Origin of the sequence: Shimia sediminis (assembly GCF_003990645.1) — a bacterium.
In the GTDB taxonomy this organism is placed as follows: domain Bacteria; phylum Pseudomonadota; class Alphaproteobacteria; order Rhodobacterales; family Rhodobacteraceae; genus Shimia; species Shimia sediminis.
Genome location: NZ_RYZK01000007.1, coordinates 111712 through 168656, shown reverse-complemented (window position 1 = coordinate 168656; position 56945 = coordinate 111712). Strand labels below are relative to the sequence as shown.

The window sequence follows — 56945 nt, the reverse complement described above, 5'->3', positions numbered from 1 at the left end:
TTCCAGGGCAAAGAGGGTTCACCCCAGTTCGCGCAAAGCAATGGTGAGTCCGTTCTGCCGCGGGTATGCGGACAAGCTTTTGAGTATCACCGATGCGCTGGTGGTCCCGGCCTTGATGGACGTTGCCAGCCTGAGGATTTCGGACCAATTGTCGATAATGTGACCTGCTTTGATGGTGCCGCCGATGAAGGGTGTCATGATTACCGGGGGCTTCATGCCGGGCAGGAGATACAATTTGCGATCCTTGAAGTTTCGCAACCGTGGCGCAAAGCGGAACCCCAAGAGATAGCACAGGGCAAAGACATGGTCTGTCGCGCCGCCAGTATCCGCATGATGCTCTTCGATTGCGACACCCGATTGGTGGCGAAGCAGACCATCCAAAACGAAGGGTGCTTCGCTTACGGTGGCGGTGATGACCGTCGAGTGGAATGGGCTGAACTGATCGGAGATGTGGGTGTAGAACTTGAGACCCGGGGTGCGCCCGTATTTTGCGTTGATGTCTGCCGAAGCCTCACCGCGACCGCCGGCCTGGAAGAACTGGCCATCTGAGGATGACGTCACACCGTCCCCCCAGAGTTTGGCCAGCGGGAGTTGGCGTTGCACGTAGACCAAACAGGCCAACGCGGCTGAATAGGTCTCCTCGCGCAAATGCCAGTCCTGCGCCCATGCGATTTGCCGGGCGGACAGATTGTGGGTTGCTGCGGCCATACCGCTCGAAAAGGCCAATACGAGGATTGCGATACCGGGGTCGTTAACGAAAACAACTTCGTTGCAAAACTGTTCACGGAAGCTGAATGAACAGCCAACTCTACCGTTAAATGCAGCCGTCAGTCACTAGGGTCAGGATGCATTGATTTCTGCTGCGCCACGTGATTCACGGCTCTGAAACGGAGCAGTGACATGAGCGATCTATACTGGCTGAGCGACAAGCAGATGGCCAAGCTGGAACCCTTTTTCCCGAAGTCTCATGGCAAACCTCGTGTGCACGATTAGCTGGTGCTGAGCGGCTTAATATTCATCAACCGCAATGGCGTACGGTGGTGCGATGCGCCTGCCGCCTATGGCCCGCACAAGACGCTCTACAGCCGGTGGAAGCGGTGGAGCGAGAAAGGTGTTTTCGCGCGGATGCTTCCGGAGCTGGCTGATCAGGGCGGCGGTACTGACACGCTGATGATCGATGCAACCCCCACCTGAAGACGCACCGCACAGCCTCAAGCCTTGGGCTGAAAAAAGGGGGCAGCCGACTGATCGGGCGCACCAAGCGTGAGATGAACTCGAAACTGCACGTGGTAACAGACGCGGCTGGCCACCCGCTGCGGATGTTTCTGACTGCCGGCCAGCGGAGCGATTACATCGGCGCGCGGGCACTGCTGGACGGTCTTCCTGCCGCCGAACACATGCTGGCGGCCCGCGGATACGAGGCGGACTGGTATCACAATGCCCTTGAAGACAAGGGTATCACGCCGTGCATCCCTTCCCGAAAGAACCGCAAGGTTCCGATCACACATGACGAAGGCTGATACCGCTAGCGCCACAAGGTCGAGAACAGCTTTGCCCGGCTAAAGGACTGGCGCCGCGTCGCAACCCGCTACGATGGGTGCCCCAAGGTTTTCCTGTCCGCATGCGCGCTGACGGCCGTCGTCATGTTCTGGTTATGAATCCTGACCCTAGTGCAACGGATCCTCCTGAACAGCAACTGGACTTGTCACATTTTTTACGGGTCAACAATTCGTTTATCTTTTTGGTCGGAATGCCTTGCACAAATCTGGGTTTGTTTCGATCCTTGCCGCCCCAATCAGATCCAAGCAGTACGGCACCGCAGAGAAGACGGCTTGCAGGTAGGTGGCGATTGCAGCGGGTTTCCCAGGCAGGGTGACGATCACGGACTTACCTCGGATGCCGGCATCCTGACGAGACAGGATGGCAGTAGGCACTTACTTGAGGCTGGCCAGGCGCATGGATTCACCGAACCTGGGCAGGCGTTTGTCAATAACACCGTCTAGGGCCTCGGGCGTTTCGTCTCTGGGGTGCCAGCCCGGTGCCGCCACACACGAGGATCAGGTTTGCATTTTCGGCACCCGCAAATTCACGCAGGGCGGCAGCTACAGTATCGCGACCATCTGAGACGATCTTGCGCATGTATGCAGTGGCGGAGGTTACCACATTTCGCAACCAGTCTTCGGCTGCCGGTCCACCCATATCCTCGTATTCCCCTCGTGACGCCCGGTCGGAAACCACAAGGATCCCAATCAACGGATTCTCAATCGACATGATCTCTCTCCGAATTTTCTATTGCTCGGGCATCATTGGTGGCGTCGTATCGACCCGATTTGCCCCCCTCCTTGTGCAGAAGGCGTAATCCGGTCACACACATTCCCCTTTCTGCAGCCTTGAGCATATCATAGATGGTGAGCGCGGCGACCGAGGCTGCCGTCAGAGCCTCGATCTCAACACCTGTCTGCCCGGACGTGGCAACGGTTGTGCGGACATGGACACGCGTCTTGCCCGGCTCAGGATTGAGGTCTACGGCTACGCGGGTCAGCGCCAGAGGATGGCATAGCGGAATGAGATCTGCAGTGCGCTTTGCCGCCATGATTCCGGCTATACGGGCCACACCCAGAACATCCCCCTTGGCGGCGGTTCCGGCCATGACCAGCTCAAGAGTTTCGGGGCGCATATTGACATAGGCCTCGGCTATTGCGACGCGATGACTGTCAGGTTTGGCGGACACATCCACCATATGTGCATGCCCAGACGCATCAAAATGGGTCAGCATTCTCTTTTCTCTCTAAAATGGATGTCACCACAGACAGGACAAGTGCCGTCACGCGCGACATTCAGCACGCTTTGCTCATTCCACAATGTATCAAACAACATCAACTTTCCGCGGAGGGATGCCCCGGCGCCGGCAATGTGCTTGATTGCGTTCAGCGCCATGGTTGCGCCGACTACTCCTGGCAACGCGCCGACGACACCTTTGGTCTGGATCGGCCGCTGTTTCTGTACTTCTGGAAACACACAGGCAAAGCAGGGCCCGCCGTGTACTGGGTCATAAAGGCCGATTTGACCTTCCCAACCCGAGATCGCCCCGGAGAGCAAAGGCACGCGAGCCTTTACACAGGCGCGGTTCAACACATAGCGTCCGTCGAGGTTATCGGTGCAGTCAATGACAAGGTCATAACGGTGTACCAGAGACGCAGCTTGGGCCTCACCGACCCTGAAGGGATATGTCGCAATGTCGATTCCTGGATTGAGGTCGTGCAGCCTTTCCAACGCCGAGTACGTCTTGGGTTGGTCAAGCCAACTCGTGGAATGCAGCACCTGTCTCTGAAGGTTGGACAGTGACACGACATCGTCATCGGCAATACCGATGTGACCAACCCCTGCCGCAGCCAGATAGAGCAAGACAGGAGCGCCAAGACCGCCAGCACCGACAACAAGCACGCGCGCCGCACCAAGTCGGTCCTGCCCCGTCTTACCGATCTCGGGCAGGATATGGTGGCGGGCATAGCGACTTTCGGAAACTGCGCCGTCAAGCATTTCAGCCTCCTGTCATGGGGGGGAAGAAGGCAACCTCGCGTACGCCATCCAGCGTGGCATCAAAATGCGAGAGGTCCTGGTCCAGTGCGACACGAATGGCAGAAGGGTCGGCAAAGGCCGCCGCATAACGCGGCTCTCGTGCAGTAAGTTCCCTGACCAGGTCCGTCACATGCGTTGCCGTGCTTTCAACCTGTTCCCGTGGCAAACCGATGCGTTCCCGCACCCAGGCAAAATAGACAACATCATAAACAGCCATGGTTATCCTCCAGTATGGTTCATTCCGCGTGACACGGCACCGGCGACTTCACCTGCGCCATAGTCAAAGTTATGCCCTTTGGGCTTGCACATCAGGACGGCGCGGATCGCGTCTTGAACGTCCAAAACACTCGCAGACTCGCGCAATGCGGGGCGCAAATCACGAGAACCTTCGCGTCCAAGACAGGTGAACAACTCGCCACGGCAATTCACGCGGACGCGGTTGCAGCCGGCGCAAAAGTTGTTGCTCATCGGAGTGATGAAGCCGATCCGTTGATTGGTTCCCTCCACGTCGCAATATTGCGCGGGGCCACCTGTGCTGAACGACGTATCGCGCAGGATGAGGCGTTGCTCCAGCATTGTGCGCACTTCCCCAAGAGGCCAAAATTGCCCCAGCCGGTCATCTGATCTGACCTCGCCCATCGGCATCACTTCGATGAAAGATACGTCGCAGCCGCGCTCCAGCGCCCAATCCACAAGATCAGGGATTTCGGCATCATTGAAACCACGCAATGCCATTGTGTTGATCTTGACCTGCAACCCTACGGCACGGGCAGCTTCGATGCCTTTCAGAACCTGCCCAAGTCGTCCACGACGGGTGATCTCAGCAAACTTCTCTGGGTCGATTGTATCAAGCGACACATTGATACGGCGCACGCCGTTGTCCGCCAGTACCGAGGCAAATCGTGACAGTTGCGTGCCATTGGTTGTCAAAGTGAGCTCGTCCAGCCGACCGGACGTCACCTCGCGGCCAAGCGCCTCGATCAGTGACATAATCCCATGGCGCACCAGGGGCTCACCTCCTGTCAGCCGCACCTTGCGAACGCCGAGGTCAATGAATGCGTTCACGAGTTTCGCAAGCTCTTCGATGGACAAAAGCTCGCGCTTTGGCAGGAACGTCATGCGCTCGGCCATGCAGTAGGTACACCGCAGATCGCACCGGTCGGTCACCGAAAGGCGCAGGTAGTTTACCTGCCTCCCAAATCCATCCGTGAGCATTTGAGGAGTGCGAAGATCACGCGGCATGTTGCACTCCGTGCGTATGATCAAACCACTGGAGAATGGTGTTCGGGTTCATTGGAAGGTTACAGGTTAGAGCCTGACCGAACGCTACCCATTCCTGCTGATAGGTGGGGCGTACGGCAGTTAGAACGGGCACTCCGTGCACCATGGCTTGGCAGATCAGGTCGCGGAATCCGCTCCCTTTGCTTTCACCACGCCCAAACCGGTTCAGCACCAGAAGATCCACGCCCCGATCAAGTTCCGTTTCCAAATAGGCTGCGCATTCCGCGAGCGCGCCTGGATGCAGTCGACATCCCCGCGAACCGTTTCCAAGAGGTTGAGATATCCGGAATGTTCTGGTCTCTCCAATTGTATGGAGGTCCATGTCTGCGCAGTGGCATTCCCGACCGACCTCGCCACGCGACTGTAACACGCCGCGCACGCGGTATCCGTCATGGGAGAGTGTTGTCGCGACTTCGGCCAGAAGGTCATCGATATCGCCGACGTCAAATTGGATTCCGGCCAGCAAAGGATAGGTCATTGCACTACTCCAGCAAAACTGAATGGTTGCCAATTAAGGTAATCCCCTGGCGCGACACTGTTGGTCTCAGCCGGGACGATGGCCAGGCCATCAGCTTCGGCCAGAGGAAAGAGCGTGGCTGAAACACTGGCCCCGAGGCGCGTGAGTTTCGGCAAGCCGTCTGCATTGTAGCCCCCAAGCTTTACTGGAAAGACCTCGGCCCTTCCTGGTTTGTGCGTCCATTCGAAATCGGCCGTTGCACTGTGGGAGGCAAATGCCTTTGGTGCGCCGCCCGAAAGGCGTTCGATCTGAGATGCAACGAAGAGATGGAAGCCAACGAAGCTGGCAAATGGATTGCCAGGCAATCCTGTCACGACGGCGTTTCCCAATCGTCCGAAAGCTACGGGTTTGCCCGGTTTGATTGCCACACGCCAGCCATCCAGCGTGCCACCCGCTGCGAGAAGCGCGGTACGGACGTGGTCACGGCCACCAATGGATACCGCACCCGAAGTCAGCACGAGATCAAACTGGTCGCGTATGTGCTCAAATGCACGGGTTGTCTTGGACAGGTCATCAGCCAACACGCCCAAATCCGTAACTTCGGCACCCATTTGAGCACAAAGGGACAGCAGCATTGGCCTGTTTGCATCGTAAATCTGTCCCGGAGCACGCGCATGCGTCGTCAACTCGTCACCGGTCGAGAAAACGCCAATCCTGACGCGCCGGCGCACAGAACACTTCTTAAAACCGTTGGCTGCGAGCAGCCCCATATGTCGCGGGGCAATGCGTTGACCAGAGTACAGCAGATTGGCACCTTTGGGTTGATCACTTCCAGCACGGCGAATGTTGTCACCACGATTTGGCGCGATCTGAAAGCGCACAGTTTCACCAATCACATCTGAAAGCTCGGACATGATGACGGCATCTGCACCTGATGGAATTGGAGCCCCGGTGTAGATCCGCGCGGTGGTACCCGGGCGTAGGTCAGAAGGCGCATCGCCCGCAGCGATTGTTGCCGAGATCCGCAAAGGCGTACCGTCTTGGCAACCCTCGGCGCTGACGGCGAACCCATCCATTGCCGAGTTGTCAAAGAAAGGCATGGCCCTCGAAGCCAAAACGCTTGCTGCGGCGGTCCGATTTAAACTTTGGACCAGTGGAACCTCTTCCACTTCGGCGACGGGGTTAATCCCGGACAAAGAATGTGAAACGGCAGAGTCCAGCGGCATCAGGTCTTGCTGGACGCGTTCGCATCCGCATCCCAGATTTTGCGATCTATCCAACATTGCGACCTCCTGGTTTTCTCTGCTTCGTACATGCGGTGAAGGGGACAAAGTCGAGAGGGCGGCAACACCGCCCTCTCGTTGTTTGTATTTAGTGAGCGGCGTCAGCCGCATTCTTCATGAGATAGTCCATGACAAGTTCGCGTTCACCATCGTCCAGACCCGCACGTTCGAACATGGACGGAACGATGCCTTTCCACTGTTGCTGTGTATAATGGGTTACTTCACGTGGCGCATGACAGACGGTACAGCGCTCAAAGAACATCTGTTCACCGGGGGTCATGTCTGCGTAAAGCGCTTCAGTCAGGTCTCCAAGACGATCAAGCCCCAGCTTTTCATCGTCGATGGACGAAATCACCATGTCGCTAATGATGGCTGGTTTTTCGTAGGCCAGGTTCGGACCTTCCGGGTCTTCACATTTACGCATTTCGATCAAAGTGGTGTTGGCCGAAGTTGCCTCGGACAGGCCGGACGCACGTTGTGTCGAGGTGATAAAGTTCACCAGACCAGAGTTACAGCGCCCTTTGCTGTCCAAAGACGGCCAGCATCCCTCATAGATCGAAACCACACCCGGCATGATGTCGTCAGAGACAACGGCACCGGCAATCACTGTTCCGCGATCATTGTACAACTCGACCAAATCACCATCTTCGATACCGCGCTTTGCGGCGTCTTGCGCATTGATCCGAACCGGCTCACGACCCTGCACCTTGTAGAGGTCGCGCAGGGTTTTCGACTGGTCCATCTGGCTGTGCAGGCGGAACCACGGATGAGGCGACACGACGTGCAACTGACCTTCTTTGGCACTGCCGAGGTATTCGTGTTTCTCCAACCACATCGGCATGCCGGGGCAATCTTCGATTTCCATGTTTGCGATGTTCTCGCAGAACATCTCGATTTTACCCGAAGAGGTGTGCAGCGGGCTGCCTTCGGGATCTTCGACAAAGGCCGCATGGCGTACCCAGCCGCGGGCTTCGGTTGGAACTGGCATCCGGGCATAGCCTTTTTCCCAGAACTCCTCGAAGGGCAGGTCTTTGGCGGCACCTGATGCCTCATAGGCAAGCTTGATGTGATACATCTTGTCTTCGCTGTCGGTAAACTGTGCCCACAGGCCAAGCTTGTCAGCAAGACCTTCAAAGATCTCGTAATCCGGCAGGGCTTCGCCCATAGGTTCGATAACCTTTTTCATCGCGTAGACACGGTCGTTCGAGTATGTGCCCCCCGATGTAATGTCGTCTTGCTCCAGAGTGGTCGCAGCAGGCATCACGATGTCGGCCCAGCGGGTTGCCGCTGTCCACCAAACGTCGACGCTAACGATGGTTTCAACTTTCTCCAGCGCCTTGATCAGACGGTTGGTATCCTGCTGGTGTGACATAAAGTTGTTACCAGCGTTGAAGATCATCTTGATGTCCGGATAGACATTGGTCTGCCCGTTGTAGAAGAACTCAATGCCGGGGTTTTCCAGCGCTTCGGTGATCCGCGAGGCTGGCACGATTTTTTTGACAAAGTTGCGACCTTGGCTCATGCCAACCGGTGTTGCGTTGCCACCCTGAGGCATGCCGCCGTTACCATAGTGCCAAGAGAAGCCGACACCTTCGCCGGGTTTTCCGATTTTGCCCAGCAAGGCCGCAAAGTTGACAATCGACCAATAGGCCATTTCACCATGTTGCGCGCGCTGGATGGCCCAGGATGCGCCAAAGCTGGTTTTCTTAGCCGCAATCAATTCGGCCAGATCCATGATTTCCTGTTCGTCTATGCCGGTGATGGCCGACGCCCATGCAGGGGTTTTAGGGGTACCGTCTGTGTCACCCTTGACGTAGGCAAGCCATTTGCCTGCGCCGACAGTGTACTTGTCCATGTAGGCACGGTCTTCTAGGCCATTTTCCAGAACATGGTAAGCCATGGACAGGAACAGTGCGGTATCAGTGTTCGGAATAATCCGTTTCCACTCGGCGTTCAGGTATTCGTCACTGGCTGTACGCTGTGGGTTGATCGACAGGAACTGGACACCATTGTCGCGAATTTCTTCCCAATGCGCGTACATGCCGTGATCGGCGACGCGGTATTCGACACGGTTGTTTTTGATCGGGTCACAGCCGACAAGCACGAACAGTTCGGTGTTGTCGCGGATAGTTTCCCATGCAGATTGTGCAGAATAGACTTCCATGTCGCCAATGATGTGCGGCATGACGACCTGACCGGCACCGGCAGACCAGTCTCCAGCCGTGTTCGTGCAGCCCCCCATGAGGTTGATCAGGCGGCCCTGAAGCACGTTGGGGCGGAATACGCCAGCGTTTGACCAGCCGCCGTAAGACGAGCTGAAGATGGCTTCGTTGCCGTGGTTGGTTGCAGTATCCAGCAGCGCCTTGGCGGTCAGACTCCAAGCGGTGTCCCAATCAACGCGGACGTATTCTTCTTTGCCGCGCAGTTCGGATTTGATGTCGCCGCTTTCCCAGCCCTCAAGATAGGATTTACGCACCATCGGATAGTCGATCCGGGTCTTGTCATAGGTGCGATCAAGGATGCCGTGGCTCAACATTTCGGTTGGGCGGGCATCCAGTTCCATCATGCTGTTGATGGCAACAATCTTGCCATCTTTGACAACCGCCTCGAAGGTGCCAAAGTGGCTGGCGTGGAAAGTGCGGGCCGAGAAGGAATTCGGGTCAATCGACGCAAGAGCGGTCGAGCCCATCAGACTGCTGGCCCCGAACAGGGCGGCGCCCCCTTGCAGGAACGAACGGCGGGTTGGGTTGGCAAAAGTCATGATATCCTCCACGGATTTGGAATTTTCTGACTTCAATTTTAGGTGCCGGTGATAAACAGGTCTTCCGCAGGCAATGAACGCACTGTTCGAGTTTGTAAAAGAATGTAACAATGGCTTCATTCAAAGGCACACGGGCGCTACGAGAGATGCCATGACCCAGCACATCATCATCATCGAAGACGACAGCGTTACGCGTCGTCGCCTGGCAGGCGCCTTGCGCAAACAGATTTACCGGGTCAGCGAAGCCGAAGACGCAGACCAAATGGAAGAGATCCTTGCGCGTGATCCGGCAGACCTGTTGTTGGTGGATATCAACCTTGAAGGCAAAGATGGGCTGACAATCACACGCGAACAACGGGCCAAATCCAAGGCCGGTATCATCTTGCTCACCAGCCGCGACGATCAGATCGACCGTATTATCGGGTTGGAAATGGGGGCGGATGATTATGTCACCAAACCCTTTGACAAACGAGAGCTGTTTGCCCGTGTCAAAAACCTGTTGGCCCGGATCAACGAGATCGGCACGGCAACTCCTAAACCAGACCCTGTCTGGCAATTCGGTCGTTGGCAGTTGAACCGCATGCGGCGGCGTCTTGAAGACGAAAACGGCGCAGTGGAGCCATTAACCCGCGCGGAATTCGAGCTTCTGCATGCTTTTACCCGCCATCCAGGTGTGATCCTCTCCCGCGAGCGGCTATTGGATTTGATACAACATCGCCAATGGGCGCCTGACAATCGCACAATTGATGTCTTGGTTGGGCGATTGCGCAAGAAAATAGAAACCGACCCAACCCAGCCGGATTGGATTATTACGGTTCATGGCGAGGGGTACGTTTTCGCGTCACCCGAGAGCTGAAGCAGAAACGCGAAGGTCCAAGTCTTTTGCGGTTTCCACGAGCGTCTTTTGAGCATTCGCAGCGACCGCCACCAACATCGGCTCGACGTTCGCCAAGTTTCCTTGATCGCGCGCCACCTGTTCAACTTGGGTCAAGCGGTCGCACAGGTCATCCAACCGAAAGTTTGCCGACGCCCCTTTTAGGCGGTGCGCCAGTTTTCGAACTGTCTCAAAATCGTCAACCTTTGCTGCCGCGCTTAACTTGGGAAGCGTATCTGACAATTGCCGCAAAAACTCGTCTATGATTTCTGTGGTTTCTTCGATGCCCAGATCCTCAATGTCTGCGGTCAAACTGGCACGGACAGACGACGCGGGTTCAGGTGTGCTGGGGAAATTTTGCGACGGCCGCAATACGTCGCTCAGCTTTCTGGGAGAAATCGGTTTTGTCAAAACCTTTTCAACACTCAATCGCTGCCTTTCGTCTGGTGTATCCAGGATGTTATGAGCCGTCAGCGCAACAAGACGAGGCGGATTGATGAGTGACCCGGTGATCTCGCGAGCCACTTCGGCACCAGACATGTCGGGTAGATCGATATCCAGGAGGATCAGATCAAAAGGCGTCGACAATACTGCATCGATGGCTTGTGCGCCGGTGTGCGCCTCGGTGACAATGCATCCCAGTCGTTCAAGATAGCCCTGAGCCACCATACGATTTACCGGGTTGTCTTCAACAAGCAGCACCCGCTGCCCCAGATCAGCGCGCGGCGCCGTCTCGATATGTCTTTCCACAAGCGCCAAATCACCTTGGGGTAAAGGAACGCTTAGCTTGAAACGCGACCCAATACCGGGCTCACTTTCTACACTCAACGCGCCACCGATAACTTCACTTAATCGACGCGAGATCGAAAGGCCGAGGCCCATGCCTTGAATGTCCGCCCGGTTACCGCGGTCTGCACGACCATAGGCATCGAAAATGTAGTCCATGTCCTTGGCAGCAATGCCGATACCGGTATCCAAGACGGAGAAGGTCATCACATGACGTCCGGTTTCCAGATCAAAATCGTGATCAACTATCAGATCGACGCGCCCATCGTCGGTGTATTTAGTGGCGTTGGACAAAAGATTCACAACGATCTGTCGGATTTTGGCGACGTCGCCAAACAAAGCGAATGGCAAAGTATCCGGCGCAACAACATGGAAACCGAGGCCGTTGGCTTCTGCACTGACACTCAAATAGGTTCCCAATTGCCCAATCAGATCACGAACGTCGAAATGCGCTGGATCATCCTGTAACCGCCCCCGCTCTGTGCTGGCGTAGTCCAGCAAATCATTCGTCAAACCCAACAGGTGTTCAGATGAAGCTCGGGCGGTGACGACGCGGTTCAAGTCGTCTTTCTCGGCCAACTCTTCTTCGAGCAATCGAAGCATTCCGATAATTCCATTCAGGGGTGTTCGAATTTCATGGCTCATCATCGCCAGAAACTCAGATTTTGCCCGATTGGCCGCTTCGGCTTCGGCGCGGGCCAGATCATGCGCTTTCATCTCAGTAACGATATCGCCAGTGCGTTGGCGCACGGTTTCCTCAAGCTCGTCACGGAACTGCCTGGCCTTAGCGGCGCGACCGCGCAGAATATGGAGTGCTTTCTCCATCTCTCCGATCTCGTCGCTGCCACTGACAGGTATCGAACGCTTGTAGTCTTCATTCGCCAAAGCTTCGATGTGTTGCGCCACACCGCGTAGCCGCATGACAACTTGGCGACGCGCAAACTGCCAACTCACCAGCGCTGCCCCTGTCACCAGAGTCAGAAGTAATACCAATCCTGCCGTGATCCAGCGCGACAACACTTCGGTTCTTTGTTGTGACTGCAAGGCACTGGCTTGCATCCTGGTAAACAAAGTGTCGGAAAAAGTTGTCAGGCTGATAACATCCGTGCGAATACCAGTCAGTAGATCCAGTATTGCAGCATCAGCAACCAACACGCTGGACTGAAGTGCATACGCTCCGTCAGGAGACATCTCAGAGGATAATTTGGTAATCAATTCATCTACGCGCACCTGCGCGGCACCTGATTCAAGATAGACCAATCGCCGATTGGCAAAATCAAGTTCATCAACGACGGTTTCTCGCTGTTTTGCCAGACCCTCAGCACTCGACTGATCTGCAATCTTCAAAAGCAGTTGCCCAGCTGTGTCAACGGCCCGGCCCAACTCGACCTGCCGGTCGTAGGCAAAGAAGTCCCGATCTGCAAGGCTGTTCAATGAGTGCCGGGCAGTGTCACCATGCAGCACATAAAGGTCAGCGATAGTTGCGGTGACACGAACGCGGGCGATGTCCAGTTGGCTTGCCAATATGTCTTGGGCTTCATCAAGCCTTTCTGAAACCATGGACAACCGTTCATCCAGTTTTTGCTGTTGAATCAACCGCTTTTCCGAAACGCTCGCCAATCGCGTCACAGAGGATTGCAACCTGTCCAAAATCTCGAGGCCCGCCGACGGTCTCGAAAGATCATCAAATTCGCTCAACTTCGCAAAGTCGTCCTGCAAATCTTGCATTTCGATTTGCAGGGAGCGCACCAGCATTTGAAGATCCGACGGGTTTCCTACTTCTGAAAACGACGGAGCAAGGGCCGCGATAAAAACACTTTCATCGGATATTTTCCTGGCCAAAGACGCAGCAGGCAAATTGTCCTGAATCAATGCATGTTGCTGCCTGGACAGATACCAATTCGCCGCAAGTGCCGCTAAGCTGACAAAGACGGATAGGCCCACAATGAATGTGAACACCCGTAGCAATTGTTTGTCAAAGCCAATGCGTCGCATTGGGCGACGGTATGGCGTTTTATGTGCAATCGCAATTGCGTCGCTTAGCCTGAGTGACGTGGGGTTGATTTGGGCACCCTTGCCTGCCCGTGCCCAAACATCAACGCCGAAACACACAGTGTCGGTCTGCGTCGTCGTCCCCCACTTCAAGGATGAATACTGGCTAAGTGTAGGTTTTGGACTGCAGGAGGAAGCCGACGCAATGGGCATTCAGTTGCTGGTATACGAGTCCGGTGGCTATCATGCATTGGCAAGGCAAATTGCGCTTTTGCAAACCTGTATATCCAAGGGCGCTGATGCGATTCTTTTAGGTGCGGTCTCGGCAGATGATCCGGAATTGCTGGCAGCCATTCAAGTGGCCTCGCAAACAGCTCCGGTCATCGCACTCGTTAACGAATTGCACTCGCCCAATGTCGCCGCTGCCATTGGCGTGGACTGGCGGAAAATGGGGTATGTCGTCGGAGAGTTTTTGGCCAAGCGCCACCCGGTAGGCAGCCTAGAAATGCAGGCTGGCTTTGTCACAGGCCCCAAGGATTCCGGCTGGTCTCCTTTGCTTGAAAGCGGTTTGCGAAGCGCCCTGTCTGGATCCTCGGTGGAAATTGTCGCCACGCGGCACGCAGATACCGGCATGCGCGAACAACTGCGGGAAGTCGAAGATATTCTGAACGCAGAGACCAATCTGGATTACCTCATAGGCAGCGCACCTGCGATAGAAGGAGCGATGGGCCTGTCCGCGCGCTCCGCTGAGATATTTCCCAAAATGATCGCAACATACATAAGCCACTCAGTGCGGCGCGGGCTTCAAAGCGGCGCGGTTTTGGCAGTTCCCTTTGACGATCCGGTTGAACAGGGGCGGCTGGGCGTGCGCATGGCCCAAAAGTCAATCCTCGGCAAAACGTACCTACAAATGATCGGGCCACCTATCAATCTGATAGAGAGTGGATCTGTAGACCAAGTTCCACTTTCTCCCGCCGGGTTTTTGCTTAGTATTGAATAGGCAACCTTGAAAAGAAAGAAATGCAGGCCGGTAGACGTCGGGCTTTCAGCCCGTCAAACCATGCTATTCAACCGGCTGATAACCGCGTCTTGTTTTGACCGTTGACGTCAAAATAGCGGCCATATTTGCCTGGCGTTTTGTCTCATTCATTTCCACCAAACATTGCCCCTGCCCCGCCCTGTCCCAATGCGCCCCCCAACGTCGTGTGAGTAACCAGACCCCAAACATGACTCACACGATTTCTATCGCACAAAACCGGTGCAAATTGATCTCATCGTCATGGCGTTCCAGATAGATCGCCCTGCCCTTCATAACGCCACCGTCCAGAACCTGTACCGATCCTGCCCGGTAACTTCCCGCACCAAGCCACGCTCTGTGAATGTCTTGAGATTGCGACGCACGGACACAGCCGTGCAGCCGACTTCCTCTGCCAGCCAGTCAGCAGACACAACCGACGCCTTCATCAAAGCCGCAACCATCCTTGGCGGTGTGCGGCCGGACAGATCACGGATTGCCTCTGTCGCGCGTTGCCGCCAGCGCTCCAGCCGGTCCAGCTCCAAAACTGCGCCAAGCGCGCCAGCCTCGATCGCGCCATAGAACACACTCAATCGTTCTTCTGCCCCAGTTGAGCCTGCACGCAAAGAATGACGATCCAACCGGTGTCCCGGGGCCATCGGCAGGAACGGCGCCAGCCCGCTTGCTCCGATCAGCAGCGCGGCCGTTGTTGGCTCGAGCAGCTCTTCATACGGCGTGATGCCTTCCGCGCGCCAGCTGGCAAACCCATAGGCCGCTTGTGTCAGGGGATGACAGTCTGACACCGCGTCCAACCCGAACACCCAGTGGTCACTCAAGGCGATGAGTTCATCCCCGACCGCGCGCTCGGCACCAGATACCCGTTGTGGCGACTGAACGGACGTGCGCCCCAGAAAGTCATGCAATCCACTCAGCGGCCCCCCTGCCCCGGACCCCATATAGTCGCCGGCACACAAACGCCGCACCGCCCAACTTGCGCGGCTGAGATCCTGCGCGGAGTCATCACTGGCGATACGCAGGGTGCGATAGAGCGCAATCTGTTCCGAACTCAGCCAGGTACCCTCTGTGCGCAGCACGGCTGACACAGACTCGATGGCAAAACGTTCGGCCACGTCAGGGGGAAATAACCTCATACGTTCGCCAAACCTGATGACCGCCTGCACCGCCCGCAGCAGATTGCGATAGCACTCTTTCTCGGCCGCCTGCCAGACCCTGGCATCAAGGCTGGTTTCGCGCGCCGCAACGGGCCACGGCATATCGGTTGGGGCCATGTCCTCCGGCGTGGCGGGCAGAAACCGCAGATCCTCTTCGGGCGCCGGCTCCGGGTCGTAAAGCGACCTTTGAGTCTCTTCTGGTTCACCCTTGTATTTATATGCACCAACCATGTTGCGATCAATTTATGAGGTTTTTGTTCACAACCCAAGTGGGTTCTCTGGCACTCATATCAAGCACGATAAGTAACAATTATCTCATATAATCAGATGGTTGAGAGATGTTTCTCTAAAAATTTATCTGCTAATAGACCCAAATAGGCACCCTCGTTTTCCTCAAAGAAATCGAGTCCATAACGGCGCTTAATCTCAAAAACGGGCGCAAAACCGCCTCGGCTTTCCGATCACAATTACGTCCAATAAGTTTGCATTATCGGCCTCTGTGAGCTGTTTTTTTCCACACATCATACTCGGAGCACAAAAGCCAAATCCGGCATGCGCTTTCTTTCACCCCCGCCCCCATTTCTCCCCTCACCGTCTCTTCATCGGCCGTCGCATTCTGGCGCGTCGCACGAAGAGGCTAATGGTATCGACCTGATCGTCGAAGCGGCCTTCGGGGAATGCCAGGAGTTCCCGTCGCAGGTCTTCGAAGTAGTCCGTCTTTCGCAAGAGAGCGATCTTGCCGTTTTCCAGCTAATCCGCCGCCACGGCGAAACGTTCTTCCTTGGAGCCTGATACGCCAAACGGCGTGATAAGAATTCCCTCCCCCCGAAGCTCAACATAAAGCGCTGTCCCGTTTGCGCTGTCTTCGACGATCGCCAGATCGGGCCGCCATTTCCCGTACATCGTTCTGGCACAGGCCTTCAAATCCGCGAAGTTCATGCGACGGCGCTGCACCTCCAACAGCACCCAACGCTCATCATCCCAGCCAAATGTCATCCCCACCGAATAGTCGCAGTTCGGACCATCCTTCACGGCTGTATCCCAAGCCTGTACCGTCTTGAGGATCCGAATGTCCGAAGGGCTCTGCTCCAGGACCAGCACTTTGGAGAAGTCCAGCATGGAACTTCCGGCCGAAGCCGGGTCTTGCAGGTATTGTGTTCGAAACGCCGCTTCGCCGACATCGCCCCGAATGAAGTCCAAAGCTTCCCTGTCCTCGCGTTCGGGCGCTAGAGGATCACCGGCTTCGCGGGACCAGGTGTATCCGTTGTAGAGGTCATGTTGTGCTGGCCGCTCGGCAATCGCCGGCAAGTTCAGGTGCCTGTAGGTTCCCTTTTCCTGAAGGTGCGCAATCAGATCATCCTGGTGCAGACGTTGCTGAACCACGATAATGCTGCCCTCAGCTTTGTTGTTCAGACGGGAATAGAGGGTTTCATCATGGAAGCGGCGCGCTTCTTCTCGCGCCGCTTCCGAAGACGCGTCGTTGGCCTTCATGATGTCATCGATAATGATGAGATCCGCACCGATCCCTGTGATCGCGCCACCGACCGTCGCAGTCCGGCGCCCGCCTCCGGCTGCCGTGGTAAACTCAGTTACTGAGTTGACCTTTGGCTTTGCGCTCATGTGCGGAAACACCCGTAGGTATCTTTTACTGGTAACAACGGTTTGAAACATCCGCGAGAGATTTTGCGTCAGCTTTTCACCGTAGCTGGCCACAATGACCTTGAGCTTTGGATCGCGCCCAATCAACCAAGCTGGTTGCAGAACAGAGGCGGCAATGGATTTCAGGTAGCGGGGCGGCATGGTCACCATTAGCCGCCCCCCGGAGGTTTCTGCTGCCTGTTGCAGCTCAAAGCAAAGTGTTTCCAGATAGTCGTCACCTGACAGTCTCTGACCTGGTGCCACAACAGGAAACATGTGGCGCAGGAAAAGGTAAAAGTTTTCCCGGCGCATCGCATTTGCCGCAGCTTCCAGATCATTTGGACCGAAGGGCCTAGTCATCCCCTTGCTCCTTTCGCAAGCCGTCCGTTGGCAAATCATGAAGCTCAAGGAAACGGGAGATCGTTTCAAGATCATCCGCAGGGTCGGAAGGGTCATCAATTGCCCCACCCTCTGATTGTCCGCTTGTTGACTGCATCAGCGTGATCAGTTTGAGCACCTGATCAGTCGCACGAGGGTCGCCCTTAGCGCTGTCGTTGAGAACTCTGAGACACATGGCTTCCAGCCGCGTCACCTTTCTGGGCTTGCCACCTTCGCGGATCGTGATCTTCTTAAGGAAAAGATCCTCCAATATGGTCACCGCGGACTTGCGGCCTTTCGGTCGCCCCTTGGGGTTGCCAGATTGACCGGGCTTGAACCGTTTGTCCTTTGGCGCCTTGCCATACCCCACTTCATAGTCAGATTTCTCAGACATCGGCCCGCTCCTCATCTCTGGGACCATTTGCGGCAAGTTTTTCGGCTCGCGCATTCCAGGTCTCCCCGGAGGTGGCCTCGATAGCTTCCTCGCCGGTCAGTTCCTGCCACCGGCGGATGGTAACATCCACATAGATCGGATCCAGCTCAATCAGTCGGGCTGTGCGACGACAGCGCTCCGCGGCAATGAGCGTGGTGCCTGAACCGCCAAAGGGATCCAGAACAATGTCGCCATGACGCGTGACATCGCGAATGGCATCGTCGATCATTGCGACCGGCTTGACTGTCGGGTGGGCAGCGAGATCGGCATTCCGGTTGCGCCCGAAGGAATTGACCCCGGCATAACTCCAAACGTTGGTGCGATTGCGCCCGAGCGCGCCAAGCTGAACGTTGTTTTGGTGTTTCCCTCCCGGAATTCTGTAGACGGCACAAAGCTCGTGCTGCGAACGATAGAGGCTTCCCATGCCACCGTTGGTCTTGACCCAGACGCAGAGATTGATCTTCTCGAGCCCAAGCTGACGTGCCGCACTTTCCAACTCGAAGTCATGCCGCCAGTCGATGAACGACATGATCAGACCACCCGGCCTGCCAGCAGCTTTCACCTGGCCGAGGAAGGTCTTCAGGAAGTCCGTGAAGGCCTCCGGTGACATTTCTCCGCTGGCCATTGCGAACTCTCGGTGAACGGAATTGCCCTTCCCGCGGACATGACCATCCACAGGGACATTGTAAGGCGGATCGGTCAACGTCAACGATACGGTCTCGCCCGACAGAAGTTGCTCATGGACCGTGGCCTCAAGAGCGGAACCGCAGACGATACGATGACGGCCCAGAAGCCATGTCTCTCCTGGCCTGACCACCGGAACAATCGCGGGTTCCACGATGGAATCTGCCGCCCCAGTGGACTCTTCCGTCTCGAGCAGGATGTCGATCTCTGCCGTGTCAAAACCCAGCGAGTGCATGTCGAAGGAGAGTTCCCCCTCGGCCTCGAGGTCAAGCAGGTCGGCAATCTCAATGCGCAACAGCGCCTCGTCCCAGCCTCCATTCTCAGTGAGTTTATTGTCTGCCAGGCGCAGCGCCCGCTCCTGCTCTTCGCTCAGGTGCTCTACCCGCACAATCGGCACTCTCAGCAAGCCCAACTCAAGCGCCGCCATAAGGCGGCCATGTCCAGAGATTACGCTGCCGTGTTTGTTGACCACGATCGCATAGACAAACCCAAAAGCGATAATTGAGTTTTTGATCTGCCCGATCTGCTTCGGTGAATGCTCCCGCGCATTGCCCGCGTAGGCACGAAGTATCGAAGGGTCCACCATCTCGATCATGAGATCCTTGGAGATCTTGGTGGAAGCACGCCTTTTGCGGCGGCGAACAGGTCGTTTGGTTTTTGAATTATGTTTCATCGCCAGCTCCTCTTTTTTGGCTGGCCTCCAATGATGCGCACAAAAGCCCCTGTGGCAACAAGAGATGACGCTTGTTCGGCGGATACTGCACGGGCCGTTTCAAAACCCTGCCCCTTCGCACCAGGGTGCGAAGATGAGCAAGAGATATCCGTTACAACTCAACAGCTTATACCAAACCCGATTGGGTCATGGCCCAAACCCAAAATCCGACCAAAGATAGTAATCGTGTAGCGGTGAGGAAGCGTACGGGCTCTGATTTGGCTCATGTCCAAGCAGCCTACCTAACAAAGAGTACAAATCTGACTGGACTTCCCCTGCCCTTCGAGCGGTACTGGCGCCATGACCGACGCCGATAAAGAAGAGATCAGCACCGTTTTTGCCCACCTGACAATGGCGTTTGAGAATGCCGCTACATCTGCTTCTGAAGGTCAAAACCCGAACCTGGCAGGGGCAGAATACGCCGGTCTTGCCCGCGCCGTGATTGCGCAACTCGGGGAAGTTGATGACCAGCTTGGAAGACTGCGGCTGTTGCTGCACATACCTTGATGTGAGCATGAATGAACCGTTGAGGAACGCGCCTACCCGGCTTCCGTTTCTTTCAGCAAGTCACCTGCAGAAACGCCGAAGGCTTTGGCCACTTTATAAAGATTGTCGATCGACATGTTCTGCTCGGATCGTTCCACGGCACTGAGGTAAGTACGATTGAGCCCCGCTTCTGCGGCGAGGAACTCCTGCGACCATCCACGCTCGGCACGCAGCAAACGCATGTTGCGGGCCAGGACATCTCGAAGGGGGCTTTTTACAGTGCGTTTCACACCCAAGTATCTGCGGCAATACCTGTTTTAGGACTACCTGTTTTAAAAGACATTCGTTATCACTGTCGGAGAAACGCGCAGATACTGAAGGACTTGTCTATGGACCGCATTGCCACCATCACCGCATTCACTTTTTTGACTGCTTCGTTCACTTCGGCAGCACCTATTGAAGACGAAGCCTACTTGACCCGTGATTGGACCCGCTCTCACGCTCAGACACTCGCGAATGAGGCAAGCGCCCTGATCCGCGCCAAAGGCTATAGATGCGACAGTATCTCGAGCCTGCAGCGCTGGGTTTATGGCGGAGGTTTTGACGTTGTCTGCAACAAGTTCCGCTACAAGTACGAGCTTGAGGACAAAGGCGGGCGCTGGACCGTTACCCTGAAATGACCCGAGGCTGGTTCACTCTGGCGGCTGGTTTCCTGGTGTGGGCCACTGTGGTTTTGTTCACACTGGTCCTCCCCCCTGCCCCGGCATTTGCGGAGCAGATCGATTGCCGGGTGTTCGCCCGGGAAGCTATCCATTCCTCAACACACAAACGGGCGCGCCTCTTCGTGGCGACCGACAGCACCATGCCAGACGACATTCTCGCCCTCGGCTATGCCACCGCCTTGAATGAAGTCGCCAACTATGGCCTCGACTTCGCCACCGTCTATGTCACCCGCCTCCTTGACGGCACAAACCGAGACGATCACACCAGCGCAACCGCGCTTGCGATCGTTAGTTTTAATCCTGGCAACACACCGGTCATCAAATCCCGGCTCGAGGGCCGTGTCGTGCGCACGGTCGTTACCGACCCCGGCGAGCTTGCCGTGATGGTCGCGCCCAAAGAAAATGTCGATGAGTTGCGCATCATGAGGGCCTATCTTGACGCAAAAGAGCGCGGGGAGGGTTTTGAGTGTTTGGGAAGATGAGGTGGAAATCGGCCCTAAGCGGTCGCTCGGCACATAGTCCAAATGCTGCGGCGCGGCCAGCTATAGCGGACATTGAAGCTATCTGATATCATCAGTGGACGGGCCTGTCGCGACACCTATTCAAACACAAGACACGCCGTAGTCGTGTTGCAGGCTACATTCGATCAGTTTCATGAGGCTGTGTCGCCGACAACTAGTTTGATCTATAGTGTCCGTTGAACTAAGATTTTGGCACAGTGCCGAGCCAAGCTGCGCTCATTTATGCATTGGCAACGCGCAATTGTTGACGCATTTAAAAGCAAAGGGTCCGAGGAGGCTGCAGGCAAATCAACATCTCCCGGCAACAGAAAAATACGAGCGATGGTTCATACTCCAACACCCATTTCGAGCCTGGACAAGCCGAACAAATGGCCATCGGCGAATGCTCGACTGTTGGGCCTAGGGGCAGGTCTCCCCGTGCAACCGCTTGACCGCTTAGCCAACTTTAGTGCCGATGAATTCGAGCGTTTTGCCCTTGAATGGGCCGATGGCTATCTGCGCACGAAGCTCGCGGGTGTCACCGACATTCAGCAACGCGGCGGGTCAGGTGACAAGGGACGCGACATCATTGTCTGGTTCGGCAAACCCGGATCGCCGTCCAAGTATTGGCACCTATACCAATGCAAGCGTTATGCGAACGCGCTCGGCGCAGGCAAGGGCATCGCGGAGATCGCCAAGGTTCTCTTCTATTCGCATCGTGGCGACTATCAGCTTCCGAGGGAATACTGGTTCGTGACCCGTAAAGGCGTCACCGGAGACTTCCAGGATCTGATCGACGCTCCAGAGAAGCTGCGCGCCTATCTGATTGCGAACTGGGATGCACATTGCGCAAACGCGATCACCTCTAAAGAAGTCATCGCCTTGGAGGGCGACTTCGCAGAATACGTTGCCAAGACCGACTTCAGCTTCATTCGTGTTAAACAGCCGCTCGATCTCATTAACGAACATGCACAGACGCCTTATCATCTCGTTGTATTCGGCGCGCCGCTCATTGAGCGTGCCCCGCCAGCAATTCCACCCTCAAAGGTTGCTGAAGCTGAACGCGGATATGTCGGCGAGCTCTTCAAGGTCATTGGCGAGATGACGGGGAAGACGATCTCCGGTGAAGGTGATTTCGAAGCGCATGCGAAAGCCAAAGGTCTTTTCGAGCGCTCGCGGATGACCTTCTACAGTGCGGAAGGCTTGAAAGAACTCGCGCGCGACCAAATGGCCGACGCTGGCTACTTCGATGAACTTCTCGGAGAGTTTCGCCACGGCCTTTACTACACCTATAGCGCCCCGGCAGACTCTGGTTATACGCGGCTCGGCGAAACGGTGAAGGCAGCGCAGGTGCAGCAAGTCTCAAGTTACGCTTTGAAAGACCATATCACATCACCGGATCGTGAGGGGATTTGCCATCATTTGGCAAACAATGGTGACGTCACATGGTGCGACGATGTCTGACGTTGCTACAGCGACATCAACGCCGATTGACGGCCATCGGTTGTTCAATACTCCGCTGGAGTGTGGCTTCCGCCTGCTTTTCGCGCTTGATGCGTGTCGACCATACGCCGCTGATCTACAACGCCTCATCAGCTACGACTACTTGCTTGTACATTCCGGGGATATCGCAGGCGGCCCGCCGAGCCTTCATCCGCCGGTTCCTTTCCGCGGGTCGGAATGGGTCGTGAAGCGCGACCTTGTGCGCGCAGGACTGAACCTGCTCTTCGCGCGTGACCTCATATCGAAGAACCTAACGACGAACGGCGTCAGTTTCGCCGGATCCGAACTGACTTCGGCCTTCGTCGCGCTACTCAAGACCGACTACGCATCATCGTTACGTATTCGGGCAAGTTGGCTGGCCGACGAGTTTGGAGAAGCCAGCGACCAGGAGCTTCAGTCATTCATGACCGAAAAGGTAGGCCAATGGGGTGCCGAATTTGATCGGATTTCAGCTCTGCAGGAGCTTGAGCTCTAATGGCGCGCATCTCCGAAATCCGCCTGACAGGCAAGGGCAAGGCTGACGCTTCCATCAAGTTCGAACCCGGCGCGAACGTGGTCTCTGGCGACTCTGATACCGGCAAAAGCTATCTTCTCCGCTGTATTGACTTCGTTCTCGGCGCCCAAGAAATGACGAAGGTCATCGAAGAGGCGACCGGCTATGAACTGGTCTGGCTCGAGTTGACGAACCCCAACAAGGAGATACTCACCTTAGAGAGGCATCTGACCGGCGGTGACGTGCGTGCCCATAAGGTCTCGATTGACGAAGTTTTGGCACAACGAAGCCGTGCTAAGGACGAAACTGGTGAACTGCCTGCTACCCAAGCAGAGGAAGCGGAGAACCAGAGTACGGATGGTCAGGTGCTCGCCTGGAGGCGGCAGGGGCTGTCCCAAGCGCCTGATGTCACTTCACGTATTTTTCCGTTCTTCGGGATGCCGGAAGATGTGCGTTTGCGTAGCGATAACAAAGGCAAAACCCAGCGTCTGTCCATCCGCACTCTAATGCCGATCTTTGTCTTTGACGAAGCTACGATCATTAGCGAACGCTCGCCAATCATCGGTGACGGGTTTGGTCAGACCGCAAACAAACGCATGTTTTCGTATGTCCTGACTGGCACGGACGATAGCGGCATCATCGCCCAGGAACGCCGCGAGATCGTTCAGGCGGAGATATCAGCCAAGCTCAGCCTCATTGATGACCTTCTGACTCCGATTGAAGTTCGTCTGGAAAAGCAAGGCAGCGAAGACGAGGAGAAGGACAGCGCCGAGCGTGTCGATGACGCTATCGAGAGCCTCTCCAGCCTTCTCTCGGAGAATGAAGATACACGCACGGGCCTGAGGGTGGAGCGCCGGGAGCAACTCGCGAAGCAACGCCGAGCCGAATCCCAGTTGATTGGTATCGAAGAATTGCTCGAACGATATCGGTTGCTGGATGAACGCTACACATCAGACCTGAAGCGATTGGACTTCATTGCCGAAGGATCGCATTTCTTTGATGGGCTTCAGGACAGTTTGTGTCCTCTTTGCGGTCAAGAGATGGATGGTTTCGACCATAGTCACGATGGTGCGGATACTGTTGCTGACGCGGCGGCCATCTACCAATCAGCCACGGCGGAAGCGGCGAAAATACAAGGACTCCAGGGAGATCTCCAAGCAGCCATCAAAGATCTGAATCGACGTAAAGAGTGGCGCCAAAATGAGAGCAGCGCGGCTGCTGCCGAGGTGTCTCGGATCGACCGTGAACTCGACGGTGCCCTTGCGCCGACACGTGCGCGTGCTCAATCTAGTTTGGATGAATTGGTGCAACGTCGGTTAAATTTGCAGGCTTGGCAGTCCGATCGGGAAGAGGCCGCGCGTCTTCGCGCACTCAAAGACGAGCTCGATCAGGAAATGCCTTCTGCCGGAAAGAAACAGACCTGGTCACCGATTGATCCGGTCGCGGTCACTGCGCTTTGCCGAGTGATCGAGAAGGTTTTGATCGAATGGTCATGGCCTGTCGACGTTCGGGTTGAGTTCGATGACAAAGCCTATGACATCAAGGTCAATGGCAAGGCAAGAAAATCCCACGGCAAGGGCTTTCGCGCCGTACTTAACTCTGCGCTAGCCGTCGGTGTTATTCGCTACTGCCACGCAAATGAAAAACCGCACCCAAAATTCATCGTGTTGGACTCACCCTTGACGACCGTCAAACAGCGAGACGTGGAGCAGCCGTCGGAGGGCGATCACGCCGAGGCACAAAAGCTCAACCAAACCATCGAGCCCTTATTCTGGGAAAGTATCGCTAAGACCTCGCCCGACCTCCAGATCATTGTCTTGGACAACAAAGAGCCTGGCGAAGAGCTCGCTCAAAACCTCAACCTTCAGCTTTTTGCCGGACCGACGGCTGGTCCAGACGAGAGAGTCGGCTTTATTCCCAGAAGCGACCCTTTGGCTTCCGATTAAGGTGGCGCCTGACGGCCACCTTGAAACGACGCGTTGTCAACCAGCCGCCGAGTCAAACATTTGTAGAGAAAATTGGGCAAGATCATCTAGGTCCGGTTCTCGTCGAAGCATTGGGCCTTCGATGCGACGCAGCGAATGTCAGCTTCCCGCCCGATTTTACCAAATCTCGACATGAGGCTTCTCAGTAATTCAGCCCTTGATTTAGTCCCTGTTTCCTCAGTTGTTCTCCCTGTTCCAGCACCTGTTTTTCCCTGTTTTGGAGTTTAGGGAAATCAACGCATTAGGTATTGAATTTACTGGGCTTTTCCTTTTGGAAATCTGAGAATTCGCGAGTATTCGCAGATTTTCCCTGTTTTTTCCCTGATAAGCAGGGAAATTCGGCAGAGATCAGTTCGACATAGACTGGGCCCACCACCACTTTCCCTCCCCTTCAAATAAGACGACCCCCGGCGACGTCATTTTTGACTCATGTCATGGACGACCCGGACATGTGCTAAGACTGTGTGATAGCCGAACCGGAGGGTTTCGGAACCTTCGCGCTTCGGCCTGCATCACAAGCTTGTCGGCTGAACGGAGGATATCATGACTGAGACCAATCCCGGCGCCAGGGTCGCCGCCCTTGTTGGGCCTTACTCGAGCGGGAAGACCACCCTGTTCGAGGATATCCTGTTTGCCGCAGAGGCCATCCCGCGTCGGGGATCAATCAAGGATGGAACCACGATTGGCGATGCCTCACCCGAAGCCCGGGCGCGCAGCATGTCAACCGAGATGAACATCGCCTCGTTTGACTATCTCGGGGATCCCTGGACCCTGATCGATTGCCCCGGCTCGGTCGAGCTGACCTATGATGCGCAATGCGCGATGATGGTGGCGGATGTGACCGTGGTGGTCTGTGATCCCAAGCCGGAACGCGCCGTGACCCTGTCGCCGCTGCTGCGATTCCTCGACGATCGCGACATCCCGCACTTTGTCTACATCAACAAGATGGACCACGAGGACGCCTCGGTGCGAGCGACGTTCGAGGCGATCCAGGGGATTTCCTCGCGCCCGTTGTTGTTACGGGAAATTCCGATCCGGGATGACACCGGGCAAATCTCGGGCATGGTGGACCTTGTCAGCGAGAGGGCCTGGCGCTGGGAGCCGCATAAGAAATCCGAAATGATCACCCTGCCCAAGGATCTGGAGACTGCCGAAGGCGAAGCCCGCACCACCCTGTTGGAATCCCTGGCAGATTTTGACGACGACCTGATGATGGAGCTGTTGGAGGATGTGGTGCCTTCGACCAGTGAGGTCTATGAAAACCTCGTGCGGGACCTGCGCAAAGATTTGATTGTTCCGGTTTTCTTTGGGTCGGCCGAGAATGAAAATGGCATCAATCGGTTGATGAAGGCACTGCGCCATGATGCGCCGGGGGTGGCTGATACGGCAAAGCGGCTTGGCCTGCCCGCCTCGGGCAAGGTGGCGCAGGTGTTCAGCACTGCCCATGCGGGCAAGGCGGGCAAGTTGTCCTTTGTACGTGTCTGGAATGGCGAGGTGGCCGATGGGGATGTGCTGAACGGGGACCGGGTCGCCAATGTGCGTCGCCATCTTGGGGCCAAATCCGATCTGGTTGGCAAGGCCGCCGCCGGTGACGTTGTCTCGTTGGGCCGAATGGCGGAGGTCAGGACCGGGGATCTTTTGACCGAAAGCGGCAAGGAGACCTCTGACTGGCCTGCCCCCCCTGCCCCGATGTTCGCACTGGCGCTGCACACCGAACACCACGCCGACGAAGTGCGCCTCTCGGCGGCGCTGGCACGTCTGACCGAGGCGGATCCCTCGATCAAAGCCGAGCACAATCAGGAAACCGGAGAGTTGATCCTAGCGGGTCAGGGCGCGATCCAGTTGCAGTTGGGCCTGAGCACGCTGGAGACAGATTCGGGGCTCAAGTTGACGCAAACCACGCCCAAGGTCCCCTATCGCGAGACCCTTACAGCCGGGACCACGCAAAAAGCCCGCCACAAGAAACAATCCGGTGGCCACGGCGAGTTTGCCGATGTCGAGATCGAGATCAAACCGCTGCCGCGCGGCACGGGGTTTACCTTTGACGATCGGATCGTCGGCGGGGCAGTTCCGAAACAGTACATTCCTGCGGTTGAAAAAGGTGTCCGTGCCTTCCTGGAAAAAGGTCCAAACGAGCACCCGATTGTGGATGTGGCAGTGACCTTGACCGACGGCGGGCACCATAACGTCGACAGTTCTGACATGGCTTTTCAGAAGGCCGCGATCAAGGCAATGTCCGAGGCCCTGCCCAGATGCAAACCGATCAAACTGGAGCCGGTGCACAAGGTCTGCCTGTCGGTTCCGTCAGAATTCACGCCCAAGGTGCAGCGCATCGTGACGGGACGGCGTGGGCAGCTGCTGGGCTTTGACGCCAAGCCGGGTTGGTCAGGATGGGACGAGGTGCAGGCGCTGATACCGCAGGTCGAGATGACGGATATCGTGACCGAGTTGCGGTCCGTGTCGCTTGGTGTTGGGACCCACGTGAGCGAATTCGATCACCTGCAAAAGGTCTGAAGCCTGATCCAGCCCGTTCACATCTGTGCGAGGGGACGGGCTGATTGACTCTGGTCAAGGTGCATACCGGCCTCTTTCGGGTTAGACTGAGCCCAAATTGACAATAGGAGTTGCCATGTCTGTCACCCGCCGTAGCTTTGTCGCCGCTCTGGGCGCCGCTGTGATCACGCGCCCGGCGTTGGCCGCAGCGCCAGAGATGACTGTCTATAAAGACCCCGATTGTGGCTGCTGTGGCGCCTGGATCGACATCATCCAGACCGATGGCATCGACGCCGTTGCCAAGAACGTGACCCGCGAGTCTCTGGTGCGCTTCAAACTGGCCAATGGTCTGACGGAAGAGATGATGTCCTGCCACACTGGCGTGATCCAGGGCTACCTGATCGAGGGGCACGTGCCCACCGCCGACATCCGCCGCCTGCTGCGCGAACGTCCGGACGCCGTGGGTCTATCGGTGCCGGGGATGCCCTATGGGTCTCCGGGAATGGGTCCGGAAAACGAGCGAGAGGCTTACGACGTGTATCTGGTGCGCAAGGATGGCAAGGCCGAGGTTTTTGCCAGCTACGCCGCAGCCTGAGTGTCTAACCTGACAAAAGGCGCGCCCCAGTTTGGGCGCGCCTTTTTTGTGTCAGCCTGGACCTTACAGCATCGGGTTGATGTAGTTCAGAATGGCCTCAATCCGTATCATGACCTTGCGGATGATATGCGTGGCCCCGACGCTGTCGGTGTAGATGGCCACTGTCCCGACCGAGCCCGGGCCAAAATCGTCCAGCACCGACGGGTCATCCACCTCGAGCCGCACGGCAAAGGGTTCGGCCATGACCTGAGAGCTGGCGGACACCAATCCCCCCACCTGTGCCTGACCGCCGGACATCGCCGGGATAACCTCGAACACCGTACCCTTGACGATCTCACCAGGGCGTTTTTTCATCGCAATTTCAACCGCTTGACCCGGCTCAATGTGGCGCAGGTAGATCTGGTGGATCTGCGCGACCAACGCCGTCTCAGAGGTGTCGACAAAGGCCGCTGACGGCGACAACGGCAGGTTCACCGCACGCTGTCCAACGGCCAATGCCAGGTTGGTCAGATAGCCGTCCTGCGGCGCGCGCACGGTTGTCTGATCTAGGTTCCACAGCGCCTGATCCAGCGCCGCCTGGGCCTCGGCCACTTTGGCGGTGGTGCCGTCATCCATCACCGCCCCCACCTCGGATTCAGCGCGCGAAACGGCGGTGCGGGCCGAGTCGACAGAGGCTTGCGCCTGATCAAGATCGGACAGACGGCGTTCAAGGCGGTTTTCCGAGTAGACTTCGGCCTCGACCAGCTTCTTGTCGTCGTCATAGCGCGACTGGGCAAGGTCCGCCGCCGAGGTCGCGCGGCGCAGATTGGCGCGGGCATCTTCAAGAGCCTCAAGGTCCTGCTTGGCCTGGGTTTGCACCCGCACCAGCGACGCACGCGACATGTCCACCGCCTGTTGATAGGGCTCGGGGTCGATGCGGAACATGACGTTACCCTTTTTCAGGGGTTGGTTTGGTTCTGCTGGGATTTCAATAACTTGACCGGCAACATTGGGCACCACCTGGACCACGCGGGTCAGCGTTATTACCGGACCCGAAGGCGCGCCCCATTGCAACGGAATGAACAGGAAGATCAACAACAGGACGGCCCAGCCGCCAACGGTGCTCCACATGGCAGGCGTGTTGGGAACGATCTTGGCGCGCATCAGAATATAGAGCAGGGCCACATATGGCAGCGTCAGAACAATGATCATGCCGCGCCCTCCGTAGTTTTTGCATCAGGCAGCGTCTGGCCCGGTGAGACATAAAACGCCCAGACCAGCGCCAGGGGCCAGAAAACGCCAAACGCCAGAGCGCCCAGCCAGCCCGCGACCTTCACCGCCTCGGCCTGCGGGTGATTGCGGCTGGCGGCAATTCTTCCCGGCAGCATGGCCAGAACCACAAAAACACCTAGAATCAATGCGATAAGCATCAGCAGTATGATCCAGGCAAAGATCATCAATCCATCCATCAGAGGGTCTCTCCCGTTTGACGTCGCGCAGGTACATGGTAGTGCACTGGCCGCGTTCCGCAACTCTTGAGTGTAATTTGATCAAATTAGTGTTGCGTCAAAATTCATCCCTGCCTAAACCTGACGGAATCCACATGCCGGGTTGACCCCGGACACCGCAAAAGCAGGAGCCAGCATGAAACCGCTACAAGGTCTGAAAGTCGTTGAGATGGCACGCATTTTGGCGGGGCCGTGGATTGGTCAGGCGCTGGCGGATCTGGGGGCGGAAGTGATCAAACTGGAGAGCCCGGATGGCGACGACACGCGCAAATGGGGACCGCCCTTTATCGAGCGGGACGGCGACAAAACCGCAGCCTATTTCTACGCGGCAAATCGCGGTAAGTCCTCGGAAATAGTGGATTTTCGCGGGCCGGAGGGTCAGGCGCGGGTGCGCGAGCTGGTGGCGGATGCGGACATTCTGATCGAGAATTTCAAGGTTGGTGGACTGGCGAAATACGGGTTGGATTATGACAGTCTGAAAGCCGTCAATGACCGGCTGATCTATTGCTCGATCACCGGCTTTGGGCAGGATGGCCCCTATGCCAGCCGCGCCGGGTACGATTTCCTGATCCAGGGCATGTCCGGGCTGATGTCGATCACCGGCGAGCCCGAACGCCAGCCGCAAAAGGTGGGGGTTGCGGTCACGGATGTTGTGACCGGTCTTTATGGCACCATCGGCATTCTCGCAGCGGTCGAACAGCGCCACCACACCGGCAAGGGCCAGCACATCGACATGTCCCTGCTGGACTGTGCCACGGCGCTCTTGGCGAACCAGGCGATGAACTATCTGGCGACCGATACCAGCCCCAACCGCAAGGGCAATGCACACCCAAATATCACGCCTTATCAAGTGGTTGAGACCAAAGATGGACATATCATCCTGGCCGTGGGCAACGACGGTCAGTACCAGAGACTGTGCGGTGTTCTGGGGCGCGGCGACCTGGCCGAAGACCCGCGCTATGCCAGCAATCAGGCGCGCGTGGAGCATCGCGATGTGCTGACACCGACGCTGGAACAGTCGACGCAGGAGTGGACCTCGGCGGACCTGTTGCAGGCGCTCGAGGCGGCGACGGTGCCGGCGGGGCCGATCAACAGTATCGGTGACATGTTTGCCGATCCGCAGATTGTCGCAAGGGGTATGAAGATCACGCCAGAGGGTGTTCCGGGGGTGCGGGGGCCTTGGAAATTCTCGGACGCCGAGCTGGCGCTGGAGCGCACCGCGCCGGTTCTGGGCGGCGGATCACGGGCGTCCGACAAAGATTAACAGGCGGTTAAATGACCAAGTTGTACAACATTTTTTCGGGGGACTCTCCAAGTTGTACAACTTTTTTGACGGGGTTTAACCAGTTTGTACAAAATGGTTATTAACCGCATGGCAAGGTTTTGACGCCCGAAAAGCCCCCTGCCCGACAATTGCCGTCAGACTTGACCAAAGGCAAAGACGCCCCCGATCCAGGCGGCTAGACAGGGCCTGTCTTTTTAACATGAGGCCCCGTCATGAATGTTTTTCGTCAATCGCTGATCCTGCTTGGCGTCCTGCTCTGCGCCACTTTGCTCGCCGTTTTCACGCCGCTCGAGTCGCCTCCTGCCGACGCTGAAACCGCCCAGGTCAGCCACTGACCCTAGTAGGGCATCGGGTGGCTGTGATGGGCATCGTTGATCTCGGCCATGACCTCGTCACTCAGTCTCAGATCGGTGCCCGCCAGAATGTGCTCGAGCTGTGCCAGACGGGTCGCCCCAAAGATCGTTGACGCGAGGAAGGGGCGCTGCACCGTAAAGGCCAGCGCCATGTGGATCGGGTCAAGCCCGTGCCGCTGGGCAATCGCCAGATAGGCATCCACCGCATCGAACACGCGCGGCGTTCTGCGCCCGCCGAGATTATCCACAATCGACATGCGCGAGGCCTCGGGGATGGCGCCGTGCTGATACTTGCCCGTCAAGAGCCCCGCCGCCAATGGCGAGAACGCCAGGAGGCCGACGTCTTCGTTCACGCTGAGTTCGGCCAGATCGGTGTCATACATCCGGCACAACAGCGAGTATTCGTTCTGGATCGTGGCCGCCCGTGGACCGCCGGTGTCATCAGAGGCCCGCAGCCATTGCGCCGTGCCCCAGGCGCTTTCGTTGGAAAGACCAAAGGCGCGGATGCGGCCCTTGTCGACCTCGCGTTGCAGAGCCCCCAGCGCGTCTTGGATATGGGCCAGTGTCTCGGCACGGTTCTGGGTCGAGGGATCGTAGGTCCAGTTCTTGCGGAACATGTAGGAACCGCGATTGGGCCAGTGGAACTGGTAGAGGTCGATATGGTCGGTCTGGAGCCGCTTCAGCGAGCCTTCGACCGCCTCGGGGATGGTGGCGGAAGAGATCGGCGCGCCGTTGCGCGCCCCCATGAAGCCTTCGCCCGAGTGTTTGGTGGCCAGCACCACGTCACCCCGCCGCCCGGATGTGGCAAACCAGTTGCCGATGATCTCTTCGGTGCGGCCGACGTTTTCGTGTTTCAGCGGGTTCACCGGGTACATTTCGGCGGCATCGACAAAGTTGATGCCCCCGTCCAGCGCCATGTCGATCTGGGCGTGGGCTTCGCTCTCGGGGGTCTGGGTGCCAAAGGTCATGGAGCCGAGGCAATAGGCCGAAACCTCGATTCCGGTGCGGCCAAGGGAGTTCATTTTCATGAGTAAGACATGTCCTGTTCGTGGTCTGTCGGGTCAGCGCCCGGTGCGGGCGTGGAAGATAAAGCCAAGGAGGTTCAGCAAGACCTGTGCGGCAAGGATCGCGGTGCCGCCGGTGGGGTCGTAATCGGGGGCCACTTCGACCAGGTCGATGCCGACAACCTCGTGACGCCGGGCCAGCTGTTGCAGCATTTCCAGCACATCGTAATAGAGGAACCCGCCGTGGCTGGGGGTGCCGGTGCCCGGCGCAATCGAGGGGCAGAAGGCGTCGATGTCGATGGTGACATAGACCCGCGCGCCTGGCGGAATGCGGTCGATCACACCCTTGGGGCCAAGCTTGCGGGCCTGTCGCACCGAGAGGATTTCGCTGCCCATGGTGCGGGCGGCCTCGTAGCCTTCTTTCGCGGTGGACGAGACGTTGCGGATGCCGACCTGGGTCAGCCCGGTGACATAGGGTTTCTCAGCCGCGCGGCGCATCGGGTTGCCGTGGCCAAAGCGCACGCCGTGGCGTTCGTCGACAAAGTCGAGATGCGCGTCGATCTGCAGGATGTGGATGTCGCCCTGATCGTCAAAGGCGTTGATACAAGGGATGTTGATCGAGTGATCTCCGCCAATCACCACGGGCAGCGCCCCGGCGGCGAGCATGGCGCGCACACCGGTTTCGATATTGGCGTGGCTGGTTGTCGTATCCGTGTGCACGATATCGGCGTCGCCAATGTCAACGATGCGCACGTCGGCGGGCAGGTATGTGGCGTCATCTTCGTGGTCGTAAGCTCCGGCATGACCAAAGCTGAACAGGGTCGAGGCCTCGCGCACGCCGCGCGGGCCAAAGCGCGCGCCGGACCGCCATTGCGTGCCAAAGTCAAAGGGCGCGCCCATGACCGCGACGTCGGCGTCGATCTGGCCCCAGTCCGCTACATAGTCCCGCTTGGCAAAGGTGCTGATGCCGACAAATGGCAGGTTCAGCCTGCCGCTTTCATAGCCGTGTCCTGACATGGGGATCCTTTCGTCCTGAGCCGCACGTCAGCCTGAGGGGTTTTGACGCGCTCGGCAAGAGGGAAATCCGGTGAAAATTGCGGCGATCCGATATTGAGAACAAATAGAGAACATACTATAGTGGGGGCCATGGTACATCATCTGATTGACCGCGCCCCCTGGCGGGATCGCCCGCAGTTGCAACTGGCCCATGGCCTGACCCTGCCCCGCGCCCGCCTGCACGAGGCCTGTGGCCGCGCGCGGACCACCTTTGCGCTGTGGCTGGCGGCCCAGACCGAGGGGCCGATTTTCTGGATCGCGCCGTCCTGGGTGCCGCAAAAGCTGAACCCTGACGGGGTGGTGGGGTTCACCAATCCGGGCCGGTTCATCTTTGTCAGCCCGCTGCGCCCCGAGGATGTGCTGTGGAGCATGGAAGAGGTGCTGCGCGCCGGGCTGGTGGAACTGGTGGTGGCGGATATTCCGGGGCCACCGGGGCTGACGGCGGTGCGGCGCATGCATCTGGCGGCGGAAACCGGCGCGGATGAGGGCAAGGTGACGCCGACGGGATTGCTCCTGACGCCGGGCACGGGGGGCGCGCCGGGGATCGAGACCCGCTGGCAGATGGAGCCGGACCACATGGAGGACGATGGAGAAGAGCGCAGCCGCTGGCAGCTGACCCGGCTGCGCGCCCGCACCGCCCCGGTGCAGAGCTGGCAAGTGACCGAGTTGCCCGGCAAGGGCCGCGTGACGTCCCCTGTTCGGGAAAAGGTTCCGGCCTGAGCGGGCAAGCCGCTTGCAAGCGGCTTAAGCGGTTTTGAAACCGCTTGGCCCCGAGAGGATCACTGCAGCGCCAGATACCCGCGCAGCGCCGCGCCCACGCGTCGGGGCAAATCCTCGAGATCGTCCCGCATCAGTGCGCCGTCAATCATCCCCCGGCACAGCGCCAGAACATCCGCCACCATGGGTGGAGACGCCGCAATGCCGTGGCGCGCCAGCACCCCGGCAACAAGCCCGCCAAGTTCACGATTGAGCGCCGCCGTCTCTTCGGCCAGCGGCAGGAACACCTCGGCCCGGTCCAGCGCCTGAGACAGTTCCGGCCAGCCCATCTGGTGGCGAATCGTGGCGGTGATCAGCGCGTCCAGGGCCGCTGTCAGATCCTCGGCCGGGGCCTCTGCGGCCTGGCGCAGCCCGTCGACAAGCCGCGCCCGTTTGCGGCGGATCAGGGCGACCATGATGGCGGTTTTGTTGGGGAAATACTGATAGAGCGAGCCGACGCTGACGCCCGCAAGGTCGGCAATGGCATTGGTGTTCAGCGCGCTCAGCCCCTGTTGCACCAGAATGCGAGCCGCGGCCTGCAAAATGGCCTCGACCGTGGCTTCGGACCGCTGCTGGCGCGGCTTTTTTCGTGGATTTGCAAGGCTTTGCACAGGGTCCCCCAATGCGAGTACAAAATATGAATATTTACTCACATATTGCAGGGAATGGCAAACACAACAACACGAGGCCCACAATGCACAATGATCCCTTTCAGGACCGGACCATCCTAGTTACCGGGGCCTCACGCGGGCTGGGACGGGCCGTGAGCGAGGCGTTGGTGGCACGAGGCGCGCATGTGGTTGCGGTGGCGCGCGATGCGGCGGCGCTGGACCGGTTGCGCGCCGAGACCGCCCCTACGCTGCGCGGGATCGTGGCGGATCTGGGCCAGCCCGAGGCCGTTGACGCGCTGGCCGAGGCGGTGGCCGATCTGCCGCTCTGCGGGGTGATCAACAATGCCGGGGTGCAACACGAGATGCAGCTGGTGCCGGGCCAGGACGCGCAGACGGCGCAGATCGACGCCGAGATCGCGGTGAACCTGAGCGCGCCGATCCGGCTGACCCAGCGGCTTTTGCCCGCACTGGCGGCGGCCCCGCAGGGCTTTGTCTGCAATGTCACCTCGGGTCTGGCGCTGGCGCCCAAGACCGGCGCGCCGGTCTATTGCGCCACCAAGGCCGGGCTGCGAAGTTTCACCCGGGCCCTGCGGTATCAGGCGGCACTGGACGCGCCGGACCTGTTGATCAACGAGGTTCTGCCAGCGCTGGTCGAGACCGATATGACCAGGGGCCGGGAGGCCCCCAAGGACGCGCCGGAAGCGGTCGCCGGGGCCATTCTGGACGGCCTTGCCGCGCGCAGGCCCGAGACCTGGGTCGGCAAGGCGCGGCTGTTGCGGCGGCTTTACGGGATCAGCCCGGCGCTGGTGGCGCGCATCCTGCGTTAGAACAGCAACCGCGCGGGGATTTGCCCATAAAGACCCAAAAACGACGCCGCCCCGTCGAATTCGCACTAGCCACCCCGTCTCAGCACGTCATGGTGAGCCATTATGCGCATGCTGATTTCATTCTCTGCCCTGTTCCTGTCGGTCGCTCTGATGCAGCTAGCCACCGGAGGTGTGGGGCCGCTGGATGTTCTGTCGGGGATCACCCTTGGGTTCAGCACGGCGCAGATCGGTCTGTTGGGCTCGGCGCATTTCCTGGGCTTTTTCATTGGCTGCTGGTGGGCACCCCGGCTGATGGGCAGCGTGGGCCATTCGCGCGCCTTTGCGGCCTTTACCGCCACCGGGGCCATCAGCCTGATTGCCCACTTTCTGTGGATCGACCCCTGGGGCTGGGCCTTGATGCGGATTGCATCGGGCCTGTGCGTGGCGGGCTGTTACACGGTGGTCGAGGCCTGGTTGCAGGCCAAGGTCACCAACGAGACACGGGGCCGTGCCATGGGCACCTACCGGATCGTGGACATGGGCGGGTCGCTTTGTGCGCAGATGGTGATCAGCGTGCTGGAGCCTGCCTCATACGTGTCGTACAACCTGTTGGCCATCATCTGTTGTGCCGCGCTTTTGCCGCTGACCCTGTCGAAATCCGCACAGCCCGAAACCCCTGATGCCCCGCGTCTGCGGCCAATGCTGGCGGTGGCCAGCTCGCCCCTTGCCGCCGCGGGGGTTGTGGTCGCGGCGCTGAGTTCTGCCAGTTTCCGCATGGTCGGCCCGGTTTATGGCGCTGAGGTCGGGCTGGCGGCGGACCAGATCGCCTGGTTCCTTGCGGCCTTTGTGCTGGGCGGCGCGCTGGCGCAATACCCGGTGGGCTGGCTGGCGGACAAGTTTGACCGCCGCTGGGTGCTGATCTGGTTGTCGGCGGCGGCGGTCCTGTCGTGTTTCGTGACCATTTTCCTTGGCCCTTCGAGCACCACGATCATCATGATGAATGCGGGGCTGTTCGGTCTCACGGCCTTTCCGATCTATTCGGTGGCGTCGGCCCACGCCAACGACTTTGCCACCTCGGAGGAGCGGGTCGAGCTGGCCGCGGCGCTGATGTTCTTTTACGCGCTTGGGGCCATTGCGGCGCCGCTTGTCGCGTCGGGCCTGATTGACTGGTTTGGTCCTGCCGCGCTGTTCATTCTGATCGCGGCGGGCCATGCGGTTCTGATCGTCTTTGGTCTGAGCCGGATGCGGGTCCGGGATTCGGGTGGTAACCGCACGCGCTATGTCTATGCGCCGCGCACCTCGTTCACCATTGGTCGCCTGATGGGGCGTCAACGCGAAAAGCGTAACGGACAGGGGCCGGGCGACGTTTAACCTACTGGCACTGCCTTGCGCTTTGGGCTAGACGAAACGCAAGACGAGACCTGAGGATCACACATGGCGCGCCACCTAATCACTTCGGCCATTCCCTATATCAATGGCATCAAGCATCTGGGCAATCTTGTGGGCAGCCAGTTGCCTGCCGATCTGTTTGCCCGTTATCAGCGCGCCCGCGGCAACGAGGTGCTGTTCCTGTGCTCGACAGATGAACATGGCACCCCGGCCGAACTGGCCGCCGCCAAGGCGGGCAAGCCGGTGGCGGAGTATTGCGCCGAGATGTGGGCCGTGCAGGACGAGATCGCCAAGGGCTTTCGGCTGTCGTTTGACCACTTTGGCCGCTCGTCCAGCGCCGAGAACCACAAGCTGACGCAGCATTTTGCGGCCCGTCTGGATGACGCGGGCCTGATCCGCGAAGTCAGTGAAACGCAGATGTATTCCAACGCGGACGGGCGTTTTCTGCCGGATCGCTATATCGAGGGCACCTGCCCCAACTGCGGCTTTGAAGATGCGCGCGGCGACCAGTGCGACAACTGCACCAAGCAGCTGGACCCCACCGATCTGATCAACCCACGCTCGACCATCTCAGGCTCTACCGATCTGGAAGAGCGCGAGACCAAGCACCTGTTCCTGTGCCAGAGCCAGATGCGCGAAAAGCTGCAGGCGTGGATTGACTCGAAAGCCGACTGGCCGATCCTGACCACCTCGATCGCCAACAAGTGGCTGAACGATGGTGATGGGTTGCAGGACCGTGGCATCACCCGTGACCTTGACTGGGGTGTGCCGGTGATGAAGGGCGACGACGTCTGGCCCGGCATGGACGGCAAGGTGTTCTATGTCTGGTTTGACGCGCCGATTGAATACATTGCCTGCTCGCAGGAATGGGTTGGCGCGGGCAAGGGCAGCGACTGGGAACGCTGGTGGCGCACTGACAAGGGCGCCGATGACGTGACCTATACCCAGTTCATGGGCAAGGATAACGTGCCGTTCCACACGCTGTCGTTCCCGGCGACCATTCTGGGGTCGGGCGAGCCGTGGAAGCTGGTGGATTACATCAAGAGCTTCAACTATCTGAACTATGACGGCGGCCAGTTCTCGACCTCGCGCGGGCGTGGTGTGTTCATGGATCAGGCGCTGGAAATCCTGCCTGCGGATTACTGGCGCTGGTGGCTGTTGAGCCATGCGCCGGAAAGCAGCGACAGTGAGTTCACCTGGGAGAATTTCCAGCAGTCGGTGAACAAGGATCTGGCCGATGTGCTGGGCAACTTTGTCAGCCGCGTCACGAAATTCTGCCGCTCGAAGTTTGGCGAAGACGTGCCTGCGGGCGGGGCTTATGGGGAGACTGAAAAGGCGCTGATCCAAGAGCTGACCACCCGTATCCGCGCCTATGAGGGCCATATGGCCGCGATGGAAGTGCGCAAGTCAGCGCAGGAACTGCGGGCGATCTGGGTTGCAGGCAATGAGTACCTGCAAAACGCCGCCCCCTGGTCGACCTTCAAGACCGATCCGGAGACTGCGGCGATGCAGATCCGTCTGGCGCTGAACCTGATCCGGCTTTACGCGGTCCTGTCCTCGCCGTTCATTCCGGATGCCAAGGACGCGCTGATGGCGGCGATGCAGACCACGGACGAGAGCTGGCCTGACGATGTTCCGGCGGCGCTGGAAACCCTTGCCCCCGGCCATGCCTTTACCGTGCCGGAGGTGACATTCCGCAAGATCACCGATGGTGAACGTGAAGAGTGGCAAGAGCGGTTTGCGGGCACGCGGGACTGATCACCGCCACCACCTGAAATCAGAAAAGGGGCTCCTCTCGGAAGCCCCTTTTCCTTTGCCCGAACGAAACAAGCGGTCCTTTGCGTCCCCAGCACGCCGCCACTTGGGTCTCAGCGACCCCAGGCCGACCGCGTGGTCTTCGGGTTTGGGTGACACCATGGATCTGGGCATGGTGCCGTCCAAAGACATGCGCGATCCGGTCAGGGATTTGCGAGTTTGCGCCAGTTGGGTCAGATACCCAGAACGGGCTGCAACAGACGTGGCACCACGGCGTTGAAGCGCAGGCGCGCGTCGGTGGCGGCAAGGCAGATACAGGGCGTTCCGGGGGATGCGACGGGGGTGTGTTCCAGACTGTCATCGGCAACCTCGACATCGCCGACGCCAAACTGTCCGGTTTCATCCGAAAACGCCCCTTGCAGGACCAGTGTCAGTTCCAGCCCGTTGTGGCCGTGATCCGGCACCGCCTGCCCCGCCGGGATGTAGAGAAGGCGCACGGAGTCCTTGTCGGACCGGTGCAACAGGGTCTGGCGCACGCTGCCGCCAATCCGTCGCCAGTGCGGGTCTTCATAGCCCAGCGCCTGGGCCACGGGGCCGGGAAACACCCCCATGCGGCGGGGAGATTGCGGCACCGGCACAGGCTCATCAAGCCGCGCAAACACGCTCTGGCGCATGGCCTGCGAGATCGACGGCGTGTCGCCATCGTCCAGCAGCGCGCCGCCCACGGTTTCGTGGCTGGAGAGCTGCGCGCGGCATTCGACACACATGGACACATGTGCCGCCACAACCATGGAAAAGGCATAAGACAGGTTGCCGCCGGCATAGGCCGCCAGCAGGTCGTCGGGGATATGGTGACGGATTTCACTCATGTCGTCTGCTTGTTTTGCAACTCGCGGCGCAGGCGTTTCAGGCCCAGCCGGATGCGTGATTTGATGGTGCCCAGCGGCAAACCGGTGAGGCCCTGCAGCTCGGAATGGCTGAGATCGCCGAGATAGGCCTGTTCGACCAGCACCCGTTGTTCCGGCGACAGTTGGGCCAAGGCCGCGCGCAGTCGCGATGTCTGTTGTTCGAGGGCGATGATCTGCAGGGCGTCATCCTCTTGCACATCGTCACCTTTCAGTTCTTCGGGCACAGGGCGGCGTTCCTTGCGCAGCACGTCGATCTGGCGATTGCGCGCAATCTGATAGACCCACCCCGAGACCTGCGCCCGGTGGGGATCAAACAGATGTGCCTTGTGCCAGACCGAAAGCATCGTGTCCTGTACCACCTCTTCGGCGAGACCGGCCTGAAGCCCGCCCCGCATCAACATACCTTTCAAACGCGGCGCAAAATGATCGAACAGGCGCGCAAAGGCCTGTTTGTCACGCGCATCGCGCACCAACAGCATCCACTGCGTCTGTTCGCTGACCTGTGACATCCCGGGCGACGCCCCAACCGGGTCTGAGGCCGGTGGGCGCGGTCGGTCCTGTATCGAGGTTGCCGCATTCAACATGGGGTCATTACGGCGCGGGCCGGGGTTTGGATCACTCGGGAAAGATTTTTTTCTTTTTTTGATCCGGTGCCAGACCCGCCCCGTAATCCCTGAAAACAAGCGGAGAAACCATGTCATTCGATCTTCCACAATCCCGCCGTCAGCGTGTCGCCATTATCGGCGGTGGCATTTCCGGTCTGGCCTCGGCCTATTTGCTGTCGCCAGCCCATGAGGTGACGCTGTTCGAGGCCGCGCCGCGATTGGGTGGCCATGCACGCACCATTCTGGCGGGCAGGACCGGGGATCAGCCGGTCGACACCGGGTTTATCGTTTTCAACTATGTGAATTATCCGCACCTGACGGGGATGTTCCGCGATCTGAACGTGCCGATCGAAAAAAGCGACATGAGTTTCGGCGCAACGATTGATGACGGGGCGGTGGAATATGCGCTGTATTCGATCAACGCGCTGTTTGCCCAGCGCCGCAACATCGCGCGGCCTGCTTTCGCGCGGATGGTGCGCGACATCGTGGCCTTTAACACCCACGCCGAGGCTGTGGCCAAAACCGATGACGTGTCGATTGCCGACCTCGTGAGAGAGTTGAAGCTGGGCGACTGGTTCCAGCGCTATTACCTGATGCCGATTTGCGGCGCGATCTGGTCGACGCCCACCGAGGGCATTCGCGATTTCCCGGCGCGCACGCTGGTCAGCTTTTTCCGCAACCATTCGCTGCTGGAGCGCAGGCAGCACCAGTGGTGGACGGTCAAGGGCGGCAGTATCGAATATGTCACCCGCCTCGCCGCGCATCTGACCCGGTTGGGCACCGATCTGCGCACCGCAACGCCCGTAGCCCGTGTGGACCGGGACGAAAGCGGCGTGACCGTGCACTCGGACCGTGGTGCAGAGCGGTTTGACGAGGTGATCCTGGCCTGCCACCCGGACCAGTCGCTGAAGCTCTTGGCGCAGCCCACAACCGCCGAGACCGCGGCCCTGGGCGCTGTGCGGTTTCAGGACAACACCGTGATCCTGCACCGTGATCCGGCGCAGATGCCGCGGCGGCGCAATTGCTGGGCGTCCTGGGTCTATAAGGCGCGGGCGGTGGATGACCGCCCCGAGATCGGCGTAACCTATTGGATGAACCGCCTGCAAAACATTCCCGAGAATGATCCCATGTTCATCTCGCTGAACCCATATTCTGAGGTGCGCGAAGAGTTGATTTACGACCACAACGTCTTTCGCCACCCGGTGTTTGATGGTCCGGCCCTGTCGGCGCAGACACGGCTGGCGGAGATGCAGGGTCAGAACAACACGTGGTTTGCCGGGGCCTGGATGCGCCATGGGTTCCACGAGGACGGGTTTGCCAGCGCCGTGCGCGTGGCGCGGGCGCTGGACCGGCGCAGCGCCGCCATCGGTGTGGCGGCATGAGCCAATGGCCGGATCATATCGCGGGCTCGACCACCCATGCGCGACGCGGATCGGTAAAGAACGCCTTTACCTACAGCATTGATTTTGTGCTGATTGATCCGCGTGCGTCCCTTGGTCCGGCGCTGTTTTCGCGCAACCGCTTCAACCTTGCCTCGGTGCGCGACAGGAATCACGGCGGCAAACGTGGCGAAGGCCGGGGCGTTGCCTGGGCTGAGCAGGTGCTCTCCTGCGCCGGCGTGCCGTTCAAACGCATCCTGTTGCTGACGCAACCGACGTTCCTGGGCAAGGTCTTTAACCCGGTCAGCTTCTGGCTGGCTTATGAGGGCGATGATCTCACGGCGGTGATCGCCGAGGTCAACAACACCTTTGGCGAGCGGCATTCATATCTCTGCCACCTGCCCGGCTTTGCCCCGATCACCGCGGCAGAGACGCTGCGCGCTGAGAAACTGTTCCATGTCTCGCCTTTCCAGCAGGTTTCGGGGCGCTACAGCTTTCGTTTCAACATTCGCGACGACGCGATCAGCATCCGCATCACCCATGAAAACGGTGCTGACGGGGTGATCGCCACGCTGTCTGGCGCGCGTCAGCCACTGACCAATCGTGCCATCCTGACCGGCGTTCTGCGCCGCCCCATCGCGCCCTTGCGCACCCTCGGTCTGATCTACTGGCAGGCCGCAAAACTGAAACTGAAGGGCGCGCCGTTTCGCCGCCGTCCGACCCCACCCCAACAGGAGATCAGCTGATGCGTTTCATCACCAACCGGGTCAAACACGACTTTCTTGAGACCTGCGCGCGGTTGGATCACGGCCGGTTGCGCCTGACCACCCCCGAGGGCGAGACCCACGATTTCGGCACCTCGGGCTTTGAGGCTGACCTGCATATCCGCGACTGGTCCACCGTGACCTCGATTGCGGCGCGCGGCGACATCGGGCTGGGCGAGACCTATGTCGCGGGCCTGTGGGAGAGTTCGTCCATCGAAGACCTGATCGGCTTTGCGCTGAAGAACCGCGACACGCTGGGCACGTTTTCACGCCCCAGTGCCTTGCAAACGCTGAAAATGCGCGCCATCGACCGTATCCTGCGCGCCAATTCCGAGCGCGGGGCCGCGCGCAACATTCGCGCGCATTACGATGTGGGCAACGAGTTCTACCGGCTGTGGCTGGATGACGGCATGACCTATTCCTCGGCCCTGTTCGAGCATGGCGACAATGATCTGGAGCGCGCCCAGAACCGCAAGTACGACCGCGTGCTGAGCCGTTTGTCCAAGGGGGAGCAGGTGCTGGAAATCGGCTGTGGCTGGGGTGGTTTTGCCGACCGGGCAGCGGAACAGGGCCGCACTGTCACCGGCATCACCATTTCCCCCAGCCAGCGCGGCTATGCCGATGCGCGGCTGGATGGGCGCGCCGAAATCCTGTTGCAGGACTATCGCAAGACCCACGGGCAGTTCGACAATATCGTCTCGATCGAGATGGTCGAGGCTGTGGGCGAGCGCTATTGGCCAAGTTATTTCGCAACGCTGAAGCGCAACCTGTCCGGCAACGGGCGCGCGGTCATTCAGGCAATCACCGTGGATGACGGCTATTTCGAGACCTATCGCACCAATTCCGACTATATCCGCCAGTACACCTTTCCCGGCGGCATGCTCTTGTCGGAGCAGACCATTCGCGAGCAGGCCCGCAAGGCCGGGATGCGGGTGAATGACGTTTTTGCCTTTGGTCAGGACTATGCGCTGACCTGCCGCATCTGGGCAGAGCGGCTGATGGCACAGGCCGATCGCATCCGTGGGTTGGGCTATGACGACGCCTTTCTGCGCAACTGGCGGTATTATCTGGAACTTTGCGCGGGCACCTTTGCGGTGGGCCAGACCAACGTTCTGCAAGTGGAGATGGCCCATGCGTAGACATCTGACAGACACTTTGCGCATCACCACGCTTTCGCTGTTGTTGATGGTCGCAATGCTGATGGGCAAGGCCCATGCGGACGTGGCCCGCACCGGTCTGCAAAACCCCGAGCGGCTGGGCAGCGCCACCATTCGCTATCTCGGGATCGCCATCTATGACGCCGAGCTTTACACGCCGGGCGGGGTGGATTTTCGCTGGCAGGCGCCGATGGCGCTGCGGCTGACCTATCGGCGTGGGTTTTCCGCCGATCAGCTGACCGATGCCACGATGCAGGAAATCACCCGCATCAGCGGCACCCGCAGCGGTGACGCGGGGCTGCGCGCCGATCTGGCCACCTGTTACAGCGATGTGAAAAAGGGCGACGAGATCACCGCCACCTCGACCGGGGCGGATACGATCACGATCTGGCTGAATGGTCGCAAGGTCTGTGCCTTGACCACTGCGGGCATTCAGAAACGGTTCTTTGGCATCTGGCTGGCCCCGGAAAGCCGCGTGGCCCGGTTGGGGCCGCAGTTGAAGGGCCAGTAATGAATCTGAACGTCAGCCTCTTTTCGCTGATGCTCGCCGCCGCGAGCCTGCCGCTCTATATCCACCTGCCGCGCTATGCGACGGCAGAGCTGGGGCTGAGCCTGGGGGCGGTGGGCGGTATCCTGATTGCCATCCGGGTGATGGATTTCGTGCAGGACCCCGCCCTAGGCTGGCTGGTTGACAGGTATCCTGCACAGCTGGCGCGGTTTGCGATGATCGGGGCGCTTGGTATGGGGTTGGGGTTTCTGATGCTGTTCTCGCTGCCACCGCTGCTGGACCCAACCGCATGGCTGGTGCTGTCGCTGGTGGTGCTGTTCACCTGTTACAGTCTTGCCGCGATCCTGTTTTACGGGCAAAGCACGGCGCTCGCGCCGACATCGGATGCGCTGCTCAGGCTGGCGGGCTTTCGCGAGGCGGGCGCGCTGAGTGGCGTGATTCTTGCCGCGCTTGCGCCCGTCGCGCTGATGGCGCTGTTTGGCTCGGAGGGCGGATTTGCCATTTACGGGATGGCGTTGGCGCTGATCTGCGCGGTGGTCTATCTGCGCACGAGGTCGCTGTGGACTGTCGCGCCGAAGCCTTCCGGCACGCTGACCTTTGCAGATCTGCACCGATCTGGCGCCTCGCGGTTGCTGGGTCTTGCATTGATCAATGCACTGCCAGTGGCGATGACCTCGACATTGTTCCTGTTTTTTGTCGAAGACCGGCTGGGCCTGATCCGTCAGGCGGGCGGGTTTCTGGTTCTGTTTTTCCTCGCGGCAGGTCTGTCGGTGCCGCTCTGGACACGGCTGAGCGCGCGCAAGGGCGTGCGCCCCGCCCTGCTGATCGCCATGACGCTGGCCATCGCCAGTTTTGTCTGGGCCGCCTTGCTGCCCGCGGGACATGCCCTGCCGTTTGCGTTGATCTGCATCGGGTCAGGCGCGGCGTTGGGGGCGGACATGGTGTTGTTGCCGGTTCTGTTTTCCGCCGCGTTGGATCGCGCGGGCCTGAAGGCGGGCCAGGCCTTTGGCCTTTGGTTTCTCGCCGGGAAACTGGCGCTGGCACTGGCCGCAGCGTTGTTGCTGCCCGTGCTCGACGCCGCCGGTTTCCAGCCCGGCGCGGTCAACAGCCCTGACGCGCTGCAAACGCTTACCCTGGCCTATGCGGTGCTGCCCTGCCTGATCAAGCTGGTCGCCATCACCCTTGTTTTTCGTCTTCCCCAAGAGGTTTTCACCCCATGAAACTCGTGCTTATCCTGACGGTCGTGATCCTGATCCTTGCGCTGTGGCGGCCGGGTCTGTCGTTTCGTCACCAGAAACCGGACCACTATGCTGCCACCGGACCCGCCTTTGACATCCAGACACATCTGAACGGGCCGATCATTTCCGAAGGCATGATCCACGGCCCCAACGGGCGGCTCGCCTCGCGCTTTGTGGCGGATATGACGGGCGCATGGGATGGCAACACCGGGACGCTGGCCGAAAGCTTTCGCTATGACAACGGCAGCACGCAAGAGCGCAAGTGGTTCCTGACGCTGGGCGAGAATGGCAGATTCACCGCCACCGCGGACGACATCATCGGGGTGGCAGAGGGGCAGATCTCGGGCGCGACGCTGTCGATGACCTATCGCATCCGGCTGACCGAAGCCGCCGGGGGCCATGTGCTGAGCGTCACCGACTGGTTGTACCTGATGGAGAACGGCACCATCCTCAACCGCTCGGAATTGCGCAAGTTCGGCATCAAGGTGGCCGAGCTGACCGCCACCATGAGGCCTGCGGATGACTGATCTGTTCAAGGGCAAGACATGGTGGATCATCGGGGCCAGCGAAGGGTTGGGCCGCGCCCTGGCCCGGGCGCTGGACGCACGCGGCGCGCGGCTGATCCTGTCGGCGCGCGGCGCAAACCGGTTGCAGGACCTTGCCACCACGCTGACGGACGCGCGCGCGGTGCCCTTTGACGTGACCGACGCCGAGGCCTGCGGTGCGGCCACCGAGGCGGCCGGAGAGGTGGACGGCATGATATATTGCGTCGGCCAATACGACCCGATGCGGGCGCAGGACTGGACCGCCGAGCAGGTGACGCGGATGGTGCGCGCCAATTTCACCGGGGCGCTGGATGTGCTGGCCCATGCGCTGCCACCGATGCTGCAGCAGAACCGGGGGCATATCGTGCTGATCGGCTCGCTTGCGGGCTATACCGGCCTGCCCGGTGCCATCGGTTATGGCGCCTCAAAGGCGGCGTTGATGCATCTGGCAGAAAACCTGCAGGCCGATCTGCGCGGCACCGGACTGGTCGTGAAACAGATCAATCCGGGCTTCATCCGCACGCGTCTGACGGCAAAGAACCAGTTCGAGATGCCCTTTATCCTGTCGCCCGAAGAGGCCGCCCGCCGCACACTCTGCGCCATCGAAAGCCGCCGCTTTGCCACCGCCTTTCCGACCGTGTTTTCGTGGCTGTTCCGGCTGGGTCGATTTTTGCCGCGCGGGCTGTTCCTGCGCCTGTTCCCGGCCCGCTGATCCCGCAGAACTACGGGTCGTATTTCTACAAAATTGACGGATGCCCCCGCGCCGCGCCATGGTGTGCGCATGAAACGCAAAGTGGTCTCTCCCGCCGAAGCCGCCGCCCTTGTTCAGGACGGCGACACCCTCACCACCTCGGGCTTTGTCGGCATTGGCGTGCCTGATGGCTTGTTGGAAGCGATTGAGGCGCGTTTTCTTGAGACCGGCCATCCCCGCGACCTGTCGCTGGTGTTTGCCGCAGGTCAGGGCGACGGCAAGGACCGGGGCCTGAACCGGCTGGGGCATGAGGGGCTGTTGTCTTCGGTCGTGGGCGGGCACTGGGGGTTGATCCCCAAGGTTGCGGCGCTTGCCATCCAGGGCAAGATCAAGGGCTGGAACCTGCCGCAGGGCTGTATCAGCCAATTGTTCCGCGATGCCGCCGCGGGCAAGCCGGGGATGCTGACCCATGTGGGGCTGGACACCTTTGTCGATCCGCGCAATGGCGGCGGCGCTGTGAACGACATCAGCACCGAACCACAGGTCGAGCTGATGGAAATTCGCGGCGAAGAAATGCTGTTCTACCCCGCCCCCCGTCTGACCGTCGCCCTGCTGCGTGGCACCACGGCGGATGAGGCGGGCAATATCACCATGGAACGCGAGGCGCTGCTGATCGACAACCTCGCACAGGCCATGGCGGTCAAGAACGCAGGCGGCGTGGTGATTGTGCAGGTCGAGCGCATTGCCCGCGCCCATACCCTGCCCGCCCGCGATGTGCATATCCCCGGCATTCTGGTCGACGCGGTGGTTGTGGCGGCACCCGAGCATCACATGCAGACCTATGCCACCGCCTTTAGCCAGGGTTTTACCAACCGCATCCGTTCACCCGAGGGCGAAATTCCCCCGATGCCGCTGGATGCGCGCAAGATTATCGCGCGGCGCTGTGCCTTTGAGCTGCCGGTCAACGGTGTGGTGAACCTCGGGATCGGGATGCCCGAGGGGGTCGCCGCCGTGGCCGCCGAAGAGGGGTTGCTGGAGCATGTCACGCTGACGGCGGAACCCGGCGTGATTGGTGGGCAGCCTGCTTCGGGGCTGGATTTTGGCGCGGCGATCAACACCGATGCGGTGATCCCACAGAACAACCAGTTCGACTTTTACGACGGCGGAGGCCTCGACATGGCGTGCCTTGGGCTGGCGCAGGCCGATGGGTTGGGCAACGTCAATGTGTCGCGCTTTGGTCCGCGTCTGGCGGGGGCCGGTGGCTTTATCAACATCTCGCAGAACGCGCGACGTCTGGTCTTTGCCGGCACCTTCACCGCCAAGGGGCTGGCGATTGAAGTCGCGGATGGGCAGTTGTCGATCACCTCGGAGGGCATGGCGCGCAAACTGCTGCACGCGGTGGAACAGGTCACCTTTTCCGGCCCGCGCGCGGCGCGGCTGGGTCAGCCGGTGCTATACGTCACCGAGCGCTGTGTTTTTGAACTGACGCCCAAGGGTCTGGCGCTGGTGGAAATCGCGCCCGGGGTTGATCTGGATCGTGACATTCTTGCGCATATGGACAGCGCCCCGATCATCGACGAGCTGCGTGTGATGGACGCGCGTATTTTCCGCCCCGAGGAGATGGACCTGCGCACGGACCTGCTGCATCTGGACCTGCCCGACCGCATTGCCGTCGATGCCGAGGCCGGGCGTCTCTACCTGAACTTTGAGAAGATGCGCGTGCGCACCGCGGCCGAAGTGGTGCGTGTGGGCGACCTGGTGGCGGCGGCCTGTGCTCCGCTGGCGCAGCCCGTTGACGTGGTGGTGAATTACGACGGCTTTTCGATCGATGAGACGCTGGAAAACGACTGGGCGCGCATGGTCGCGGATCTGGACGCGCGGTTCTACAACACCGTGTCGCGCTATTCCGGCTCGGCGTTCATGCGCATGAAACTGCGCGAAGTTTTCCCCGACGCCCGCCCGCATATTTTCGAGACCTCGGAACAGGCGCGCGGGTTTCTCGACGAAAAACGCTGATATCTGCCCTGCCCTCGTAGGTCGGACAAGATTGTCCGACCTACCCCCGCCATGGGCAAGTCACCGCATCTTCACTGGCATGTGCGGCCCCGACGCATATATGTTTCTGCAGGACCTTTGTTCTGCAGAAAGGATCAGCCTGATGGGGCTACGTTTCATTTTTATGCTGACCCGCAACGACCAGACGGTCGAAGATGCGGAAACGCATCTGAAAACCGCCCTTGCCGCTGGGGTGCATCACATCGGCTTTAAGGATGTCGGCCTGCCGTTTGAGCGCCTGAAACAGCTGAACCGCGCGATCAAGACGGGTGGCGCGACCAGCTACCTTGAGGTGGTGTCGCTGGACAAGGAGAGCGAGGTGGCCTCGGCCCGGGCGGCGGTGGATATTGGCGTCGATATCCTGCTGGGTGGCACCCATGTAGAGGCGGTTCTGCCGATCCTTGCGGGCACGGGGATCCAGTATTTCCCCTTTCCGGGCACCATCGTGGGTCATCCCAGCGTTCTGGCCGGATCGATTGACGCGGTGGTCGAGAGCGCCATTGCCCTGGCCGCGCGGGACGGTGTGCATGGGCTGGATCTTTTGGCCTATCGCTCGAAAGAGAATGTGACCGGGCTGATGGCGGCGGTCTGTGCGGCGGTGGACAAGCCTGTGATCATGGCGGGCTCGATCGGCAGCAAGGAGCGCATAGAAAACGTGCGCCGCTCAGGGGCGGCGGGGTTTACCATCGGCACGGCTGCGCTGGATGGGGATTATCCGGCGGACAGCCCCGAACTGGAGACCCAGCTGCGCTCGATCCAGCGGGACGTGGCCGGGGTGAACCAGCACCTGTCGCCGCACGCTCCAAAGAACCTCAGCCAGAGTTTCGACGCCTTTTCAGAGGTTTGGAGTCCGCGTGTTGCAGGGCAGGTCAATGACATGATGGTCAAGCTGGTCAAGCTTGAAGGCGAATTTGTCTGGCACCATCACACCCATGAGGATGAGCTGTTCCTGGTGCACAGGGGCCGGATGATGATGAAATTCCGTGACCGCGATGAAATCGTCAACGCGGGCGAGTTCATCATTGTGCCGCATGGGGTCGAACATTGCCCCGTGGCGCTGGACGGTGTTTGCGAGGTTCTGCTGTTTGAACCTGCCAGCACGGTGAACACCGGCAATGCCGATGATCCGCGTCGGGTGGTGACGCTCAAGACCGTCTGAGCGGGGCTGGTGTATGTCCTGAGACGCTTCAGGCCACGGCGGTCCGCTCGTAGAGGTCCTCGTAGCGGGTGATGTCGTCTTCGCCAAGGTAGCAGCCCGATTGCACCTCGATCAGGTGCAGCGGCAATTTTCCCGGGTTTTCAAGACGATGCATGGTGCCGAGCGGGATATAGGTGCTTTGATTTTCGGTCAGCAGGTGCACGTCGTCGCCCACCGTCACCCGGGCAGAGCCACTGACCACTACCCAATGTTCGGCGCGGTGAACATGGGCCTGTAAGGACAGCCGCGCGCCCGGTTCGACCATGATGCGCCTGACCTGAAAACGCGGACCCAGCGACAGGGTTTCAGAGTAGCCCCAGGGCCGGTGACAGCGGCGAAATCCATCCGCCTGTGGCGCGCCCTCGGCGCGGAGGGTTTGCACGATGGTGCCAACCTCGGCGCTATGGGCGATGTCGCTGATAAGGATGCCGTCATCGGTGGCCACGGCGACGATGTCATTCAGACCCAGCCCAACCAGCCGCGTGTCGGGATTGTCGGATTTGAGTAGCGATCCCGTGCAGTTGATGGCGGTGGCATTGCCCGAGGTCACGTTCTGCGCCGCATCCGCTGTGCCGCCCTCTTTCAGAGCCTGCCAGGTGCTGATGTCGGACCATCCACAGTCAAGCCGGACGGCCCTGCAGGTCGCAAGCGGCGCGAGAATGGCCTGTTCAAACGACATCTCGGGACAACGGGCAAAGGCATCCTGTGCCAGGCGGTGAAACCCAAGGTCCTCTGCGCCAAGGGCCAGGGCGGCCTCGACCGGGGCGCGCATCCCGGGGGCATGTTTGTCAAAGGCCTGAAGAATGGCATCGACCCGCGACAGGAAGATGCCCGCGTTCCACAGCCATGCGTCGTCGTCCACCATATCCTGCGCGCGCACAGCATCCGGGTTTTCAACAAACTCCGATGCGGTCAAGGTATCCTGCCCCTTTGAAACCATGAAACCCCCAAGCCCCGGTGCAGCGATCCCGGGCGTCACGCCAAAGGCCACCATGGCGCCGGTCTGCGCCCCCTCGGCGGCGCGCGACAGGGTTTTCAGAAAGGCGCGGTCGTCGGCGATCATGTGGTCGCTGGGCAGGACCAACAACAAGGCGTCAGGCGTATCCCGGCGCAGGAGTGCAGCCGTCAGAACCGCAGCCGCCGTGTTGCGTGGCATGGGTTCAATCACCAGTTCAGCGGGGGTGACCTCAACCGCCTTGGTCTGATGCTGCGCGATAAAGCGATAGTCTTCGCCGGTGATCACCATCGGCGCGGCAAACCCGGGACCGGCCACCCGGTTCAGGGTGCGTTGAAACAACGTCTCACCACCGACCAGATTGGCGAATTGCTTGGGATAGCTCTTGCGCGAGACAGGCCAAAGCCGGGTGCCGGAACCGCCGGCCAGGATCACGGGATGAATCATGGGGTACCCTCAGTTTCCCGCAGGGTTCCAGCTAGGGGTTAACAAAAGGTTGCGATCCGGCCGTCTGCCGGTTTTGGGGGCTGCGAAACCATGGCCTGTGCTCGTCAGGGAACACTGCAGGTGATGCAAGAAAGATGTGACTGGTACCCGCGGCCGGACTCGAACCGGCACGGCCCCTTCGGGCCTAGAGATTTTAAGTCTCCTGTGTCTACCATTCCACCACGCGGGCGAGGTCCAGTGCGCGGGACAATAGCTTGTGAAACGCAGGTGTAAAGGTCCGAAAACTCAGAGGTCTTCGCCCGGAGGAGTTTTCAGAAGACTGCGTTCAGGCAGCCAGGGATTGAGCGCAAGCGCTGCCGCAAGAGCGGCTTGCGACTCGGCCTCTTTGCCCAAGCCGATCAGGGTGAGCGCACGGCCGGACAGCGCCCCGATATGGCGGGGCGACAGTTCGATGGCGCGGTCCAGATCCGGCAGGGCGGCGGCAAAATCCTGACGCAGGAAATGGGCAAAAGCGCGCTGGTTGTAGCCTTCGGCGTAGTTCGGGCAATAGGCGACGAGACGGTCAAAGTCGGCCACCGCGCCCAGAAGATCCCAGGCCGCGCGTTTTTCCATCCCCTGATCGAGGATTTCCTGCGCCACCTCGTCCGGGGCATCGGCCCAATATTGCCAGAGGTCATTGGAGATGATTTTTGCCGTGCGCGCGTCCGGGGCGACCTTGATCTGTTCAATCAGTGCGTCCGTGGCCTCGGAGTGATCTGGAGGAGCCGGGCACTCCGAGGCGGCCGCAGGCGCGGCCAGGAGAGTGGATATCAGGACAATTGCGAGGTGTCTCATGGCATAAAGGTGCCAGGATTTACGCGCCGATCAAGTCACATCCCCGAGAGCAGTTTCCTTGACCGCCTGCATCGCCACATAGGTCGAGGTGTTGGATACAAAAGGAAGGGTCGAAATTTTTTCTGCCAGAACAGTGCGATAGGCGAGCATGTCGCGCGTGCGCACCTTGAGCAGGTAGTCGAAATTCGAGGCAATCATATGCGCCTGTTCAATCTCGCCGATCTGCGCCACGGCCCCGTTGAACGCGCGAAGGGCGGCCTCGCGGGTGTCGGACAACTTGACCTCGACAAAGGCCACATGGTCCAGCCCCAGCCGGATCGGGTCAACCAGCGCCTGATACCCGGCGATGACGCCTTCGGCCTCGAGCCGTTTGAGGCGGGCCTGGGTCGGGCTTTTGGACAGGCCGATGCGTTTGGCCAGATCGGTGACAGAGAGGCGCCCCTCGGAGGTCAGCACTTCGAGAATCCGGTGGTCCAGACGGTCCAGATCAACTTGGCCTTTTTGCACTGCTTTCCTCCAAATTTTCAGGTCATATGACTTGCCAACTTCCGTTCTTCGGGACATTCGACCGCGATCCTCTTGATATACTGTCTGAAACAGATGGAGTCACGCCCAATGAATGCCCGTTCCCTGATTGATACCCTGACCTATTGTGATGAAGCCACGCTAGTGGAGACGCTGATTCAGGACGCCGCCCTGTCCGAAGAGGATCGCACCCGGATCTGCGCGCAGGCGGCGGATCTGGTGCGCGCCATCCGCGACACCACGAACCCCGGCCTGATGGAAGTGTTCCTTGCGGAATACGGGCTGTCGACGGACGAGGGCATTGCGCTGATGTGTCTGGCTGAGGCGCTGTTGCGGGTGCCGGATGCGGAGACCATCGACGCGCTGATCGAGGACAAGATTGCGCCGTCGAACTGGGGCAAGCACCTGGGGGAATCCACCTCGTCTCTGGTCAATGCGTCGACCTGGGCGCTGATGCTGACGGGCAAGGTGCTGGAGGACCGGGAACCGGGGCTGATCGGCACGCTGCGCGGGGCCGTCAAACGGCTGGGTGAACCTGTTATCCGCACCGCCGTGGGGCGCGCGATGAAGGAAATGGGCCGTCAGTTCGTGCTGGGCGAGACGATCGTGAGCGCCATGGAACGTGCGGCCAAGATGGAGGAAATGGGTTATACCTATTCCTATGACATGCTGGGCGAAGCGGCCAAGACGGACGCCGATGCCATGCGCTATCACCTTGCCTATTCCCGTGCGATCACGGCGATTGCGGCGGCTTGCACCCATGACGACATTCGCGAAAATCCCGGCATTTCGGTGAAGCTGTCGGCGCTGCATCCCCGCTATGAAGTGGCGCAGCGGGCGCGGGTCATGGATGAGCTGGTGCCGCGTCTGCGGTCGCTGATGCTGCTCGCCAAATCGGCCGGCATGGGGCTGAACATCGACGCGGAAGAGGCGGATCGTCTGTCCCTGTCGATGGATGTCATCGAAACCGTGTTGGCGGAACCGGCGCTGGCCGGTTGGGACGGCTTTGGTGTCGTGGTGCAGGCCTATGGCAAACGCGCAGGTCCAACGCTGGATTTCCTCTATGAACTGGCCGAGAAACATGACCGCAAGCTGATGGTGCGGCTGGTCAAGGGCGCCTATTGGGACACCGAGATCAAGAATGCGCAGGTGCTGGGGGTCGAAGGGTTCCCGGTCTTCACCTCCAAGGCGGCCACCGATGTCAGCTATATCGCCAATGCCCGCAAACTGCTGGGCATGACCGACCGGATTTATCCGCAGTTTGCCACCCATAACGCCCATACGGTTGCGGCCATCCTCGAGATGGCAGACGACCCGGCGGCATATGAATTCCAGCGTTTGCACGGCATGGGTGAGGCCCTGCATGACATTGTTTTGACTGCACAAAACACCCGCTGCCGGATTTATGCGCCGGTCGGGGCACACCGGGATCTGTTGGCCTATCTGGTGCGACGGCTGTTGGAAAACGGGGCGAACTCGTCTTTCGTGAACCAGATCGTCGACGAAGAGGTTCCGGCGGAAGAGGTCGCGCGTGATCCGTTTCTGGCCCTGGCCGAGGACCAGCATGCACCGTTGCCCACAGGACCAGAGCTGTTTGCGCCGGAGCGGGTGAATTCCAAAGGGTTCGATCTGCGGGATCAGCCGACCCTTGACCATATTGAGGCGACACGCGCGCCCTTTCTGACCGCCACCTGGGAGGCCGGACCGCTGATCGTGGGCGCGGCGCATCCCAATGCCCCGCAGCCGGTGCAAAACCCGGCCCTGCCCGCGGATCAGCCCGGCACCGTTGCGACGGCGAGTGCGCAAGATGTCGACGCGGCCCTTGCCTCGGCGCACCCGTGGTCGGTGTCGCGCAAAGAGCGTGGTGCCATCCTGAACCGCGCCGCCGATCTCTATGAAGAGAACTTTGCCATGCTATTCGCGCTGTTGGCGCGGGAAGCGGGCAAGACCCAGCTGGACGCGGTCGCAGAGCTGCGCGAGGCGGTGGATTTCCTGCGGTATTATGGCGCCAACGCGCCCAAGGCCGCGCCTGCGGGTAATTTCACCTGTATCAGCCCGTGGAACTTCCCGCTCGCGATCTTTACCGGCCAGATCGCGGCAGCGCTGGCGACCGGCAATGCGGTTCTGGCCAAACCCGCCGAGCAGACACCGCTGATTGCCCATGAGGCCGTGAGGCTGTTGCATCTGGCCGGGGTGCCACGGTCGGCCCTGCAGCTTTTGCCGGGTGCGGGCGATGTGGGTGCGATGCTGACCTCGGACCGCCGCGTGAATGGTGTTGCCTTTACAGGCTCGACCGAAACCGCGCTGAAGATCCGCAGCGCCATGGCTGAACACCTTGCCCCCGGTGCGCCGCTGATTGCCGAGACCGGCGGGTTGAACGCGATGATTGTCGACTCGACCGCCCTGCCCGAACAGGCCGTGACCGCCATCGTCGAGAGCGCGTTCCAGTCGGCGGGTCAGAGGTGTTCGGCGCTGCGCTGCCTCTATGTGCAGGAAGACATTGCCGAGGGCCTGATCGAGATGCTGACCGGCGCGATGAAAGAGCTGCACGTGGGCAACCCCTGGACCCTGCACACCGACAGTGGCCCCGTCATTGATGCCGACGCACAGGCCGGTATTGCCGCGCATATTGCCCAGGCCGAAGCCGAGGGCCGGGTCATGTATCAAAGAGAGGTGCCGCAGACCGGGACGTTTATTGCGCCCACCCTGATCCGGGTGACCGGCATTGCCGATCTTGAGCGCGAAATCTTTGGCCCGGTGCTGCATGTGGCGACCTTCCGCGCGGATGAGCTGGATGCCGTGATCGATGCGATCAACGCCACCGGATACGGGCTGACCTTTGGCCTGCAGACCCGGATTGACGACCGGGTGCAGCATGTCTCGGACCGGGTGCATGCGGGCAACATCTATGTGAACCGCAATCAGATCGGTGCCATCGTCGGCTCGCAACCCTTTGGTGGTGAAGGGCTTTCCGGCACCGGCCCCAAGGCGGGCGGGCCCCACTACATGGCCCGGTTTGCGCGCCCCGAACCGCAAGAGGCCGGTCATTGGGAGACCCCGATGCCAAGGGATGTGCTTCAAAGCCTGATTGATGCGGCGACGGAGAGACCTGCGGATCACTCAACGTCCCTGCCCGGGCCGACCGGCGAATCCAACCGCCTGACCACCTTTGCCCGCCCACCGGTTCTGTGTCTGGGCCCCGGGGCTGAGGCCGCCGCAGCGCAGGCGGCGGCTGTCACGGCCCATGGCGGTGTCGCGGTGCAGGCCACCGGACAGATCGCCCCCGAAGACCTGACCACGCTCAGCGGGTTTTCCGGCGTTCTGTGGTGGGGGGAGTCGGGTCTGGCTCAGGCCTGCGAGCAGGCGCTCGCCAGACGCCGCGGCCCGATCCTGCCGTTGATCACGGGGGTGCCGGATCGTGCGCGGGCCGTGGGCGAACGCCATGTCTGTGTCGATACAACCGCAGCCGGGGGCAATGCAGCACTTTTGGGCGGGGCGGCTTGACGCCCCCACCAATTCCGCCACATTGGGCGCATGTTTCCAATACGCGATCACAACCCCTCGGGGCGCACGCCCTATGTCGTCTACGCGCTGATGGCGCTGAATGTTGTCGTTTTCTTAAGCTACATGCCGATGCTGGACGAAAGCTATCGTCTGCGCAGTTTCTTTGAAGACTGGGCACTGATCCCCTATGAGTTCACGCAAGGCTCGGGGCAACTGGGGTTGGTGACCTCGATGTTCCTGCATGGGGGGCTGATGCACCTGGCAGGCAATATGCTTTTCCTGTGGATCTTTGGCGACAATCTCGAGGATACGCTGGGCCATGTGGGGTTCCTGATCTTTTACCTCCTGTGTGGTCTCGCGGCCGGGGGCGCGCAGGTGCTGGCGGATCCGTGGTCGGATGTTCCGATGGTCGGTGCTTCGGGTGCCATTGCCGGGATCATGGGCGGATACCTTGTCTTGTTTCCCAGGGCGCGGGTCGACGTGATCATGATTTTCATAATCTTTTTCAAGATCTTACCCCTGCCCGCCTGGATCATGTTGGGGCTTTGGTTCGGGTTGCAGCTGTTTATGGGTGTGCTCATCGACACCGATGGGGGCGGGGTGGCCTATTGGGCACACGCAGGCGGGTTCATCGCCGGAATGCTGCTGATCTTGCCGACATTTTTGAAACGCGGCGGGCGTGGGTATTGGCAGGAAACCGCAGGCAGCCCGCCCCATCCCGAAGCGCATTACGAGCAAACAGGCTCGGTCATCCCAATCGTACGGAGACGCAAATGACCTATTCCGTGATCTGCCATTGTGGCGCAGTTGAGCTGGAGATCGACCCGGTCGAAGAGCTTTCGACGGCGCGGCGCTGTGACTGTTCATTCTGCCGCCGCCGGGGCGCGCCGATGCTGGGGGTGCCGCTGGATCGGCTACGTATCGTCAGGGGGGCGGACAACCTGTCGCTCTACCAATGGAATACCAACACGGCGAAACACTATTTCTGCAAGACCTGCGGGATTTACACTCACCACCAGCGCCGCGCCGATCCCAACGAATTCGGCGTGAACCTGGGGGCCATCGAGGGCATCAACCCACGCGAGATGGAGCCGATTGGCTGGACCGACGGTATCAATCACCCTTCGGACCAACGCTGAACCGTTTGTGGTTTCTGACCGCGTGCACGCCCCCAAGGCGTGACCCGGCCATCGCCATGCGGCCCGGCATTTCACAGATTCGTTGACGCGTTAAGGGATATGCGGGAATTCCGCATCAAAGCGCGAGTTTTGTCAAACCCGCCGCAAAATGACCTTGGAAAATCGAACC

General features: G+C 59.6%; 52 protein-coding genes, 1 tRNA gene and 2 pseudogenes (1 of these 55 running past the window's edge). 29 read left to right on the top strand and 26 right to left on the bottom strand.

Annotated features, from left to right (window positions below):
* A pseudogene (locus tag EK369_RS15405) lies at window positions 1-714 on the bottom strand (Tn3 family transposase); its annotated part reaches 384 nt to the left of the window's first position; the annotation flags it as partial.
* A 186-nt stretch (window positions 715-900) separates the two neighbouring features.
* Here EK369_RS15405 and EK369_RS15400 point away from each other — a divergent pair.
* Window positions 901-1658: pseudogene (locus EK369_RS15400) on the top strand (IS5 family transposase).
* Window positions 1659-1986: 328 nt separating this feature from the next.
* Here EK369_RS15400 and EK369_RS22160 read toward each other — a convergent pair.
* The 8 genes from EK369_RS22160 to EK369_RS15360 form a co-directional block, all read right to left on the bottom strand.
* The gene (locus EK369_RS22160; protein ID WP_235871441.1) at window positions 1987-2271 is read right to left on the bottom strand and encodes a molybdopterin-binding protein; all 285 of its coding nucleotides are present in this window, start codon (window positions 2269-2271) and stop codon (window positions 1987-1989) included.
* Window positions 2261-2776, bottom strand: coding sequence for a cyclic pyranopterin monophosphate synthase MoaC (moaC, locus tag EK369_RS15390; RefSeq protein WP_127115158.1), 516 nt, complete (start codon window positions 2774-2776; stop codon window positions 2261-2263). Before moaC ends, EK369_RS22160 begins: the two co-directional genes overlap by 11 nt.
* Entirely contained in the window at window positions 2770-3540 is a 771-nt protein-coding gene (locus EK369_RS15385; RefSeq protein WP_127115157.1) for a HesA/MoeB/ThiF family protein, read from the bottom strand. The genes moaC and EK369_RS15385 overlap by 7 nt, the downstream gene beginning before the upstream one ends.
* A gap of 1 nt (window position 3541) precedes the next feature.
* A complete protein-coding gene (moaD, locus tag EK369_RS15380) occupies window positions 3542-3796 on the bottom strand; it encodes a molybdopterin converting factor subunit 1 (protein ID WP_127115156.1) in 255 nt (84 codons plus the stop codon).
* A gap of 2 nt (window positions 3797-3798) precedes the next feature.
* A complete protein-coding gene (moaA, locus tag EK369_RS15375; protein ID WP_127115155.1) occupies window positions 3799-4821 on the bottom strand; it encodes a GTP 3',8-cyclase MoaA in 1023 nt (340 codons plus the stop codon).
* Window positions 4811-5338, bottom strand: coding sequence for a DUF2478 domain-containing protein (locus tag EK369_RS15370; RefSeq protein WP_127115154.1), 528 nt, complete (start codon window positions 5336-5338; stop codon window positions 4811-4813). Before EK369_RS15370 ends, moaA begins: the two co-directional genes overlap by 11 nt.
* Complete coding sequence (locus tag EK369_RS15365; RefSeq protein WP_164727016.1) at window positions 5335-6600, bottom strand: molybdopterin molybdotransferase MoeA; 1266 nt, start codon at window positions 6598-6600, stop codon at window positions 5335-5337. The genes EK369_RS15370 and EK369_RS15365 overlap by 4 nt, the downstream gene beginning before the upstream one ends.
* 88 nt (window positions 6601-6688) lie before the next feature.
* Window positions 6689-9361: a molybdopterin-dependent oxidoreductase gene (locus EK369_RS15360; protein WP_127115152.1), complete on the bottom strand. Its 2673-nt coding sequence runs from the start codon at window positions 9359-9361 to the stop codon at window positions 6689-6691.
* Window positions 9362-9512: 151 nt separating this feature from the next.
* Between EK369_RS15360 and torR the strand changes: the two genes are divergently transcribed.
* The gene (torR, locus tag EK369_RS15355; protein ID WP_127115151.1) at window positions 9513-10217 is read left to right on the top strand and encodes a two-component system response regulator TorR; all 705 of its coding nucleotides are present in this window, start codon (window positions 9513-9515) and stop codon (window positions 10215-10217) included.
* On the opposite strand, the gene EK369_RS15350 is transcribed toward torR, so the two are convergent.
* Entirely contained in the window at window positions 10203-13016 is a 2814-nt protein-coding gene (locus tag EK369_RS15350) for an ATP-binding protein (RefSeq protein ID WP_164727015.1), read from the bottom strand. The two genes, torR and EK369_RS15350, sit on opposite strands and share 15 nt — an antisense overlap.
* On the opposite strand from EK369_RS15350, the gene torT reads away from it, so the two are divergent.
* Window positions 12967-14013 (top strand): TMAO reductase system periplasmic protein TorT, encoded by a 1047-nt coding sequence (torT, locus tag EK369_RS15345; RefSeq protein WP_127115149.1) that lies wholly within the window; start codon window positions 12967-12969, stop codon window positions 14011-14013. The genes EK369_RS15350 and torT overlap by 50 nt on opposite strands.
* Before the next feature lie 308 nt (window positions 14014-14321).
* Here the strand turns inward: torT and EK369_RS15340 are convergent, their stop codons facing one another.
* The 4 genes from EK369_RS15340 to EK369_RS15325 all read right to left on the bottom strand — a co-directional run bounded on the left by EK369_RS15340 (window position 14322) and on the right by EK369_RS15325 (window position 19006).
* On the bottom strand, window positions 14322-15431 hold the full coding sequence (locus tag EK369_RS15340) for a helix-turn-helix domain-containing protein (RefSeq protein ID WP_127115148.1): 1110 nt from the start codon (window positions 15429-15431) through the stop codon (window positions 14322-14324).
* A gap of 519 nt (window positions 15432-15950) precedes the next feature.
* On the bottom strand, window positions 15951-17246 hold the full coding sequence (locus EK369_RS15335; RefSeq protein ID WP_164727013.1) for a hypothetical protein: 1296 nt from the start codon (window positions 17244-17246) through the stop codon (window positions 15951-15953).
* Window positions 17191-17610, bottom strand: coding sequence for a DUF5681 domain-containing protein (locus EK369_RS15330; protein ID WP_127115146.1), 420 nt, complete (start codon window positions 17608-17610; stop codon window positions 17191-17193). The genes EK369_RS15335 and EK369_RS15330 overlap by 56 nt, the downstream gene beginning before the upstream one ends.
* On the bottom strand, window positions 17603-19006 hold the full coding sequence (locus tag EK369_RS15325; RefSeq protein ID WP_235871439.1) for a site-specific DNA-methyltransferase: 1404 nt from the start codon (window positions 19004-19006) through the stop codon (window positions 17603-17605). Before EK369_RS15325 ends, EK369_RS15330 begins: the two co-directional genes overlap by 8 nt.
* A gap of 339 nt (window positions 19007-19345) precedes the next feature.
* Between EK369_RS15325 and EK369_RS15320 the strand changes: the two genes are divergently transcribed.
* Window positions 19346-19552, top strand: coding sequence for a hypothetical protein (locus EK369_RS15320; RefSeq protein ID WP_127115145.1), 207 nt, complete (start codon window positions 19346-19348; stop codon window positions 19550-19552).
* Between the two features lie 32 nt (window positions 19553-19584).
* Here the strand turns inward: EK369_RS15320 and EK369_RS15315 are convergent, their stop codons facing one another.
* Complete coding sequence (locus EK369_RS15315; RefSeq protein ID WP_127115144.1) at window positions 19585-19821, bottom strand: helix-turn-helix domain-containing protein; 237 nt, start codon at window positions 19819-19821, stop codon at window positions 19585-19587.
* 99 nt (window positions 19822-19920) lie between these two features.
* On the opposite strand from EK369_RS15315, the gene EK369_RS15310 reads away from it, so the two are divergent.
* The 7 genes from EK369_RS15310 (at window position 19921) to EK369_RS15280 (ending at window position 27822) form a co-directional block, all read left to right on the top strand.
* A complete protein-coding gene (locus tag EK369_RS15310) occupies window positions 19921-20211 on the top strand; it encodes a hypothetical protein (protein ID WP_127115143.1) in 291 nt (96 codons plus the stop codon).
* On the top strand, window positions 20208-20735 hold the full coding sequence (locus EK369_RS15305; protein ID WP_127115142.1) for a hypothetical protein: 528 nt from the start codon (window positions 20208-20210) through the stop codon (window positions 20733-20735). The genes EK369_RS15310 and EK369_RS15305 overlap by 4 nt, the downstream gene beginning before the upstream one ends.
* A 261-nt stretch (window positions 20736-20996) precedes the next feature.
* Window positions 20997-22217 (top strand): ABC-three component system protein, encoded by a 1221-nt coding sequence (locus EK369_RS15300; protein ID WP_206198101.1) that lies wholly within the window; start codon window positions 20997-20999, stop codon window positions 22215-22217.
* Entirely contained in the window at window positions 22210-22731 is a 522-nt protein-coding gene (locus EK369_RS15295) for an ABC-three component system middle component 2 (RefSeq protein ID WP_127115141.1), read from the top strand. Before EK369_RS15300 ends, EK369_RS15295 begins: the two co-directional genes overlap by 8 nt.
* Window positions 22731-24695 carry a hypothetical protein gene (locus EK369_RS15290; protein WP_127115140.1) on the top strand — a complete coding sequence of 655 codons (1965 nt, stop codon included), beginning with the start codon at window positions 22731-22733 and terminating at the stop codon, window positions 24693-24695. The genes EK369_RS15295 and EK369_RS15290 overlap by 1 nt, the downstream gene beginning before the upstream one ends.
* Window positions 24696-25277: 582 nt before the next feature.
* Window positions 25278-27248 (top strand): elongation factor G, encoded by a 1971-nt coding sequence (locus EK369_RS15285; protein ID WP_127115139.1) that lies wholly within the window; start codon window positions 25278-25280, stop codon window positions 27246-27248.
* 115 nt (window positions 27249-27363) lie between these two features.
* Window positions 27364-27822 carry a DUF411 domain-containing protein gene (locus tag EK369_RS15280; protein WP_127115138.1) on the top strand — a complete coding sequence of 153 codons (459 nt, stop codon included), beginning with the start codon at window positions 27364-27366 and terminating at the stop codon, window positions 27820-27822.
* A 63-nt stretch (window positions 27823-27885) separates the two neighbouring features.
* On the opposite strand, the gene EK369_RS15275 is transcribed toward EK369_RS15280, so the two are convergent.
* Both EK369_RS15275 and EK369_RS15270 read right to left on the bottom strand, forming a co-directional pair.
* On the bottom strand, window positions 27886-29013 hold the full coding sequence (locus EK369_RS15275; protein WP_127115137.1) for an HlyD family secretion protein: 1128 nt from the start codon (window positions 29011-29013) through the stop codon (window positions 27886-27888).
* Window positions 29010-29270 (bottom strand): DUF3302 domain-containing protein, encoded by a 261-nt coding sequence (locus EK369_RS15270; RefSeq protein ID WP_127115136.1) that lies wholly within the window; start codon window positions 29268-29270, stop codon window positions 29010-29012. Before EK369_RS15270 ends, EK369_RS15275 begins: the two co-directional genes overlap by 4 nt.
* Before the next feature lie 175 nt (window positions 29271-29445).
* Between EK369_RS15270 and EK369_RS15265 the strand changes: the two genes are divergently transcribed.
* Window positions 29446-30573 (top strand): CaiB/BaiF CoA transferase family protein, encoded by a 1128-nt coding sequence (locus EK369_RS15265; protein WP_127115135.1) that lies wholly within the window; start codon window positions 29446-29448, stop codon window positions 30571-30573.
* Window positions 30574-30806: 233 nt separating this feature from the next.
* Window positions 30807-30929 carry a hypothetical protein gene (locus tag EK369_RS22315; RefSeq protein ID WP_268920617.1) on the top strand — a complete coding sequence of 41 codons (123 nt, stop codon included), beginning with the start codon at window positions 30807-30809 and terminating at the stop codon, window positions 30927-30929.
* 2 nt (window positions 30930-30931) lie between these two features.
* On the opposite strand, the gene EK369_RS15260 is transcribed toward EK369_RS22315, so the two are convergent.
* A complete protein-coding gene (locus EK369_RS15260) occupies window positions 30932-31975 on the bottom strand; it encodes an aldo/keto reductase (RefSeq protein WP_127115134.1) in 1044 nt (347 codons plus the stop codon).
* Window positions 31976-32008: 33 nt separating this feature from the next.
* Complete coding sequence (speB, locus tag EK369_RS15255) at window positions 32009-32968, bottom strand: agmatinase (RefSeq protein WP_127115133.1); 960 nt, start codon at window positions 32966-32968, stop codon at window positions 32009-32011.
* A 129-nt stretch (window positions 32969-33097) separates the two neighbouring features.
* Between speB and EK369_RS15250 the strand changes: the two genes are divergently transcribed.
* Window positions 33098-33727 carry an ImuA family protein gene (locus tag EK369_RS15250; RefSeq protein WP_127115132.1) on the top strand — a complete coding sequence of 210 codons (630 nt, stop codon included), beginning with the start codon at window positions 33098-33100 and terminating at the stop codon, window positions 33725-33727.
* 59 nt (window positions 33728-33786) lie between these two features.
* Here EK369_RS15250 and EK369_RS15245 read toward each other — a convergent pair whose 3' ends face one another.
* Window positions 33787-34374: a TetR/AcrR family transcriptional regulator gene (locus EK369_RS15245; protein WP_164727012.1), complete on the bottom strand. Its 588-nt coding sequence runs from the start codon at window positions 34372-34374 to the stop codon at window positions 33787-33789.
* Between the two features lie 83 nt (window positions 34375-34457).
* Between EK369_RS15245 and EK369_RS15240 the strand changes: the two genes are divergently transcribed.
* The 3 genes from EK369_RS15240 (at window position 34458) to metG (ending at window position 38327) form a co-directional block, all read left to right on the top strand.
* Complete coding sequence (locus EK369_RS15240) at window positions 34458-35201, top strand: SDR family NAD(P)-dependent oxidoreductase (RefSeq protein ID WP_164727011.1); 744 nt, start codon at window positions 34458-34460, stop codon at window positions 35199-35201.
* 102 nt (window positions 35202-35303) lie between these two features.
* Entirely contained in the window at window positions 35304-36551 is a 1248-nt protein-coding gene (locus EK369_RS15235; RefSeq protein ID WP_127115129.1) for an MFS transporter, read from the top strand.
* Window positions 36552-36614: 63 nt separating this feature from the next.
* Entirely contained in the window at window positions 36615-38327 is a 1713-nt protein-coding gene (metG, locus tag EK369_RS15230; protein WP_127115128.1) for a methionine--tRNA ligase, read from the top strand.
* Window positions 38328-38557: 230 nt separating this feature from the next.
* On the opposite strand, the gene EK369_RS15225 is transcribed toward metG, so the two are convergent.
* Complete coding sequence (locus tag EK369_RS15225; protein WP_127115127.1) at window positions 38558-39193, bottom strand: ChrR family anti-sigma-E factor; 636 nt, start codon at window positions 39191-39193, stop codon at window positions 38558-38560.
* Window positions 39190-39816, bottom strand: coding sequence for a sigma-70 family RNA polymerase sigma factor (locus EK369_RS15220; protein WP_438672166.1), 627 nt, complete (start codon window positions 39814-39816; stop codon window positions 39190-39192). The genes EK369_RS15225 and EK369_RS15220 overlap by 4 nt, the downstream gene beginning before the upstream one ends.
* A gap of 110 nt (window positions 39817-39926) precedes the next feature.
* On the opposite strand from EK369_RS15220, the gene EK369_RS15215 reads away from it, so the two are divergent.
* From EK369_RS15215 to EK369_RS15175, 9 genes are all read left to right on the top strand, one after another.
* Window positions 39927-41219, top strand: coding sequence for an NAD(P)/FAD-dependent oxidoreductase (locus tag EK369_RS15215; protein ID WP_127115126.1), 1293 nt, complete (start codon window positions 39927-39929; stop codon window positions 41217-41219).
* Window positions 41216-41962, top strand: a complete 747-nt coding sequence (locus EK369_RS15210) for a DUF1365 domain-containing protein (protein ID WP_127115125.1) — start codon at window positions 41216-41218, stop codon at window positions 41960-41962. The genes EK369_RS15215 and EK369_RS15210 overlap by 4 nt, the downstream gene beginning before the upstream one ends.
* Window positions 41962-43119, top strand: coding sequence for an SAM-dependent methyltransferase (locus EK369_RS15205; RefSeq protein WP_127115124.1), 1158 nt, complete (start codon window positions 41962-41964; stop codon window positions 43117-43119). Before EK369_RS15210 ends, EK369_RS15205 begins: the two co-directional genes overlap by 1 nt.
* Window positions 43112-43648 carry a chalcone isomerase family protein gene (locus tag EK369_RS15200; protein WP_164727010.1) on the top strand — a complete coding sequence of 179 codons (537 nt, stop codon included), beginning with the start codon at window positions 43112-43114 and terminating at the stop codon, window positions 43646-43648. The genes EK369_RS15205 and EK369_RS15200 overlap by 8 nt, the downstream gene beginning before the upstream one ends.
* Window positions 43648-44865, top strand: coding sequence for an MFS transporter (locus EK369_RS15195; RefSeq protein ID WP_127115122.1), 1218 nt, complete (start codon window positions 43648-43650; stop codon window positions 44863-44865). The genes EK369_RS15200 and EK369_RS15195 overlap by 1 nt, the downstream gene beginning before the upstream one ends.
* Window positions 44862-45410, top strand: a complete 549-nt coding sequence (locus EK369_RS15190) for a DUF3833 domain-containing protein (RefSeq protein ID WP_127115121.1) — start codon at window positions 44862-44864, stop codon at window positions 45408-45410. The genes EK369_RS15195 and EK369_RS15190 overlap by 4 nt, the downstream gene beginning before the upstream one ends.
* Window positions 45403-46140 carry an SDR family NAD(P)-dependent oxidoreductase gene (locus EK369_RS15185; protein WP_127115120.1) on the top strand — a complete coding sequence of 246 codons (738 nt, stop codon included), beginning with the start codon at window positions 45403-45405 and terminating at the stop codon, window positions 46138-46140. Before EK369_RS15190 ends, EK369_RS15185 begins: the two co-directional genes overlap by 8 nt.
* A gap of 69 nt (window positions 46141-46209) precedes the next feature.
* Window positions 46210-48135, top strand: coding sequence for an acyl CoA:acetate/3-ketoacid CoA transferase (locus tag EK369_RS15180; RefSeq protein ID WP_127115119.1), 1926 nt, complete (start codon window positions 46210-46212; stop codon window positions 48133-48135).
* 142 nt (window positions 48136-48277) lie between these two features.
* A complete protein-coding gene (locus EK369_RS15175; protein WP_127115118.1) occupies window positions 48278-49333 on the top strand; it encodes a cupin domain-containing protein in 1056 nt (351 codons plus the stop codon).
* 28 nt (window positions 49334-49361) lie between these two features.
* Here the strand turns inward: EK369_RS15175 and EK369_RS15170 are convergent, their stop codons facing one another.
* The 4 genes from EK369_RS15170 to EK369_RS15155 form a co-directional block, all read right to left on the bottom strand.
* Window positions 49362-50774, bottom strand: a complete 1413-nt coding sequence (locus EK369_RS15170) for a mannose-1-phosphate guanylyltransferase/mannose-6-phosphate isomerase (protein WP_127115117.1) — start codon at window positions 50772-50774, stop codon at window positions 49362-49364.
* Between the two features lie 141 nt (window positions 50775-50915).
* A tRNA-Leu gene (locus EK369_RS15165) sits at window positions 50916-51003 on the bottom strand.
* Between the two features lie 56 nt (window positions 51004-51059).
* On the bottom strand, window positions 51060-51608 hold the full coding sequence (locus EK369_RS15160) for a tetratricopeptide repeat protein (protein WP_127115116.1): 549 nt from the start codon (window positions 51606-51608) through the stop codon (window positions 51060-51062).
* A 30-nt stretch (window positions 51609-51638) separates the two neighbouring features.
* Window positions 51639-52115 (bottom strand): Lrp/AsnC family transcriptional regulator, encoded by a 477-nt coding sequence (locus tag EK369_RS15155; protein WP_235871438.1) that lies wholly within the window; start codon window positions 52113-52115, stop codon window positions 51639-51641.
* A gap of 108 nt (window positions 52116-52223) precedes the next feature.
* Between EK369_RS15155 and putA the strand changes: the two genes are divergently transcribed.
* Genes putA through EK369_RS15140 form a run of 3 tightly spaced genes read left to right on the top strand, consistent with a single transcriptional unit; the run spans window position 52224 to window position 56776 of the window.
* Window positions 52224-55637, top strand: a complete 3414-nt coding sequence (gene putA, locus EK369_RS15150; RefSeq protein WP_127115114.1) for a bifunctional proline dehydrogenase/L-glutamate gamma-semialdehyde dehydrogenase PutA — start codon at window positions 52224-52226, stop codon at window positions 55635-55637.
* 30 nt (window positions 55638-55667) lie between these two features.
* Window positions 55668-56414 (top strand): rhomboid family intramembrane serine protease, encoded by a 747-nt coding sequence (locus tag EK369_RS15145; RefSeq protein WP_127115113.1) that lies wholly within the window; start codon window positions 55668-55670, stop codon window positions 56412-56414.
* The gene (locus EK369_RS15140; RefSeq protein ID WP_127115112.1) at window positions 56411-56776 is read left to right on the top strand and encodes a GFA family protein; all 366 of its coding nucleotides are present in this window, start codon (window positions 56411-56413) and stop codon (window positions 56774-56776) included. The genes EK369_RS15145 and EK369_RS15140 overlap by 4 nt, the downstream gene beginning before the upstream one ends.
* Window positions 56777-56945: the final 169 nt, after the last annotated feature.

Coding starts and splice junctions, on each gene's coding strand:
- EK369_RS22315 (WP_268920617.1), top strand. CDS start 30,807: ATGAATGTTTTTCGTCAATCGCTGATCCTGCTTGGCGTCCTGCTCTGC.
- EK369_RS15225 (WP_127115127.1), bottom strand. CDS start 39,193: ATGAGTGAAATCCGTCACCATATCCCCGACGACCTGCTGGCGGCCTAT.
- EK369_RS15235 (WP_127115129.1), top strand. CDS start 35,304: ATGCGCATGCTGATTTCATTCTCTGCCCTGTTCCTGTCGGTCGCTCTG.
- EK369_RS15370 (WP_127115154.1), bottom strand. CDS start 5,338: ATGACCTATCCTTTGCTGGCCGGAATCCAATTTGACGTCGGCGATATC.
- EK369_RS15170 (WP_127115117.1), bottom strand. CDS start 50,774: ATGATTCATCCCGTGATCCTGGCCGGCGGTTCCGGCACCCGGCTTTGG.
- EK369_RS15325 (WP_235871439.1), bottom strand. CDS start 19,006: ATGAAACATAATTCAAAAACCAAACGACCTGTTCGCCGCCGCAAAAGG.
- metG (WP_127115128.1), top strand. CDS start 36,615: ATGGCGCGCCACCTAATCACTTCGGCCATTCCCTATATCAATGGCATC.
- EK369_RS15275 (WP_127115137.1), bottom strand. CDS start 29,013: ATGATCATTGTTCTGACGCTGCCATATGTGGCCCTGCTCTATATTCTG.
- EK369_RS15300 (WP_206198101.1), top strand. CDS start 20,997: ATGCATTGGCAACGCGCAATTGTTGACGCATTTAAAAGCAAAGGGTCC.
- EK369_RS15350 (WP_164727015.1), bottom strand. CDS start 13,016: ATGCGACGCATTGGCTTTGACAAACAATTGCTACGGGTGTTCACATTC.
- moaA (WP_127115155.1), bottom strand. CDS start 4,821: ATGCCGCGTGATCTTCGCACTCCTCAAATGCTCACGGATGGATTTGGG.
- EK369_RS15330 (WP_127115146.1), bottom strand. CDS start 17,610: ATGTCTGAGAAATCTGACTATGAAGTGGGGTATGGCAAGGCGCCAAAG.
- EK369_RS15385 (WP_127115157.1), bottom strand. CDS start 3,540: ATGCTTGACGGCGCAGTTTCCGAAAGTCGCTATGCCCGCCACCATATC.
- EK369_RS15250 (WP_127115132.1), top strand. CDS start 33,098: ATGGTACATCATCTGATTGACCGCGCCCCCTGGCGGGATCGCCCGCAG.
- EK369_RS15210 (WP_127115125.1), top strand. CDS start 41,216: ATGAGCCAATGGCCGGATCATATCGCGGGCTCGACCACCCATGCGCGA.
- EK369_RS15215 (WP_127115126.1), top strand. CDS start 39,927: ATGTCATTCGATCTTCCACAATCCCGCCGTCAGCGTGTCGCCATTATC.
- EK369_RS15195 (WP_127115122.1), top strand. CDS start 43,648: ATGAATCTGAACGTCAGCCTCTTTTCGCTGATGCTCGCCGCCGCGAGC.
- moaC (WP_127115158.1), bottom strand. CDS start 2,776: ATGCTGACCCATTTTGATGCGTCTGGGCATGCACATATGGTGGATGTG.
- moaD (WP_127115156.1), bottom strand. CDS start 3,796: ATGGCTGTTTATGATGTTGTCTATTTTGCCTGGGTGCGGGAACGCATC.
- EK369_RS15160 (WP_127115116.1), bottom strand. CDS start 51,608: ATGAGACACCTCGCAATTGTCCTGATATCCACTCTCCTGGCCGCGCCT.
- EK369_RS15240 (WP_164727011.1), top strand. CDS start 34,458: ATGCACAATGATCCCTTTCAGGACCGGACCATCCTAGTTACCGGGGCC.
- EK369_RS15310 (WP_127115143.1), top strand. CDS start 19,921: ATGGACCGCATTGCCACCATCACCGCATTCACTTTTTTGACTGCTTCG.
- EK369_RS15305 (WP_127115142.1), top strand. CDS start 20,208: ATGACCCGAGGCTGGTTCACTCTGGCGGCTGGTTTCCTGGTGTGGGCC.
- torR (WP_127115151.1), top strand. CDS start 9,513: ATGACCCAGCACATCATCATCATCGAAGACGACAGCGTTACGCGTCGT.
- EK369_RS15140 (WP_127115112.1), top strand. CDS start 56,411: ATGACCTATTCCGTGATCTGCCATTGTGGCGCAGTTGAGCTGGAGATC.
- EK369_RS15285 (WP_127115139.1), top strand. CDS start 25,278: ATGACTGAGACCAATCCCGGCGCCAGGGTCGCCGCCCTTGTTGGGCCT.
- EK369_RS15360 (WP_127115152.1), bottom strand. CDS start 9,361: ATGACTTTTGCCAACCCAACCCGCCGTTCGTTCCTGCAAGGGGGCGCC.
- EK369_RS15175 (WP_127115118.1), top strand. CDS start 48,278: ATGGGGCTACGTTTCATTTTTATGCTGACCCGCAACGACCAGACGGTC.
- EK369_RS15280 (WP_127115138.1), top strand. CDS start 27,364: ATGTCTGTCACCCGCCGTAGCTTTGTCGCCGCTCTGGGCGCCGCTGTG.
- EK369_RS15220 (WP_438672166.1), bottom strand. CDS start 39,816: ATGTTGAATGCGGCAACCTCGATACAGGACCGACCGCGCCCACCGGCC.
- torT (WP_127115149.1), top strand. CDS start 12,967: ATGAATGTGAACACCCGTAGCAATTGTTTGTCAAAGCCAATGCGTCGC.
- EK369_RS15290 (WP_127115140.1), top strand. CDS start 22,731: ATGGCGCGCATCTCCGAAATCCGCCTGACAGGCAAGGGCAAGGCTGAC.
- EK369_RS15185 (WP_127115120.1), top strand. CDS start 45,403: ATGACTGATCTGTTCAAGGGCAAGACATGGTGGATCATCGGGGCCAGC.
- EK369_RS15260 (WP_127115134.1), bottom strand. CDS start 31,975: ATGAAAATGAACTCCCTTGGCCGCACCGGAATCGAGGTTTCGGCCTAT.
- EK369_RS15205 (WP_127115124.1), top strand. CDS start 41,962: ATGCGTTTCATCACCAACCGGGTCAAACACGACTTTCTTGAGACCTGC.
- EK369_RS15340 (WP_127115148.1), bottom strand. CDS start 15,431: ATGGTTGGTGCATATAAATACAAGGGTGAACCAGAAGAGACTCAAAGG.
- putA (WP_127115114.1), top strand. CDS start 52,224: ATGAATGCCCGTTCCCTGATTGATACCCTGACCTATTGTGATGAAGCC.
- EK369_RS15145 (WP_127115113.1), top strand. CDS start 55,668: ATGTTTCCAATACGCGATCACAACCCCTCGGGGCGCACGCCCTATGTC.
- EK369_RS15180 (WP_127115119.1), top strand. CDS start 46,210: ATGAAACGCAAAGTGGTCTCTCCCGCCGAAGCCGCCGCCCTTGTTCAG.
- EK369_RS15200 (WP_164727010.1), top strand. CDS start 43,112: ATGCGTAGACATCTGACAGACACTTTGCGCATCACCACGCTTTCGCTG.
- EK369_RS15320 (WP_127115145.1), top strand. CDS start 19,346: ATGACCGACGCCGATAAAGAAGAGATCAGCACCGTTTTTGCCCACCTG.
- EK369_RS22160 (WP_235871441.1), bottom strand. CDS start 2,271: ATGTCGATTGAGAATCCGTTGATTGGGATCCTTGTGGTTTCCGACCGG.
- EK369_RS15295 (WP_127115141.1), top strand. CDS start 22,210: ATGTCTGACGTTGCTACAGCGACATCAACGCCGATTGACGGCCATCGG.
- EK369_RS15265 (WP_127115135.1), top strand. CDS start 29,446: ATGAAACCGCTACAAGGTCTGAAAGTCGTTGAGATGGCACGCATTTTG.
- EK369_RS15270 (WP_127115136.1), bottom strand. CDS start 29,270: ATGGATGGATTGATGATCTTTGCCTGGATCATACTGCTGATGCTTATC.
- EK369_RS15365 (WP_164727016.1), bottom strand. CDS start 6,600: ATGTTGGATAGATCGCAAAATCTGGGATGCGGATGCGAACGCGTCCAG.
- EK369_RS15190 (WP_127115121.1), top strand. CDS start 44,862: ATGAAACTCGTGCTTATCCTGACGGTCGTGATCCTGATCCTTGCGCTG.
- speB (WP_127115133.1), bottom strand. CDS start 32,968: ATGTCAGGACACGGCTATGAAAGCGGCAGGCTGAACCTGCCATTTGTC.